The organism is Halobacterium noricense, from assembly GCF_021233435.1.
Taxonomy (GTDB): Archaea; Halobacteriota; Halobacteria; order Halobacteriales; family Halobacteriaceae; genus Halobacterium; species Halobacterium noricense.
On sequence record NZ_CP089468.1, the window covers coordinates 1,100,833 to 1,158,351 of the forward strand.

The window sequence follows — 57,519 nt, forward strand, 5'->3', positions numbered from 1 at the left end:
CTTCGGGTAGCGGTGGACCCCCGAAGCGGTCTCGCGGATGGCGGCTTCGGCCTTCGGACTCGGGCCGTGGGGGTTCTCGTTCGAGGAGAGCTTCACGAACTCCGCGGGGTCGCGCCCGAGTTCGCGCGCGACCTCCTCGATTCCCCGACCGGCCCGGTACTCCACGTGGTCGGAGAGGTCCCGTAGTTCCATGCCCGAGTCGAGTGGCGGGCGCGCCTTAAGACTGCCTTCACGGAGTTGTCCGCCGATACCCCGTCGTTTTACCGGTTTCTGGATGCGTGTATTTGAGAATCGCGTGGTCGCCCCGAGTTCGGTCGTGGCGGTAGCCGAACTGCTGCAGGACGGAGACGATTTCCCGTCCCGAGAAGTCGTGCGACCCCATTCAGGCGTCGAACCACGGCGCGTCAGGTTCGGGTGACGGCGATTCGTCCTCGCGGGCGTCCTCCGTGAGTGCGACGGCTTCGTCGAGATTCGCCAGCGCCTCCTCGCGGGTCGCACCCTGGCTCGCCACACCCGTGTCCTCGTCGATGGCGGACCACCAGCCGTCGTCCTCCTCGACGAGGCGAATCTCGCGTCCCGTGCTCATACCTGCTCGTACGTCGGTATCGCGTATAAACTTCCGGCCGGGTTCGGTTTCGGCCTGATTGAATTCCCGCTCGCCGCCGCGACCGTGAGAACTAACGGGGTCGCCGCCGCCTGTCAGGCTATGACGAGTCGCTATCGCGTGACGAGCGTCGCAGACGTTCACGAGGAGGGCGGCTGGGTGTTCACGGTGCGGGACGAGCACGGCGGCGACGAGGAAGTGCTGTTGGTGCCCTGCGGGGACGGCGTGGAGGCGTGGTGAACCGCTGCACGCACGAGGCCCAGTGGCTCTACCGCGAGGGCGTCGGCGCGGTCGTGCGGAACGGCGAGGTCGTCTGCCCGAAGCACGGGTCGATGTTCGACGCGTGCAGCGGCCACTGCGACAACGGCGAAGCCGCGGACACGACGCTCGTCGACGTGGACGTGACCGTCGAGGACGGCCAAGTGTACCTCACGGACGACGACGTGCGCTACCTCCACGACGGGCTGAAACAGGACGACAAAGACGACGGCGGCCCGAGTTCGACCTCGCACCTCCGGTTCTGAGGGCGGGACGCGCACCTTTTAGCCCGTCCGCAAGAACGGACTCGTACATGAGTGGGAAGGAGTGGCTGCAGCGCCGCCAGGTCGGCGTCTACGCGGTCGCCGTCGCGCTCGCCGTCAGTGTCGCCGCGAGCCGCCCAGCCGCCGCGCGGGCCGTCGAACACATTATCGACCCCGTGTTGGCCGTGCTGCTGTACGTGACGTTCCTCGAAATCCCGTTCGTGCGGCTCCGTCGCGCGTTCACGAACACGCGCTTCGTGGGCGCGGCGCTCGCGATGAACTTCCTCGTCGTCCCCGTCGTCGTTTGGGTACTCACGCGCGTGCTCCCGCAGGAACCGGTCGTGCTCGTCGGGGCGCTGATGGTGCTGTTGACGCCGTGCATCGACTACGTCGTCCCGTTCACGAAGCTCGCGGGCGGCGACGCGGAGCAGTTGACCGCGACGACGCCCGCGCTGATGCTCGTGCAACTCCTGTTGCTCCCGGTGTACCTCTGGCTGTTCGTGGGGCCGCGCGTCGCGGAGGTCGTCGAAGCAGGGCCGTTCGTCGAGGCGTTCCTGCTCCTCATCGCGTTGCCGTTGACGCTGGCGTGGCTCACCGAAGCGTGGGCGGAACGCTCCGCGGCTGGTTGCCAGTGGCAGGCAGCGATGGGGTGGCTGCCCGTGCCGATGATGGCCGCGACGCTGTTCGTCGTCGTTGCTTCGCAGTTCCCGCGCGTCCGCAGTTCCATCGACCAGGTCGCGGCCGTCGTCCCCGTCTACGTCGCGTTCCTCGTCGTCGTGCCGCTGCTCGCGCGTGTGGCCGTGGGCCTGCTCGAATTGGGCGTCGGTGAGGGGCGCGCGCTCGTGTTCACGTCGGTGACGCGAAACTCGCTGGTCGTGCTCCCGCTCGCACTCGCGCTCCCCGCCGGCTACGAACTAGCGCCCGCGGTCGTCGTGACGCAGACGCTCGTCGAACTCGCGGGGATGGTCACGCTCACGCGCGTCGTGCCAGCGTGGCTACTCCCGAAGAACGGGTAGTCGGTTCAGTCCTCGCGCCGGTACGCTTCCCGGAGGAAGACGAGCACGCCGCCGAGCATCGCGAGGTTCCCGAAGAACGCGAGGCGCTCGCCGCTGGCGTCCTCGGCGTCGGCGTTCCAGAAGTCGTGCATCGTCGCGGTGACGACGGTGAGGAACGTCGCGGCCGCGCCGGTGGCGAGCTTCGGGAGTCGCCAGAGCGCGATACCGAGACCGGCGGCGACCATCGTGCCCGACGCGAGCGGCGCGGCGAGGTCCGGCATCGGCACGCCCGCGGAGTCGGCGTACTCGACGGTGTCGTCCATGTCGCGGAAGTCCTCGCTGGCCTGCAGCGCGAGCCCGAGGCCGAGCGCGACGCGGCCGAGGCGGGACAGCGAGTGGGTCTCGTTCTCGGTGGCCTCGTCAGTCATGGGACACCTGTTCGACTGGCGGCCCCAAAAGTCTGACTCGGGCGCGGTCAGTCGTCGGCCGGCGAGGACTGCTCGTCGCCGTCGAACTCGCCTGCTGCGACGCTGCGAGCGCGCTTCGCGTGGGCGTGTGCCGCCGCGTCGTCGCCGACCTCGACGAGGAGCGCGACGAGTTCGTCCAGCGCTGCCGTCATCGCGTTCGTGTCACCGCACGCCGCGAGCGCCTCGACCGCGATTTCGAGTTCCTCGATAGCCGCGTCGTGGCGTCCCTCCCGCTGGTGGACGTCCGCGAGTACGGTCCGCGTCACTGCGACCGAGCGCGTGTTGCCGGCCTCGTCGAGGTGCGCCATCGAGTCCTCGAGGTACGCGGCCGCCTCCTCGAGGTCACCGGCTTCGAGCGCGCAGACCGCGAGGTTGTGCTCGCTCATCCCGAGCGCGTGCGGGTTCCCGATGTCCTCCCGAATCTCGTAGGCCTCCTCGTGGGCTTCGCGCGCGCCCTCGACGTCCCCCTGATTCTTCTTGACGATGCCGACGTTGTTGAGACAGATGGCACGCCGGTAGTCGTCGCCGATGCGGCGGTACAGCGACTCCGCACGCTCGGTGTACGTCAGCGCGGGCTCGTAGTTGCCGCGGAGGCGTTCGAGGTCGCCGAGGTTCGTCAGCGCGCCCGCGATGCCGGGGTCGCGGCCGAGTTCGGTGTCGATGTCGAGCGCGCGGCGGTACTGGGCTTCCGCCTCGTCGTCGTCGCCCGTTCGGGTCAGCGCGTTGCCGAGGTTCGAGCGGACTTTCGCCTCCCAGAGGCGCTCGTCGTGGCGCTGGTAGCTGTCGAGCGCGCGGCGCGCGTAGTCGGCGGCCGCGTCGAAGTCGCTGCGGCTGTGCGCCGCGTTGCCGAGGTTGTGCAGCGCCCTCGCTTCCGCGAACTCGTCGTCGAGACTCCGGGCGTAGTCGTGGGCGGCCTCGTACTGTTTCTCGGCCTCGTCGAACGCCCCGCGCTTCTCGGAGACCGAGCCCAACTGGAGCAAGCATTCGAAGACCAGCTCCCGTTCGTCGCCACGCACGGCGAGCGCGAGCGCCGCCGCCAGCCGCGCCGCCGCGTCGTCGTACCGGGACTGCTGTTTGGCGGCTCGCCCGAGGCCGCGCTCCGCCGCAGCCTCGTGTTCGACGCTCCCGCGCGCGGACGCTGCCTCGTGGAGGCGTTCGAAGACGTCGATTGCGCGCTCGGGGTTGCCCGCGTCGAGCGCGAGGTCGCCCGCCCACCGGTACCGTCGTAGCGGCTGAATCTGTTCGGGGACCTCCGCGAGCACGTCCTCACCGACGAGCGGGGCGAGTCGCGGCCGGTTGCCGAGCCCGTCGAAGATGTCCGCGACGAACTGCTCGCGCCAGCCGCGTCCGTCGTCGTCCAACCGGTCCAGCAGCGGGCGGTGGCCGTCGGCGCGAGTGCGGAGTGCGTCACGCAGTTCCGGGGACGCCGCGAGGTCGAGTGCGGCGCTCAGTCCTCGGCCGACGGCCTCCTGGGTCGCGTGCTCGCCGAGCTGGTCGACGACGTGGTCGAGGAACGCGAACGACCACGTCTCGTGGACGGTGTTCGGAACGGCGTCGAGGCCGTCCGCCGCGGCGGACCCGAACAGCGCGACGCCGTCGAGCACGCCGAGCGCGTCGTCGACGAACTCCTCGTCGCCGGCTGCGTACACCAGCGACGGCCACACGGGGACGACACAGACGTTCAGGAGGTTCACGAGCACGCCGACGTCGAGCGCGGTCTGTCCGCGCGACCGGAGCCGGTCGAAAGTCTCGCGAGCGGACGCCGACAGCGTCGTCGCGGGGCCGCTCCCGGAGACGCCGAGCGGGTCGGCCAGCCGAGCGACGTGGTGGATGGCGACGTAGAATGCGCCGCGTTCACTGCCGGCCGCGTCGTGGACCGCCTCGTACAGCTCCCCCGCGTCGAGCGCGAACTCGGTGCCGACGCGGTCGCTGGCGCGGTCGAGCAGGCGCTCGCACTCCGCGACGGTCAACTCGGGGACGGCGTACTCGTGGAGGCCGGTCGTCTCGCGCCACGATTCGCGGTCCGCGAACTGCGTCCACTCGCGCTCCCGGGCGTCGAAGAGGAACGTGACGTCGTCGGCACCCGCGAACTCGCGCGCGAGCCGGAGCGCCGCGTTCGCGTCTTCTCCCACGACATCCTCGACGACGACGAGCACGTGCCCGTCGCGCGCTTCGAGGTGGCGTTCGAGCGCGACGACGGCGTCGAACTCGTCGCCGCCGGCGGCCGCGCGGTAGAGCACCGGGTCGTGGTCGTGCCAGCGCGCGGCCACCTGCTTGCAGAGCGTGCTCTTCCCGGAGCCGGGTTCGCCGACGACCACCGTGTCCCGTCCGTCACGGAGGCGGTCGTGGAGTTCACTCGCCGCATCGACTGTGGTGCCGTCGTCTCGCGTCCGCCGGCGCGGAATGGCGTGGCCGGCGGTGACGCCGCCGAGGGAGATGCCGGTCCGCCACGAGACCAGCAGGGGCGCGTGCCCGCGGCGTTCGAGCAGGGCGTCGGTCACCTCGACGAACCCCGCGGATTCGACCTCGCGTGGGAGCCTGTCGTCGGGGTCGCTCCGTTCGGCGTTGGCGGCGTCGGTGGCCGCGTCCGGGAGTTGGGCGAAGTCCTCGGTGCAGTCGGTCGCGGCCGCGACGTGGTCGGCGACGCGCTCGGCCGCCCACTCGACGGCGTCGCTGGTCGTGTGCTCGAAGATAGCTGCGATGCCGCCCGAGTCCGCGTACGCGACGACGTAGACGGCGTCAACGTCGCCCTGTACGTGTACGACGCCGAGCGGCGGCAGGTCGCCGTTGTACACTCTCGTGCCGTCCGCGGTCGCGATGTCGTGGAGGTGTGCGGGGAACCGCTCCCGGAGCGTGGCCGCCAGCGGTGCCGAAAGGACGATACGCGAACTGGTGTCGGGCCGCCGCCCCTGCGAGCGGTACGCGTCCAGCATCCGGGAGTCAGCGAGGCGCGGGAGGACGGCGTCGACGGCGGTCGCCTCCCGGACCGCGTCCCCGACCAGCGAGAGCGGGCGCTGGCGGTCGTGGTCGGTGAGGTGGACGTCGGCGTTCGCGACGACGGACGCGTCGAGCGTAACTTCCTCGGGGAGTGCCCCGAGCACGTCGGCGTTCGCGGCGACGTCCCGGAGTTCCGTGCGGTAGGCGTCGTGGCGTTCGAGCGCGAATTCGCCCGCCCGCGTCGTCCGGTAGCGGCCGTCGGCGGTCTCCACGAGGTCGAAGTCGACGAGTTCGGCGACCGCGCGGTCGACTGTCGAGCGCGACGCGTCGAGTTCGTCGATGAGGTCGCGTTTGTACTGGGGTTGCTCGGCGAGCGCCGCGAGGAACGCCCGCCGCTTCGCGACGACTTCCCGGAGCATCTCGACGTCGAGATGGTCGTCGCGGTCGGTCATAACACCATCCTCGGTGGATGATTAGTTGAATATTTTTGTGATTAATCGAACACGACTGCGGGCGTATGCGCCCGGCGACGCCTCCCGGTTCGACGTTCGTCACGGCGTGACGAACTGCGTCGGTGCGTGAGCTAACGATGGCTGCGTCGCAACTGTCGGTCGCTTATGGGACTGTTCAGTAGTTCGCCGGACGACCGCGTCTGCGGCATCGCAGTCGACGACTACGGGCTCCGGATTTCGACGATGTCCTGCACGGACCGCTCGCTCAGCAGCCCGGCCGACGGCGAGTTCGTACCGCTCGTCGACACCGTCGGCAGCACGCAGCCGTCGGGGCTCGCGGAGACGATTACCGCGCTGGCCGGGCCCGCGGGGCCGATACTGCAAACCGAGGACAACGGCGAGTTCGGGCGGACGGTGACCGTCGGCGACGGCTTCGGGCAGCGGCTCACGCAACTCCACGACGCCATCGACGCGGACGGCTGGGACGGCGACACCGTCGTGTCGATTCCAGCCGACTACGCCGACAGCGCGGAACTGAGCATCCGCCAACACGTCGAGGACAGCGGGTTCGACGTCCGACAGGTCGTCTCACACGACGTCGCCACCAGCGTCATCGGTGCCGTGGACTACGAAGTCAACAACGAGGAGTACGGCAGCCACCCCATCGTGGTGGTCGACGTCGGGCTCTGGGAAGTCACCGTGACGCTGGCAGCGGTCAACCTCGACGAGGGCCGCGTCCGAGTGCGCGCCCGCGACAGCGTCGAAGCCGGCCTCGTGGACTTGCTCGAAACGGCGGCGCAGAACGCGCTCGTCGGCATGGGAATCCCCGAGGAGGAAGTCGACCTCTCGACGACGGCGGCGCTGCACCCGCTCGTCCGCGAGGCCTTCGACCCGGACACCGACTCGGCGTCCGGCACCGTCGAAATCGGCGGCGAACGCGTGCACGCCCGCGTCGGCACCGAACACTTCATCGACCTGCTCGCGGACATTTCGTCGGTCGCGGAGTCGTTTGCCACCGAGTTCGTCCTCGAAGCCGGCTACTCGACGAGCGAGGTCCACCGCGTGCTCGTCTCCGGGTTCGGCAGCGAGGGGCGTTCGGGTGCCGACCTGACCATGCAACTGGCGGCCACGTTCACGAGCGCGGATTCGATGGCCGCCGAACTAGGCGGCGGGTACGCGCCCGAACGCGTCTACTTCGGCAACGAAATGATGCCCGAGGTCGGTGCCGCGGACGTCGCGCGGGAGGCCCACGACCTCGAACGGGACATCGAGATACTGGAGACTCTCGACGTGGAGGCGTCGTGATGTCGTCGAACGCCAGCGACGCGCTCGGCGGGAGCACGGCGGGAGCGGCCGAGCAGGTCGGCCGTGATCTCCTCGAACAGTACACCGAGAGTTGGAGCGTCGCCGACGACCTCCCGGCAAAGGCGTCCATCCGGGACGTCCAGAAGTGGGACGCCATGAAGGAAATCGAGCGCACGCTCACGGTGACCGAGTCGCAGCGGCAAAGTTCGGTGCCGCCGTCGGAGGCACCGTCGCGGGGGGACGCGGTGCCGATAGACGAGCGCTACGACCACGCGCCGGACGGCTTCGAGGAGAAGACCGTCGCCTTCGCGGACTTCGAGGGGGCGTCGCTCGTCCGGTGTACCGGCTGTGGGGGTAGCGGGAAGGAGGGGTGTAGCACCTGCGACCAGCGCGCCGTCGTGCAATGCGACGACTGCGGGGGCGACGGGACGACCGACTGCGGGGAGTGTTCGGGCAACGGCACGCAGACGTGCCGGGACTGCAACGGCACGGGGGAGTCCGGCGACGCGACGTGTCGCCGGTGCAGCGGCGCGGGAGAGACGGTCTGTCAGGCGTGCAGCGGGGCGGGCAACCAGCGGTGTGCGCGCTGCAACGGCGCTGGTGAGGTCACGTGTCCGGACTGCGCGGGAACGGGGGAAGTTCCGTGTAGCCGGTGCAGCGGCGCGGGGGAACTCTACGAGACGACGCGGGGGACGCTCGAATTCGAGCCGTCGTCCTCGTTCTCGGTCGACGACTTGCGGGGGGCGGACAGCGAGTGGTTCGCGGAGGTCGACGGCGACCGCCTCGACAAGACGGTCCGCCAGACGCCGAGCCGAGCGGGCGACGACGGCTCCGCGACCGTCGAGCACGAGGTGGAGCAGCGCGCGGTACCGGTCACGAAAGTCACCTACGAGTACGGTGGCGACGACTACGCCCTCTACGAGGTCGGGCGCAACCTCCACAGCCACGGCTACCCGAAGTCGACGACGCGGCGTCTCATCCCGGTCGTCGTCTCGCTCCTCCTCGCCGCGGGCGCGGGCTACTACTACTTCGTCCTCTGAGCGCGCGTTCGACCCCGCCCGTTCGGGGTCGCCGCCGGTGTCGGAAGCGTAGACGGTATGACCCCCAGTCCCCTCTGTAGGGGTAAGATGAAACACGTCAGCGTCATCGGCTGCGGAAACATGGGCGGGGCGTTCGTACGAGGCCTCTCGAAGGCGGGCGGCTACGAAGTGACGGCAATCGACCTCGACCCCGACGCGCTCGAAGGCGTGGCGGACGCCGCGGACGAGACCACGACGGACAGCGCGGCGGCGCGGGACGCGGACATCGTCGTGCTCGCGGTGAAGCCCAGCGTCGCCGCGGCGGTCCTCGACGACCTCGACCTGCGCGCCGACCAGACCCTGATTACGCTCGCGGCGGGCGTCCCCCGGGACTTCGTCGCCGCGCAGACGGACGCCAACGTCGTGCGAACCATGCCGAACCTCGCTGCGGAGACGCGGGACATGGCCGCCGCGGCCACACGAGAAGGCATTACTGACGACGTGCGCGCGCTCCTCGACGACCTCGGGGAGTTCGTCGTCGTGGACGAGGAGCAGATGGACGTCGCGACCGCGGTCAACGGCAGCGGCCCGGCGTTCGCGTTCTACCTCATCGAGGCGATGAAGGAAGCCGGCGTGGACGCTGGGCTGGACGCCGAGCAGGCGGAGACGCTCGCCGCCCAGACGTTCAAGGGGGCTGCCGAGACGGTGCTCCAGGACGAGCGCAGCGTCGACGAACTCATCGACGCGGTCTGCTCGCCGAAGGGGACGACCATCGAGGGCATGGACGTGCTGTGGGACAGCGACGCCGACGAGGCCGTGCGAGCGGCCGTCGAGGCGGCAGAGCGACGCTCTCGGGAGCTCGCGGAGGAGTTCGAGGATGAGTGAGCAGGTGCAGACGAACGCGGCGGACACCGAAGCCGTCGAGCGCGCGCGCCAGCGTGCGACGGACGCCCAGCGCGTCGTCGTGAAGGCGGGGACGAACTCGCTGACCGACGACCAGTCGCGCCTCGACCGCGAGAAGTTGGACAAGCTCGTCGACGACATCATGGACCTCCGCGAGCGCGGGAAGGACGTCCTACTCGTTTCCTCGGGCGCGGTCGGGGCCGGGACGGGGCGCGTCGACCACGACGTCGAGACCGTCGAGGAGAGTCAGGCGCTGGCCACGGTCGGGCAGAGCCACCTGATGCGCCACTACACGGAGAGCTTCGACCGCTACGACCAGAAGATCGCCCAGCTGTTGTTGACCGAGCACGACCTCTCGAACCCCGAGCGGTTCACGAACACCCGCAACACCATCGAGACGCTGCTCGACTGGGGCATCGTCCCCATCATCAACGAGAACGACGCGGTCGCCACCGAGGAGATTCGCATCGGCGACAACGACATGCTGTCGTCGTCGGTCGCCATCGGCGTGGACGTCGACCTGCTGGTGACGCTGACCGACGTCGGGGGTGTCTACACCGCGAACCCGAAACACGACGAGACCGCCCAGCGCATCGAGTCCGTCGGCGATAACTACGGCGGGGTCCAGCAGCTGGTCAGCGAGAGCACGCCCGAGCAGTTCGGCGGCATCCAGACGAAAGTCGAGCGGGCGCGCGCGGCCGCCGAACACGACATCCCCGCCATCATCGCGCAGTCCACGGAGCCCGACGTACTCGAGAAAATCGCTACTACCAAGCCCGTCGGCACGCTATTCGTTCCCACGAATGGTGAGTACGATGAGTGAACGCGACACCGACGCCCAGGTGACCGAGGCACAGCGCGCGGCGCTCGACCTCGCGAACGTCGACGAGGCGGCGCGCAACGACGCGCTCCAGTCGATGGTGGACGCGATTCGCGCCCACGAGGACGAGATTCTCGCCGCCAACGAGAAGGACGTCGAGGCCGCCGAGGAAATGCTCGAACGCGGCGAGTACACGCAGGCGCTGGTCGACCGGCTGAAGCTCGACGACGCGAAACTGGAGAACATCGCGGAGATGGTCGAATCCGTCGCGGGGCAGGACGACCCGCTCGGCGAGACGTTGGAGGCCCGAAAACTGGACGACGACCTCGAACTGTACGAGGTCGCGGTGCCCATCGGCGTGGTCGCGACGGTCTTCGAGTCGCGGCCGGACGCGCTCGTCCAGATTGCGGCGCTCGCCCTGAAGTCCGGGAACGCGGTCATCCTGAAGGGCGGCAGCGAGGCCAGCGAGTCCAACCGCGTGCTCTACGACGTCATCCGCGACGCCACCGAGGACCTGCCGACCGGGTGGGCGCAACTCGTCGAGGCCCGTGAGGACGTCGACCGGCTGCTGGAGATGGACGACGAGGTCGACCTCGTGATGCCGCGGGGGTCCTCGGCGTTCGTCAGCTACATCCAGGACAACACCCAGATTCCCGTGCTCGGCCACACGGAAGGCGTCTGCCACGTCTACGTGGACGACGACGCCGACCTCGAGATGGCCGAGGACGTCGCCTTCGACGCGAAAGTCCAGTACCCCGCGGTGTGTAACGCCGTGGAGACGCTGCTCGTGAACGAGGCCGTCGCCGACGAGTTCCTCCCGGGGATGGTCGAGCGCTACGAGGACGCGGGCGTGGAACTGCGCGGTGACGAGGCCACCCGCGAAATCGTGGATATTGACCCCGCGACCGAGGACGACTGGGACACCGAGTACGGCGACCTCGAACTCGCCATCAAGGTGGTCGAGGACGTCTACGACGCCGTCGATCACGTCAACGCGCACGGCTCGAAGCACACGGAGTCCATTCTCACGGAGGACGAGGACGCCGCCGCGGTGTTCATGCGCGGTATCGACGCCGCGAGCGTCTTCCACAACGCGTCGACGCGGTTCGCGGACGGCTACCGCTACGGGCTCGGCGCGGAGGTCGGCATCTCGACGGGCAAAATTCACGCGCGCGGCCCGGTCGGTCTCGAAGGCCTGACGACGTACAAGTACTACTTGGAGGGCGACGGCCAGCTCGTGGCGACGTACAGCGGCGAGGACGCCGTGCCGTTCAGCCACGAGGACTTCGACGCGGAGTGGCAGCCGGGCCGCCTCCACGACGAGTAACTTTAGCCGGCGATCTCTTTATCGAGGATGGAATTGAAATTCGAAGAATTCGGTACGTAGGGGCACCTATTACCAGCTATCCCGGTATCACTTCGGCGAAGGTTGAGTCGTTCGACACGGGCAGGCGTACGTCTGCAACGACCGCTCGGTAGCCCTGCGAACGCATCGGTGGGTTCGGGACGTCGAACCCGGCGAAACGATTAACAGTATTACTAACGTATTACGCCCGTATGTCCGAAGCAGCCACGGGAAGGGACGAAGAGGACGAAATCGTCACCGTGAATTTCAAAGCCACGCAGTCGTTCCTCGACGAAATCGACGAGGCGTGGCAAGGCCGCGGGTTCAACAGTCGGAGCGAGTTCATTCGATACACGCTCCGCGACGCCGTCGAGAACCCGACGTTCGACCGCGACGAACTCATCGCACTGCTCGCTGCTGAGTCAGATAGTCGCGAGGGAACGACGATGGACGCCGAGCAAGCGCGCGAGACGTTCGGAACGAGCGATGAGTGACGAGGAGTGGACGTGGGAACTCTCCTCGACGGCGCAAAGCGACCTCGACTCGCTCTCACCGACTGAGCAAGACCGAATCCTCGACAAACTCGACGAGATAGTCAATTCCCCGTGGCGCGACCCGCCGGATTACGGCGAACCGCTGCAAAACAGCCCGCACAGGAAAATCCGGGTCGGGGGGTTCCGTCTCGCCGCGACGTTCCGCCAGGACGAACAGCGACTCGTTATTGCCCGAATCAAGCGGCGTGGCGGCGCATACACAGCTGACGACGACTGAGACGGGTCGTAGCGGTTCGTTCTCTACACTGAACGCCGGTTTCAGCCTTCACGCTGAACAAAGAAATCGCATCGCCGACTACTGATTGGGTTAGCCGGCGGTCTCTTCTGCGTAGAGCGCCAGCGGGTCCCAGCGAACGCCACGGTAGGCCGCGACGCCGCGCTGGATGCCGAGGACGACGACTGTGGTCGCGGCGACCGTGGCCGTGGTCCCGGGGGCGACTGCCACGGCGACCGTGGCGAGCGTGACGGCGACGACCAGTGCCGCGGCCGCGACAGTCGTTCGGAGGCTGTGCGCGTCGGCCGGGGCGTGTGCGGTTCCTGGTCTCATCACGGATAGACGATGGACCCCACACCCCATAAGGATAAGATGAACGATATTTCTGTAAGCGAATTTGCTGAAATTCGTTTCTGTACGAGCTACAGGCGCTCCGCGACGTGGTCGGCGGCCTTCAGCGCGAGCGCGGCGATGGTGAGCGTCGGATTCATCGCACCGCCCGTCGGGAAGACGCTGGACGACGGAATCGTGAGGTTCGCGAGGTCGTGCGTGCGTAGCTGGGCGTCGACGACGCTCGTCTCGGGGTTGTCGCCCATTCGCGTCGTCCCCATGTGGTGGTACGCCGGTCCCGTTGCGTCGGGGCCGACCGTCCACTGAACGTCCGCGCCGAGTTCGGCCAGAATCCCGCGCTGTATCTCGTTCGCGCGCTCGATGGTTCGGCGCGTCCGGTCGGAAAGCGACCACACCACGTCCGGCACGGGGTTGCCGTGGTCGTCGGTGCGCTCGGGATGGAGGCGAATCTGGTTCTCCTTCTTCGGGGGTTGCTCGACGAGCGCGCCCACTGCGACGTGCGTGCCGTAGCCGTCGCGGATGCGGTCGAGCATCGCGTCGCCCCAGTCGTCGCCCGACAGCGCCATCTCCACCGGCGAGGGACCCGCGTAGTTGAGGAATTCGAGCTTGATGGCTCCCCGCGAGTCGTCCACCCGGTCGTAGAACTGGTGGCTCTCCGTGGTGTTGAAGCCGACGTGGTTCTGCCGGGTGGGTTCGTCGAGCGTGCCGCCGACGCCCGCGAACAGGTGGTCCATGAAGTACCGGCCGACCAGCCCAGAGGAGTTCGCGAGCCCGTCCGGATACTGCTCCGATTCGGAGAGCAAGAGCAACCGTGGGTTCCCGACGCCGCCCGCGGCGAGCACGAACTCGCGGGCCTCTTGGCGGTGTTCGGTGCCGTCGGGCGTCGCGTAAACGGCTGCTGTCACGCGCTCGCCCGCGTCGCCGTGTTCGAGGCGCTGGACCGGCGCGCGGTCCACGACACGGGTACCCTGTTCCTCCGCTCGCGCCACGTGAATCGTCGCGTCGTACTTCGCGCCCGACGGACAGACCGGCTGGCAGGTGCCGTAGCCCACGCACGCGCTCCGGTCGTTCCGGGACTCCGAAAGCCGGGCGTTCGGCACCGAGTGTGTCGTCACACCGACTGCCTCGCAGGCCTCCGCGAACAGCGAGTCGGAGTAGCTCGGCGGGAACGCGGGCAGCGGGTGGGGCTGCTCGCGTGGCGGCGCGAATGGGTTGTCGCTCGCGCCCGCGACGCCCAGTTCTTCCTCGGCGCTGGCGTAGTACGGCCGCAGGTCCTCGTAGCGAATCGGCCAGTCCGTGCCGACGCCGGTCTCGCTTTCGAGCCTGAAGTCCTGCTCGTGCAGGCGCATCACCATCCCCTGCCAGTGCAGCGTCGACCCGCCGACGCCCTTCACGCGGGCCGCGTTCAGCGGATAGTGGCGATCGCCTGTCGACGCGTACGCGTCGCGTTCGCCGCCCATCTCCCAGACCGAGTCCGGGCCGTGCGCGGGCCGAATCGAGCACTCCATGCGCTGCTCGCGCTCGTCGTCGTCGAATCGCGGCCCGGCTTCGAGGACGACCACGTCGTAGCCCTCCGTAGTGAGTTTGTCCGCGACGATGCCGCCAGCGGGGCCAGCGCCGACGACGCAGACGTCCACGCGGTCGGAAGGCTCCCGGTTCGGCTGCATCACTGCGGCCCTCGCTGGTAGCTCGCCGTGCCGCCGGGGTGGCCCTGCGGGTTCTCGATGCCAGCGAGTTCGCCGCCGGTCGGCGTCGAGAACAGCGCGTACAGCAGTTCGTTCACGAGGTAGTAGCGGACGCGCTCGCGGTCGGCACCCTCGGGTACGGAGTCAGCGATGTCGACTTCCATCCCGGAGAGCCCCTCCTCGCGCGCGTCGGCGTCGAGGCCGACGAACGCCGTGTCGTGCCAGGTTCGCGTGTACTCGTCGAGCGCAGCGATGGCGTCCGCGACGCCCGCCGCGTACTCGGGCCGGTCGGCGAAGCGGGCGACGCTGTACTCCCGGACGAACGACTCGACTCCCTCGACTTCGCTGGGGTAGACGACGCCCGCGACCGCGACGAGCGTCGCTACCTCGTGGTCGCCGACAGGATTCTCGGCGTCGTCGCGCTGGGAGCGCGTGAGCGCGCCAGCGCCGACCGCACCTGCGGCACCCGCAGCGGCGAGCGCGGCGAGCACGTCGCGTCGCGTCAGCTCCATTCGGCCGAGTCTTAGGCCGGCCTAATCTTCAGCGTTGTCCTTCGTCCTCAGCGGCGTTCGACGTCGTGGGAGAGCGTGCCGACGCCCTCGACTTCGACCTCGACGCTGTCGCCGTCCTCCAGTTCGTTCACGCCCTCCGGCGTTCCCGTGATGATGACGTCGCCGGGTTCGAGGGTCATGTACTCCGTAATCTCGGCGACGAGCTCGGGGACGGTGAAGATGAAGTGCTCGATGGACGACGATTGGCGCGTCTCGCCGTTCACGCGCAGTTCGACGCTCGCGTCGTGGGGGACTTCGTCGGGCGTCGCGAGCACCGGACCGAGCGGGCACGCGCCGTCGAAGGCCTTCCCGCGCACCCAGTTCTTCTCCTGGGACTGGTCGGTGCGGTTCGAGACGTCGTCGGCGGCCGTGTAGCCCGCGACAACGTCGAGGGCGTCCTCGACGGCAACGTTCCGACACTGCTCGCCGATGACGACCGCGACCTCCGCCTCGTGCTCGATGTAGTTGTCGCCGGGCAGCGTGACGGTGTCGCCGTCGCTGGCCACGGCGTTCGGCGGCTTCAGGAAGAGCAGCGGGCGGTCGGGGACTTCCTCGCCGCGCTCCTCGGCGTGCGCGGCGTAGTTCCGGCCGACGCAGACGACTTTCGACGGCTCCGCCGGCGGCAACACTTCGACGTCGTCGACGTCGTACGTGCGCCCGCCGAAGGAAACGGTGCCGTCCTCGTACTCGCCGCGTCGGACTGCGCCTGCCGGGTCGCGGAAACGCATCCAGTGCATGCCCGCGGCTTTCCGGGGTGGCCGCGTAAGCGTTCCGGGTGCGGCAAACGAGCGCGGGCGCTCCGTTACCTAATTCGATGTGGAGGCCCCACCTTCAAGGAGCGCCGGGCTTCCGGCTCCGGCGGAAGCACGAGCGAGCAGGATGGGGAGGAAGTCGACACGGTCCTGACCAGCCACCAGACTGTTGCCTTCTATCCCCAACTATTAAGCAACCACGCGTGTATATGTGAAAACTATCGTGGAGTACCGTCGAACCGCCGTCATCAAGCTCGACACGCCCGAAGGCGCGGATATACACCTTCGAGAGACTGTCGAGCAATTCAAATACTGCGCTAACACCGCGAGCGAGTGGTGCTGGCACGGCGACGATGGCTACCACGTCACATCGAAAGCCAAGGCCGAAGGTGCACTGTACGACCAGCTACGCGAGGACACGGAGTTAACCGCGAATCTCGTCCAGAAGGGGATTCGCCAAGCTGTCGAATCAGTCAAGAGTGGCGTCGAACGGCTTAAGAATGACCAAGATACGTCTCGTCCGACCTTCACGGCTGATACCGCCGTCTACGACAAGCGAAGTGCCACCTTCCACCGCGACCACGTTTCACTGTCAACACCGGACGGACGAATCGAGTGCGACTACATTCTTCCCGACGACACCGAGACACCGCCAACAAAGTACGTCGCCAACGAGGACTACGAGTTTCGGCGGGCCACACTCCATCGACGCGACGGCGACTGGTATCTCCATGCGTCGATGCTCAAAGAGGACGACGACACCGACTCCACTACCGAGCACAGAACAGTCCTTGGTGTGGACCTCGGTGTGAATCAACTCGCGGTCGCTTCGACCGGACGGTTCTGGTCGGCAGACGAGTTTACCCACTGGAAACGAGAGTACGAGAAACGGCGTGGCGACCTCCAACAGTGTGGGACACGAGCCGCCCACGACGCGATAGCAGGCGTTGAGCGCAAAGAGGACGGACGCTTCGAGATATTCCTGCATCGTGTCGCCAACGAAATCGTCGCCGAAGCCCGCTCTCAGGACTGTTCGCACATCGTGTTCGAGGATTTGACCGACATTCGTGAGAGCGTCCCACAGGCGTCGTGGCACCATCTGTGGGCGTTCCGCCGTCTCTACGAGTGCGTCGCTTACAAAGCCAAAGAGCAGGGCGTCAAAGCCGTGCAAGTAGACCCACGGAACACCTCGAAGCGGTGTTCGACCTGTGGGTTTACCCACGACGACAACCGCGATGGCGAGGACTTCCAGTGTCAGAATTGCGGCTACCAGAACCACGCCGACTACAACGCCAGTAAGAATATCGGCTTGCAGTATCTCCGTCGTCGGCAAAACGCAGACGACGGAGGCTCACCCGTAGACGTGCGCTTGAATCGCGGGACGCTGAACGTGAGTGGAGAGTACAACCTTCCCGCCTCATCCGAGGCGTAGAACGGGAGTCCACGCGAAAGCCCTCCCCTCAACGAGCGAGCGGGGCTATTGCCCCCGAGCGAAGTAGGGGAGGGTAGTTTACCAGCGGTGGTGGACGTGTTCTTCGACGTACTTCTCGTAGACGTCGCGGGTCGCGCCGTGGGCCTGATGTTCGAGCGGGCGGGCGTTCGACGCGGCGACGTTGCTCCGGATGTGCTCGGGCGAGGTCGACCCCGGAATCACGGTGGAGACGGCGTCGAAGTCCAGGATCCAGCGGAGCGCGAACTGCGGCAGGGTGAGCATGTCGGGGACGTGCTCGCGGAGTTCGTCGACGCCCGCGACGCCCGCTTCGAGGGGGACGCCCGCGAACGTCTCGCCGACGTCGAAGGCGTCCCCCTCGCGGTTGAAGTTCCGGTGGTCGTTCTCCGGGAACGCCGTGTCCTCGTCGATGGCACCCGTGAGCAGCCCCGACGCGAGCGGCACGCGCACGATGACGCCGACGTCCTCGCTGGCGGCGGCTTCGAGGAAGCGCTCGGCGGGCCGCTGGCGGAACGGGTTGAAGATGATCTGGACGGTCTCGACGCCCGGATATTCGATGGCCTTCATGCCCTCCTCGACCTTCTCGACGCTGACGCCGTAGTGATCGAGTTTGCCCGCGCTCTTGAGGTCCGCGAGCGCATCGAACGTCTCCGGCTGGTAGTACGTCTTCGTCGGCGGACAGTGGAGTTGGACGAGGTCCAGGGAGTCGACGCCGAGGTTGTCGCGGGAGCGGTCGACGAACCGTTCGAGGTTCTCGTGCGTGTAGCGGTCGGCCTCGTGCGGGTCGAGGCGGCGGCCCGCCTTCGTCGCGACGATGGGGTCCTCGTCGCGGCTCGCGGCTCCACCGCTCGCTCTGTTCGAGGCCTCCCGTTCGTCGGCCTCGCGCTCATCGAGGACCTCGCTGATGAGGCGCTCGCTGCGCCCGTCGCCGTAGACGTCCGCGGTGTCGAGGAAATTCACGCCCGCGTCCAGCGCGGCGCGCACGGCGTCCTTGCCCTCCGCTTCGCCGACGTCGCCCCAGTCGGCGCCGATTTCCCACGTGCCGAGGCTGACTTCGCTGACGTCGAACCCGGTCGAACCGAGTCGTCGCTGCTTCATACTGGACGACGAACCCGAACCCACCTAACGGTGTGGGAAAGCCGTGAGGCTGGCCGGTTAGTCGAAGCTCGGAGCGAGCAGTGCGAGTCCGACGACGAACGCGGGGAGGCCGACCAGCAGCGCGGACGCGTACGCCAGCACGACGAAGCCGTCGGGCGCGCCGAAACTGGCGGCGACAACGGTCAGCAGCGTCGTCTGGGCGAGGAGGAGTGCGAGCAGGCCGTCGCGGTTGCTCGCGGCGGCGGTTCCACGCGTGGACTCGCGGGTGGCGTCCATATCGGCGTTCGTGTCACCCTCTCGGAAGTATCTACCGGGCAGTCAGCTTTTATGTGACGTTCGGGAGTAGTTGGGGACGCTATGGAACTGACCTGGTTCGGCCACTCCACGTGGCGTGTCGAAGTCGGCGAGACGACGCTGCTCATCGACCCGTTCTTCGACAACCCCAAGACCGACACCGACCCCGAGGAGGTGGACCCCGACCACGTGCTGCTCACGCACGGCCACGCCGACCACATCGCCGACGTGGACCGATTCCGGGGCGCGCACTTCGTCTCGACGCCCGAACTCGCGGGCTACCTCGGCGACCAGTACGACGTCGACGACGCCACCGGGATGAACCTCGGCGGCACCGTCGAACTCGGCGACGCCTACGTGACGATGGTGCGCGCGGACCACTCCAACGGCATCGACACCGGCTACGGCACGTCCGCCGGGATGCCCGCGGGCTACGTGATCTCGGACAAGATGCCCACGCAGGTCGCCGACGAGGACAGCGAGACGTTCTACCACGCCGGCGACACCAGCCTCCACACGGAGATGCGGGACGTCATCGCGCCGTTCCTCGAACCCGACGCCGTCGCCGTTCCTGTCGGCGACCACTTCACGATGGGGCCGTGGCAGGCCGCCGTCGCCGTCGACTGGCTCGACGCCGACGTCGCGTTCCCGATGCACTACGACACGTTCCCGCCGATCGAAATCGACACCGACGACTTCGTGCGCGAGGTCGAAGCTACGGGTAGCCCCGCCGACGTTGAAGTGCTCGACGGCGACGAGACGTTCGACCTCTCCGAACACTTCTACTGACGGCGCCGTCGCGCGGTCCAGCAGGACCGCGTCCGTGCCGGCTTCCGAAAGAACAACGCTTACGGCGCGGGCGTGAGTTGCCTCGCACGTAATGACAATCGAAGTCACCAGTACGTCCGAGGAAGGCTACGTCACGCGGTCGCGCGTCGGCGACTACGAACTGACTGTCGACGCCACCGAGGAAGAAGGCCCCGAACCGAACGGCGTTCTCCTCGCGGACTACGCGTCATGTTTCGTCCCAGCGTTCCGCGTCGGCGGCAACAAGGAAGGCTTCGACGACCTCGGCCGAATCGACGTCGATGTCGAAGGCGACCTCGATGACGATGACGACCTTGAGGCGATTCGATTCCACCTCCTCGTCGAGGAGGATCTCGACGATGACGACTTCGACGCCATCGTTGCCCGCGCCGAGGACATCTGCCACGTCCACAGCGCGCTCCGCGAGGGCCTCCACGCCGAAATCACCGGCGAGACCGGCGCGTTCTAAACGCGCTCCCGTCACGACTACCCGTTTTTCGTCGTAGCATACAAGCACGCCCACCGCGTAGCCGCGGCCATGACCGACGATTGGCAGGACATAGTGGTCGGCGCGCGCATGGCAGTCGACACCGAATTCACGGACCGAGTACGTGGGTCCTCGCTGTCGAACTCCCAGTGGGGACTCGTGATGACCGCCGTCGAGTTCGACATTGAGGACGCCGACGATCCCGAGAACGCACGGATCGTCGCCGACACGTCGAAGCTCGAACACGTCCTCCCGGAGATGCAGAACGTCGACAAGCAGATGGCGATGGGCGGCGGTGGCGGCCGCGAGCAGTCCAAGAGTAGTGGTGGTGTCGTCCGCGGTATCAAGGACGCGCTCGGCCTCGGCAGCGACGACAACGGCGACGAGGAACTCGAAGCGGAAGCGACGCAGCTCGCCGACGAATATGCGGATGCGCTCCAGTCCCACCTCGAAGACGAAGGCAAGTGGGAGGACGTGCGGCGCGCGGCGGCCGGCGACTAACCGTCCCCGGAGTGGAACAGCGTGAGCTCCTCGGCTTCATAGATGTTGAGGAGTTCCTCCACGAGTTCGTCGTAGGACTCGTCGCCCTCGCGGAGCGCGTCCAGTCGCTCGACAGTCTCCTCGCTGAGGTGGACGTCGGGCATACGCAGACCTAAGGCTACCGCCAGCATAAATCCACTGTCGGGAAGGTTTTTGCCCCGTCGCGCCCACGCTACGACCATGTCTGACGGCTTCAACCTCGACCTGCGGAACGCCGAGGAGGAAATCGACGTTCCCGAGTCCTTCGACGGGAGCGTCGTCCTCGGTGTTCTGGACGGGACGACACCGGACGGTGACTGGCTCGGCGAAGTCCAGGACGGCAACGTCCTCCTGCTCGCCGTCGACGGCGACCTCAACGACCTAGCCTCCGGGTTCGCCAGCGACGTCAAGGATGCTGGTGGGACACTCATGCACTTCCGGGAGTTCCTCGTCGTCACACCGCCTGGCGTCGGCGTGGATGCCGACCGGCTGTAACTAGACATACCTTGAGTGCTGCTTCTTCGACAGTTACGCCGCCCCTTCGAAAATCGCGTCCGCGGACGTTCGCTCACGGTTGAATGACGTTACTGTCGCTCGAATGACGTCGCCCTCCGAGAGTCGATCGGGGACGTCCTCGGTGAACAGCACGAACCCCTCGACTTTGCCGACGGCGACGCGCTCGCCGGAGTGGTGGTCCGTGAACTCCGTGATGCCGAACTCGTAGGTGTCACCGAGCTCGACGGGTGGTTCGCGTTCCTGCGCGGCCTCGTGGGCGCGCTGCGATTCGCCGCCCGACGTCAGTCGTCGCCAAATCCCCAGTACGCCGAGTACGACGACAACTGCGCCGACGCCGCCAGCGACCAGCACGTAGTCCATGCAGTACGCCTCTCGGTCGAGGGCCTACAATCCGTCGACTGCTGGGGAGGTGTGGTTCGGCACACGAGAACTGGCTTGCGGCGGGAATCGTGGGCGTGCCCTGTTTTTTGTGACTGGTCGTCGTACGGACGCACATGCCGATGAAAGCCACCGGGCGCGCGACCGACTTCGCGGAGATCGACCGCTTCGACGACGGCGTCGGGTGGATTGCACACCCCGAGGAAGAGATGCAGCGGGCGAGCCACGCGCTCGCCGTGGATGACGAGGTCTGGGTGGTCGACCCAGTAGACGCCGAGGGCATCGACGACCTGTTCGCGGAGTTCGGCGAAGTCCAGGGCGTCGTCGTGCTGATGGACCGCCACGGACGGGACGCCGCAGCAGTCGCGGAACGGCACGACGTGCCGATTTACGTGCCGTCGTTCGTCGACCCGGACATCAACGCGCGCACGCAGCCGGTGACGGGCGAACTGCCCGGGACCGACTTCGAGGTCGTGCGGACCGTCGACTGGCCGGGCTGGGACGAGGCCGCGCTCTACGACGGCGAGACGCTCGTCGTCGGCGACGCTGTCGGCACGGCTAAATACTTCACGACCGGCGACGAGCGTGTCGGCGTCCACCCCATGTTGCGCGTGAAGCCGCCGAAAGCGCTCGAACAATTTGAGCCGGAGCGCATCCTAGTCGGGCACGGTGAGAGCGTGATGACCGACGCCGCCAGCGCGCTGGAGTACGCTCTTGACGGAGCTCGACGACGTGCGCCGAAAGCGTGGCTGGACGCCGTGCGGTCGATGGTGTAAGGTCGGAGTACGATAGGAGAGACGCGTTCAATCTTCGAGCCGTTCCCGGAGCCGAGTCGCGTCCTCGAACATGTGGGTGTTGTTGAACATGACGTAGATATCGTCGGCGTCTAACTCCTGGAGTCGGTCGGCGAGGTCGTCGAGTTCGCCGTCCTCGTAGCGGTAGTCGTAGTCGTGGATGTCCCCGGTTTCGCCGTGCATCCGACAGTACGCGACGTCCGCGTCGTCGACGGGGTCACGGTGGAGCGGATTGACGACGTGTACGAGGTCGAGGTCCGTGCAGACGTCGGCGACGCGGTCCGGGTTGTCCTTCCACTCGCCGCGGGGCTCCCACGCAATCGTGTAGCCGCGGCGGTCCATGTTTGAGAAAACCCCCGAAGGTTCGACTCGTACTCCTCGGTCGGCCCGAAGCTCGGCGACGTCTGGAGGACAACGACGTCGGCGTTGGGCGCGTCCGCGCAGTTGAGCGTCGCATTCCACGCGTCGCTGACCGCTGGCGAGTCTTTGAAGTAGCCGACGTCGCCCTTGGGGAGCGCGTCGCGGTGATTGTTCCACGTTGGACTCGACGACGGATGTGTGACCGCCTGCCACGCCTTCAGCGCAAACGTGAACTCCTCGCCCGCTTCCTGACGCCACCGCTCGGCCGTCGACACCTGGGGGAGTTCGTAGAACGTCGACTGGAGTTCCACGCTCTCGAACTCGTCGGCGAACGCCGCGAGCTTACTCTCGTACTCTTCTTTCCAGCCCTCAGGCGCGTCATAGCGGCTGTACCCGCAGGTCCCCACCGTTACCATGTACCAAGTGATGGGTGGATTGCCGAAAAGGCTACTCGCCGGCTACTGTTCGTCGCGGAGCCGGTCGATGCGCTGGCGCTGTTCACGGTGCAGCGAGACGATGATGTCCGAAACCACGCCGAACATGACCAACTGGACGCCTAACAAGAGCAAAACGCCCGCGACCATCGTCAGCGCCTCATGGGAGATGCCCTTGAGGAACCAGTCGTAGCCGACGTACGCCGCGAGCGCGACGCCCGCGGTCCCAAAGACGATGCCGACGCTCCCAAAGTAGAAGAGTGGATTCGACGTCTTCGCGAGGCTGTACAGCGTGAAGATAATGCGTGCGCCATCGGAGATTGGGTTGAGGTTCGTCTCTGATCCCTTAGGGCGGGCACAATACGTCGTGGGGACGACTACGACAGGAATATTATGGCGCGCGCATTCGACGGCCATCTCCGTCTCGATGCCGAATCCCTCCGCGGAGAGAAACATCTGCTCGAACGATTTCCGGGTGAATGCCCGGTAGCCCGAGAGGATGTCGCCGTAGTCCTCGCCGTGGATGCGGTGGAACGCACGGTTGATGAGTCGGTTGCCGATTTGGTTGAGTTTCGTCATTGCCCCCGGCTGCATGTCCGCCGTGCGGTCACCGACAACGTGCTTGGCATCTCCAGAAACGAGCGGGTTGAGAAGACGTGGAGCCTGTTCGGGTGGGTTCGTGTCGTCGCCGTCAAGCAGCAGGACATAGGGTTCGTCGATGTGCTTGACGCCCTCGCGGACAGCCTGGCCCTTGCCGGAGCCCGACTGCTGGACGACCTCGGCGTCGTGCTCGCGCGCAGTTTCTTGGGTATTATCCTCGGAGTGGCCGTCGACAACGAGAACGTGGCCGATGCCGACATCGTAGAGGCCGTCCACGACGTCGCCGATGGTCTTCGCCTCGTTCCGCGTCGGAACGAGCGCACACACGTTCTCGTAGTCGGTCATTAGGTTTGCTTGGACGGGGCGGGCGCAAAAGTCGTTCGCTCTCAAGGGGGAGAGCCGACGGCACGACCTCGGGACGGAATTCTCGCACCCGCAGGGCCTAAAACAGTGCATCTGCAACGTTAGTGTATGAATTTCCTCTGGGCGGCCGTAACGCTCGCGGTGGTCACGGCAGCCCCGTATTTCGCGTATCTGGGGTTGTACGCCTGGATTCGTCCCAACGGCTCTCCAGCCCAGAAGTCAGAGTGGGAGCCCTCGGTTAGTATCGTCCTCCCAACGTATAACGAGGCAGGCATCGTCGAAACAAAGCTTGATGACGTTCTAGCGTTCGACTACCCGATGGAGAAGGTCGAAGTCGTGGTCGTCGACTCCTCGACAGACAAGACTCGAGAGATCATTCGCGAGTTTTTCGCGGATCTCGATGAGCCAGATTTGGTGTTGCTTGAGGAAGACGAGCGGCGCGGGCTGGCGCCCGCACTCAACGACGCCTACGAGGTCGCATCGAATGAGATGGTCGTGAAGACGGACTGCGACTCGAAGGTCGCTTCGGACGCGCTTCGAGAGGCAGCCGCGAATCTCGCTGACGACGAGATCGCAGCGGTGACGGGGAGTAATGTCGAAGTCCTTGGCGGCAGCGAAGTCGAGTCAGGCTACCGTGGCGTTCAGAGCCACATTCAACAACTCGAATCACATCTCGACTCGACGCTGATCTTCCACGGCCCATTTTCCGCGTTCGAGAACGACGCACTGTTGCCGATCGATCCGAACTCCCTCGCTGACGACACCGAGCTGGCGCTGAAGATTCGCCGTCAGGGCGGACGCGTGATTTTCGATCCCGCCGTTAAGTACATGGAGGCCTCTCACTCCCAGTTCGTCAAGCGACGCAAGCAGAAAGACCGGCGCGGGATGGGGCTGATTCGGTTGCTGGTACAGCACCGGGACGCACTCGGTGGCTACGCGAACTACGGAAAAGTGGTGCTGCCGTTCAACTGCTGGTTCATGATTATCTCGCCGTGGCTAATGACTGCTACTCTGGTGGTTGGTACGGGGGCCGCTGTTTCTATGTTCAGTATGGGCGGGGTTGCGTTCCCGCTTGCTGTTGGTGGGTTCGCATATCTCGGGCAGAAGGACTTGCTTGGACCGGTACAGGCTCTTTACTCGGTGTTCGATACTCAGGTGTCGCTGTTGCGGGCGAGCGTAGAATTACTTAAAGGGGAAGGTGACGGGATGTGGGACGTGGACAGCGAATTGCGGGAGGCATTCGAATAATATTTCCGGGTATGGACAGTTTATGTTTATACTATACCCCGGGAAAAGCACTAGGTTAGTTCATAACTAACTGCTCTCAGCATATTGGTGGTTCGAGTGTGGACTTACCTAGTTTATGCGACTAGTGCTGTCTGTGGGGAGTTCCCTGAAGGATACTAAGGTATTTCAAAAACCGGTACCTTCACTCCGGCATGAAACCTAACATTCTACTCGTCGTACTTGATACGGTTCGGGCGAAGAGCTGCTCACTCTACGGACGAGAGCGTCCAACGACACCCGCTCTTGAAGGATTAGCGAACGAGGGGGTGACATTCAATCACGCCATCGCACCCGCAACATGGACTCTCCCTAGCCATGCAGCGATGTTTACCGGGGAATATCCGACCGATATTGACGTCCATGCGAAAAACATGTTACTCTCAGACGATATAGAAACGGTGGCGGAAGCACTCCAAGCGCAGGGGTACGATACAGGTATCTTTTCGTCTAATCCTTTCCTTACCCAGGGTTCCGGACTTGATAGGGGATTCGCTCATTCTCATACTTCCAACCTCCGCGTACAGCTTTTCGACGACGGTTTCGATCCCACTCGTTACATTCGCTCTCGGGAGCATGAGGACGGCATCGCGAAGGTTCGGGAACTGTCCAAGGAGATATGGGGGACGCCCCAGAATCTATTCAAGAATATACTAAACGCCGCTTACTATAAGTACAGAACAATTACTTCCAATCCGAACCAATCGTTCGACCCATCAGAAGACGATGGGGCAACGGAGTCAATCCAGGCCTTCGAACGGTGGGTACAAACTGCAGAGGGGCCATTTTTCGGGTGTCTCAATTTCATGGAGGCTCACACGCCGTACCGTTACCGGGAGCGGTTCATCTCGTCAGATACGAGCCTTGAAGAAGTATCCGAGGTTGACCAAGACAGATGGAAGTACCTATCAGGTGAGATAGAGCTCACCGACAGTGTGAAGTCAATCCTTCTCGCACTATATGAGGCTGAGATCCACTATCTTGACGAACAACTGACGGAGTTATGGTCGTTTCTTCGGAGGACGGACCGATGGGAGAATACGCTTGTCGTTGTTACAAGTGACCACGGCGAACTTCTTGGGGAGCATAACTTACTCTACCACGACATTAACCGGTTGTACGAACCACTAGTTCACGTCCCTCTTCTGATTAAGTACCCGAACGAGCGACACGCCGGTGAGCGGGTCAAATCCACTGTAAGCCTGACACAGATCTCGGATACTATTCTAGCGGAGGCCCTAGAAGATGCGGACGTAAGCACCCCCTTAGGCCCAGGAGAACCAGTCCCTGACATCGTCAAAACAGACTTCGTGGGAATGAACCAAACACTTCCCGACGAACGATATGTGGACGTGTACGACGACTTCAACGCTCAATCACGTGCCGTGTACGAGGATGGGTCGAAGTACCTTGTGTACGAGAACCGGGCAGGGAGAGTCGGTAACCTTCCACTGTCGACATCAGACCCGACCGAAATAGTTGAACAGATTGACTTGAACGACGTTCCAGCTCACATACGAGCGTTCGCTGGGCTGGATGGGGAAATTAGCCAGCAAACAGAATTTGAAGCGAACGACGTCATCAAAGATCGTCTCAACGAACTTGGATACCGATAGACACCCGATTTGGCTGTGACTGACAGACCGTGACACGTGTAGGAGAGTACGACAGTGGAGCGACAGACTGACTCACTCTCGTTGTTCCAGATACCCGAGAGCCTCTAGTCGTTCCCTGTCAACGTCGCTTTCTGGCTCGCGTGGTGGCTTCACTTCACGTGTCTTTAGGGAGTGTGGGATTTCCTCGCGTAATTTCGACGCCATATCAGGGTCCGCTTCGATTAGATTATTTTGCTCCCTTGGATCCGATTCAAGATCATACAGCTGTTGTCTATCCTCCCCCCATATCAGCTTCCACTCTTCCGTTCGGTATGCGACAGCGGGTGCGGAGTCCCCCGGTTGACCCAGTGCGAAGACATGTCTGTCAGCGTCTTCGTCTAGTGGTGTCCCCATGAACTCATCCCGATCCTCATCAGGAAGATGTATTGAGTGAATGGTCGGCGCGATATCTAGCAATTCACGCATCTCCGTGACCCGGTCCGGGGCGTCCAGGACTGGCGACTTCGCGAGAAGGGGAACGTGCATGAGCTCGTCGTATGGATAATTTCTGTGGAATGATCCTCCGTGTTCGTAGAACTCCTCGCCGTGGTCGCTTGAAAAGAAGATGTTGAGGTCTTTCCAAATTCCCATGTCCTTTATTGAGTTAAACAGCCGCTCAATATGGCGTGAGCAATATCGGAGGTCAGAGTCGTAAAGATCGCGAAGCAGCCCCCATTCTTCTTCCGAGACCTTTCCTGGATTCACTCCCGCTCGCTTCATTAGCCGCTTAATCTCATCCTCGTCAACCGGCGAATCTAGATACTTCGGGTCGTCGTCGTGAACACCGTACGGACGGTGTGCCTCCATATAGTGGACCCAGAGGAAGAAGTCGTCTTCAGCATTCGATTCGATCCACGTCGTCGCCCGATCTGTGACCTTTTCTGCGCTGGTATATCCGAGATACTGGAATCCGCTCTCATCGAAGAACACGTTGTACGGCTTCTGTAGGAGATTGTATATTGGCTCGAGGCCTTGTTGCTGGAGGAATTGGCTGATGCGTGTTGCCGGGCGGTTAATCTGATATTTAAGTTCCTCTAGCGGTGGCCGATCATTATTCGCCTCGTCGTAGAATTTGTCTCGACCGAGGTCAATTGTTTCGTCGAATCTGTACCCTCCATTTATTAGGTCGATTCCGATTTGCGTGCCGACAACCGCAGTCAGTATATCTTCCGCAGAAAGTACAGACGCGATCGTCGGGAACTCATCAATCGCATCGTATGCGAGATGATTCGACGTCATAATAGCCGGAATCGAGATCCGTGTGTAGGAACCATTAGAGAAGGCATTCTCAAATACCGTCCCGGAGTCGGATAACGTGTTGAGGACAGGCATGGTGTCCCGTTCGTAGCCATAATGTGCGAGATGGTCTGCTCGCAGAGAATCGACAGTGACGAGAACGGTCTGCATACCGTGCGGTGGATTCGAGGTATTGTTAAAATTACTGGTCTACTCTACCAAGTTTGTTGCTGATAAACCAGATCTTAGCGGAAACTGGGTTCTGACATAAAAGTCTCAACAAATAATGGGTCTCCCTTCCAGGAATCGAAATAACACTCATATTCTGGCGATATCGCCGTAAATCGACCATAGCGTGTTCCGCGCGTGCCGGCTTACCCCCAGAAGGACACCGCCATAGAGGAGGACGCCAAAGCCGACAAGCACGACGAGCTCGAACCAAGATCTGACAGTGACGAACAGATTGAGTGCCTCAACCCCCAGGAGCATGACACCACCGGCAATAACCTGATCAAGCAGCGGACGTGGGAGCGGTTCGATATCCGGAACAAGCTCTCGTACTGCCCGCATCGAGAACACGAGTCGGAGGAACTCCGTTAGTACGGTCGCTATGACAACCCCGATGGCTCCGACGACGAACAACAGGGAAATTCCGACAACAAGATTGAACAGGAGCGTGGAACCGTCGATACGCAACTCCCAGTCCGGCCTGTCAATACCGGAGAGCGTCCGCTGATAGACATCAGTCTGGGTCGTCAACACCTGATACAGGGCGAGACCAACGAGAAACTCCGCAGCCGCCGCGTAACTGCTGCCGTACACGGTGACGACGATGTCTTGGGCAAGTGCAACTGCGCCGAAGAACAGGGGAATAGCGAGGATACTGTTGTATGAGATCGCGTTCGTGATGTCGCCAGATATCGCCTCTCCTCGGGAGTGGAAGTTCGACACTTTCGGCATTAGCGCGCCGCCCACCGCGGCCATCATGAACGTTGCTGGGACGGTTAGCCGATACGCAACCTGGTAATATCCAACGGTAGCAGTCGTAAGAAAAGCGCCAAGTACTATGGTATCAAAGTTTCCCGAGGCAGCCCCCAGTAGTCGGGTGAAGATACTGTACCGTGCAAACTGCCACACGGATTTAATCGTTCCACGGGAGGGAAGGGTCGGGCGAACCCGAATGAAGAACAGTCCAACGGGTATCACCAGTAACGTCGCACTTGCCAGTCCGTACCCCATACCGGCGGCTCCGAACCCTGCGAGAATGAATCCGATCTGGAGAGGGAGTGTCAGCATAGAACGAAGAGTATCGTTCCAGATCTGAAATCCGGGATGACCAGCCGCACCGATGAGTTTTTGAACCAGCAGGAAGGTCCCCAGCGTAACGAACAGTAGAAAGAAAACCAAGGCGGCGTTGTCTACGTTCGTCTCGGCTGTGATAACCCCTCGAAAGAGCCACACGCCGAAGCCTGCGACGAGGAACATCGCGACATCAAACAGGACGACCGTGCCGAGAAGCTCTTCATGTGGCGCGTTGTGCTCCGAAAACCGTTTCTGGATGGCACCACCCAAACCGTCGAGCGGACGAGTCGATATCGTGACGAAGGAAAGCAAGAAGTAGAAACCGCCGAACGCCTCGGGGCCGAGAATCCGTGCAAAGAGAATCGTTCCGACGAATCCGAGAACGGCCTGTACGAACTTGGCGATCAGGCCCTTCAAAGATTCGAGACCCAGATTGATGTTGCCGGCGTTACTTCCACCCTCGTCGTTAATCATCGGTAACCAAGCCGTTCAAGTCGTTTCTTGGTGCCTTCGTCGACAGATCTGGCCGAATCGGTCGACCTCACCGGCTGTTGGGTGAACGACTCGAACGTCCCTGCAACGACGCCCGTGTCGGGAGACGGTACTGTCACAACCGTATTTGCGTCGAACACCCACTCAGTTGCGTGTTCGTCTTTCCACTGGAAATGTTTTCGAACGTAGTTATCCTCCGTCGGTTCGTACACCGCCCTGACAACCTCCTCGAACGGGACTGTGTCCTCCCCAGCGTTCCTGATGCGGTCGAGAAACCCGGTATCCGGGGCGCTACCGACGGAAACGACTGGGGCATCTGAGACAAACGGATCTGACGACCCATCCACTTCCCTGTCGCGTACTGCCCGAACTACGTCGGGGAACTGCGTTAAGGAAACGGGTTCGGTGACCTGTGCCGCACGTTCCTGATTGGGATACTTCACGACTAACGGAACATGAAAGTTCACCTCATGCCCACCGATAGCGTGCCCCGCAATACGAAGCGGGCGTAGACGGCTCGGCTCGCCGAACCCATCACCGTGGTCGGCAGTGACGACGAGTAGGGTTTCTTCGAGGACGTCACGTTGTTCGAGGGTCTCGACGAGGCGGCCTATTTCGTAGTCAACCTGCCGGATAGCACCATCGTAGAGGTGTTCCGCCACTTCACAGCGCCACATCGATCCGGGCTTGGTGTAGAAACCAGCTGGGTATGGATTGACGTCCGATAGGACCTCCGCTATCGAGTCATCTGCCCAGCGATTGTGTTCTGCGCGTGGACTGTATGGATGATGGGCGTCCATATAGTTGATGCAAGCAGCCCATGGCTCGTCCTTCGTGGCCTCCCAGTTGAGAAAATGATCAGTGTAGCGGCTCCCTCGACTGACGCCCCCCGAGAAGCGCTGTGAGATATTATCGGGGAGGAGAGCCGGGTAATCCCAAGCCAATTTTGTCGTTAAGCCGTTAACAAGTGACCGAACTGGTTGACCACTTCCAATCGCCGCTCTGAGGAATCCGGATAGGTCACCGCTGTACTCGTGGGGATCGGCTGCTGATGGGTAAAGCGGCTCTGTCGACTCCCCCTCCACGGTCTTGAACCCGTCTTGAAGCCCTGTATCGAGTTCGGTCAGGAATGGATTTTCCGAGAAAATACCGGTTGCATAGCCGTCCGTTTCGAGGGATGAGAACACGGAATGACCTGGTAGAAGCCGGTCCCCTTTCTGCGTTATCCCATGTTCAGGCACTGAAAGTCCAGTGAAGAGGCTAGCATGGCTCGGGAGGCTCCATCGGCTCGGGGATCGGGCCTGCAGATACGTCGTTGCACGCTCTGCGAGTGAGTCTAGTGCCGGGGTCGTATCATGATGGTGTCCGTGCAGACTGGTGTTTCGGGCTCGTACCGAGTCAAGGACAATGAGCAAGATATTCGGCTCCCTACTCATAGCGACGTGTCCGTGTACGAGTACGCTTTATCCGGAACGTCGGCGTCGAAACAGTTTTCCTCCACATCTGGGGGTGCGTCAAGTCTAATGTCGTCGTACGCCCCCGATTCACAGCCCTCGTACAGTCGGTCATCGATTTCGTACGCGAGCGGGTCGTTTCGATTGAATGTTTCAACCCGGTCTTTCGAGCGAGCCCAGAGATATGTCGTCGCTATGGTTCCGGTGTCAAGTACCTTCCGCCAAATGGGGAGGTTCGATTCATAGAGGTGGCTCAGAGCGTATCGTGGCGACAAGCCGCTTCGGAACTTCTCGCGATAGTTATAAACGTACCAACGTATGGCGGTTTCTAGGTCATGCTCCACATCGATGTGCTGGGCCGTCTTCACGTCAAGCAGTCGTAGATACCCGTGCCGGAAAAATCGACGAGTCAGTTCGTTCTCCTGAAACCCGTGTGGATAAGGTCGCCAACCACCGAGTTCCTCGTGTAGTTGCTTAGGAGTTATGCGCATTCCGCGCGTGAGTAACTGAACTGGTCCCTCTGTATTGACGTAGTCAAGATAGAACGACAACAGGGAGTCAAAACAGTCCGCATAACGCATGTCGGCATCGACCTGCTCCAGAAGATACGTTCCATTCGCGGCCTCGACGCACTGTTGTCGGGCTCTCCCAAGCCCTGTTTTCCGCTGGTCAAGCACCTGCATCGGTACAGAAAGGGCCTCCCGTTGTGATTCGAGAAACTCGCGTGTCCCGTCATTAGAGCCGCCGTCGACGACGACGATTTCGTACTTCTCATCCAACTGCTGGGATACCGACTCGAAGAACTCCGCAATCGTGCCACTGTCATTATATGTACAAATACAGACAGTAAACAGCGGGCCCTGATTCATCCGTTATACGTAGTAGAGTTCAGCATAAAAAGACCACCGTTTCCTGTAGTCTAACGCTTATACAATAGTGTCTACAGCGGTCTGGACTAGTTCCCTCGCACGCTTCTGAAAGGCCTCTCGGCCCCACGGTTGGGCTGCCTCACGGATACGATCCGGATTCCAGTCTCCGTTCAGGACACGGTTAATTCCGGATCTGATCCCGTCCTCTGAGACGGCGGTGACAACGCCGGTTTCCCCGTCAACAACGTGGTTACGCAGATTTGGCTCGTCGGGAACGATAACCGGTTTGCCTGCAGCTTGAAACTCCTTCGGCGTGATACCGCAATGTTCGAGTTTGGCGAAAGCAACACCACCGATACTCCTGGCCACGACTTCCTCTAGTTCACTATCAGTTAGCCCGGGCCGAACTTCGACATTTTGGAACTCCGAAAGTTTGGACTGGAGGGGGCCAGACCCGATCACGACGAGTCGTACATCAGCGTTTGAATTCGCGAATGCCCGAGCAACCAGTTCGGGGCGTTTCATTGGGACGAGACGGCAAACCATCACGAAGTAGGGGGGTGAATCGGGTTTATCGGCATAGAAATTGTTAACACGAACCGGTGGATGGAGTACTTCTGAATTGGTCCGATAGTGGCGCTGAATACGCTGACGCGTGAACTCGCTGTTCGCGATAATTTCGTCCACGAATGTTGTGAAGTGCTGGTCTATGACACCGAGTCCTAGACTCTTCGCCCACTCAAACGGACCAGGTTTTGGGATGCCGTAGAAATGAGGCGGAGGAACGTGACAGTAATTGATGTGTGATTGGTGGTACTTCGGTACAATCCATTTCGACATAGTTGATGTTGACAGAAGAACGTCTTCATCGAACTCAAGTCCCCCAAAGCGCTGCCCAACTCGGAACTCTGCATAGTGTTTGGGGATTTGCCTGTAGAACCAGCCTGACATGCCGTTATGAAACTCCGACTGGAACGGGAACTCGGCGTCCACATCGGACCAAAATTCTTGATCGACAGTGTGACCGACAGTTACCGGCGCGTTGAACGTCCGTGCTAGTTCCCGAGCTACTCGAGCACTACCTCCAGGCCGGATGAAACTTCCGTCATGGAGAATTCGGACATTCATTACGACACCGCCGTGAGGACATGAACGTCCTCATCCTCTATCTCGATACGGTCGTTCTCGATAGTCATCCCCCTTGATCGTAGAATTGCACGAGTCTCATCAGTAGGCGCGTCGAAGATACCATGCGTTTCGACGATGACAATTTCCGGGAGAGTTGCGTCTTCTAGGATACTCACTTCGGAACCTTCACAGTCAAGTACCAGTATATCGCAGTCTGGAAGCGACTCTGGAGGGACCCTTTCTGCGTCCTCCGAGTCGTTCCAAAGTTCCGTTGGGTCTCCAACGATAGCGTGATTGACAGTAGTGCCCGCTGCTGCTTGGTTAAGTTCGAGTGTCTCCTTGATTTGGGTGACCTGTACTGCCGCTCCTTCAAAGACGGTCACACTACCACTTAGGCCTGCACACCGTTGGGCGATGACCGTCGACACACCACGACCGCCTCCAACAATGACAACCTCATCGCCTGGGTCGATACGGTCCCGCATCGCCGCAATCAGAGACTCCTCGTAGTGTGGTTTGACATCAGTTGCGTCTAAGAGTTTCCCTGAGCGGACGGCGACGCCGTTATGAACAACAATCTTTCCAGGGAGATATGGACGGATAGCGAAGTCATACAACGTCTGAAAAAGAGTCTTTATCATAAGTATCCTAGGTCCTTAAGTCGGCTTTCAGCCATATTGTCTTCTATTTCTGTTGGCGGTTCCAACGTCGGTTCGTACTCGCTGTAATCTTCTGCTGTCGTCTCGCACCAGGGGACCATGCGAAGTTCTGGTACTGCTATTTTTGCTGGATGTTCGTACATTCTGTATTCACCGAGTAAATTTCCATGATCAGAGGTTATGATGACATTCTGTGCATCCATGTTCCGCATGAGGACCGAGAGAGATTCAAGCACGTATCTGAGATTCTGGCGATATCTTCGCCAGACGGTGTTACGCTCAATCTTCCCTTCTCTTAGCAAGCCCCATGGACTCGTTGCCCCGAATCCTTCTCCGAGTGGATTTTCTACAAACGGATGATGGGGTTGCATATAATGGAGGAGCATTCTGTTAGGGTTGTGCGCCCGGTGTAGTGAGATGGCTCGGTCAGTGATTGCGTCTGGTCGTATTGTCCCCAGCGATTCATCCCACTCGTACTCCCACACTTCATCAAAGACATCAAAGTTTCGAACAGGGATACTCTCAGCGGAGTTCGGATTCCCGGTCACGTGGACAGTTCTCTCAATTTCTTCACGGTATTCCTCCGTGAAATTTCTCCGCATCCATTCCGAAGACGAGCTTCCGACCGAGTGAAACGACTCTAATGTCTCAAGGAAGCCGTACTCGTGATATACTTCCTCCATGAGGTCGTACCGGCACGCGTCGAGAACGATCAGAACGTCCCAGTCCCGCTCGTAAATCGGTGTGCCGTTGTCGAACCAGTCGAGACGTCTGAAGGCCCCCTTCCAAAGTTGGCGTCCAGCTCGTCTCGCACCATCAATTCCATCTGAACGCAGGTCCCCGACGGTCTGCTTAGCCCATTCCGTTGCTGTCATGTGTATCCGAGATCGCGCAGATGGTCACGTACGCCCTCTTCTTCACTATCCGTCATAGAGGTCACGCCTTCGTCGGTTATTCGCGGTCGCTGATTACTGCTCAGTACGGCCCAGGGTACCTCAACTAACCCAGGGTGACGGACGCCCTCCGGATGACCGTACAGTTTGACAGGGAAAGGCCACACACGCTCACCTAACAAATTCCCATGATCCGACGTCATCACCGCGCGTCCAGGTAACTCCTGTCCCAGCTCATACGCTTCGTCGAACACAGCGTCCAGATTGGCCCGGTATAATTGCCACACGGTTTCGCGGTCAATCTCACCGTTACCCAGTGCCTCCCACGGATTGTCGGCAAATCGTTCGTTGAACCCGATATCGGATGTTATGAACGGCCGGTGTGGCTGCAAATAGTGAATGACGAGCCGCTTGTCTGGGTGGTCAGCATGCGCGGCCCGAGCCGCCTCGGTAATGTCCTTAGGCATACACGGCCCATCTGTCTCACGCCACACTTCCACAAGCTCGTGGAACGTCTCACTGGCAACATCAGACACCCAACCGTTCGAAGAGACGTAAACAGTGTCGCCGAGTTGCTCACCTTCGAAATTCTCCCGCGTCCACTCAGGCGTACGACTGCCGGGACTCTTAACACTACGATAGCTATCGAAACGAGACGTGTCCACTACTTCCTCGAATAGGTCGGAGCGACAAGCGTCCAGTACGATAAGCACGTCCCAATCCTCTTCGAGGACGTAAGTGCTATCGGAGCGCGTCGGCCATATGTTTGTATGGAACGGGCCTACAATCCGTGCGCCAATCCGGTGGCGCCACCACATTGAGTTATTCCAGTTCTCTCGTAGCTCGCTCACAGCATAATCGATTTTCGCTCTAAGTCCAGTCCTCTCAGTCATTCTATGTATCCCAGTTCTCGCAGTCGATCCTCTGTTTCCTCGTCAAGGTTCTCGTTGCTCCCAGCTCCCACGTCTGAAACGTCGGATTTTAGTTGCTCCTTCAGTGCCTCCTCAAGTTCGACCGGGTGGTCTCCCCAACAGTCGTTCCGTTCCATCGGATCGGTGGACCGGTCGTAGGCTTCCCAACTTCAGTACCTCACAAAGCATCGCCAGTTAGCCTGACCTGAGCCATCTGTTCTGTTGTGATGAGTCGTCAGTAACGGTCGAGCAACGCTGATCGAAGAGGGAGCTGTCGCTGTCGGCGGCAGTCAGCCGCCGACGCGACAGCGTTGCCACTCCTGAAGGGAGCTTGCTCGGTCGGTGACTACCGGTGGAACCGGTCGTCAGGTGGCCGATTCGCGGGGACGGCCCGACGCACCGCGAGGGCCGTCCACGCAGCCCGCCGAACCATATTCACGAACTCCTTGTACGGCCACCACCAGAGGCGACGCCCGCCTCGGCGCGGCGTCGCCACGTATTCGTAGTGCAGATACCGCCACGCATTCTGCAAGAGCAGACTCACCACAACGTACAGAAGTCTCACCGTCGCGTTTCGCGTCGTTGTCGTCGCTATCGCTTGCTCGGACAAGCGATAGCTTGACTCGATACCGAAGCGTTTCGAGTAATGGTATCGAGCCTGGCGTGGTGTCTCGATAAACGGCGCGTCAGCGGCGTAGCCGTGACGCGCCACACCGTGGTCGTCGTACCGTCCGTTCAGGTACGTACAGTCGATGTAGACGGGAAACTCGACGGTCCAGCTGTGACCGTCGAGTTTCCCCGTCAGATCGTGTTGAATGACGCGACTCCACCCTTCCGCAAGTTCCTGCTGAATCGTCTTCCCCCACTGAATGATCGGGACCACGTAGGCGTAGTTGTGCGCCTGCAACAGCGTGAGACACTTGCTGTCGTAGAATCCGCGATCAAGGTAGACGGCCTTGACATCGGCGTCAAGGCCGTCGAGTACACCAAGAAACTCAGCGAGGACACTGCTGGCGGTGTCGCCGTCTTCGAGACGGCGCACCGCCAGCGTATATCGTTTGTTCTTCACACGCGCGTAGAGTGTGGCGTAGGCGTGGAATGCGGTGGTTCCACGCTTGGCTTCCGAGTGATAGAGGTTCTCCGTGTCGTCTTCATCACCGTAGTAGGGCCGCAGGTGGAGGTCTGCGCAGACCTCCACCTGCTCAGGAAGCAGTTCGACGATATCTCGTCGAAGAAGCGTGTTAGCGACTCGTTCGAGCCGTTTGGGCTCGAACTTCGTCCGGAGATGGTAGAGGATCGTGTTGGCAGCGGGGCCGTTCTGACTCGACGCACAGAGCGTAGAGACAGAGGTCCCGTCGGCGCAAGCGCCGACGAGGACCTCATAGATGCCCTCAGTAGTGATTTCAGCGTTATTGGCTAAGGAAAGCGGAACTTCCTCCTCAAGGGTGTTGACGAGAAAGTTAAGAAGCTGGTCCTCGTGAATCTCACTGTCTGCTTGCTGGGTCGTAGACACACCTTCAGCAAGCAGACGTTCTAACTAAGCGGCTTTGTGATGTACTGAACTTTCCTCTGGGAATTCCTTCGCACCCCAGTCGCCCTCAGGGTGATATATCACCTTCCAATCCTCGCCTACAGCGGCAGCCATCCGTTCGCCATCTTCCATCACATTCTGAATGGTTACGACATCACGATCAACGCGTTCGTCGCTCAGTAATGAAGGGCGGGCACCTGGTCGCTCATCTGAACCAGCAATATCCAGAATAGTACTTCCGAGATCAAGTAGCGACGTAGGACCGCTTATCCGTCCGGTCTCTTCAACGTTCTCCATGACGAGTGGCACGCGCGTAACTGTATCATACATAAGTGGTCGATGTCCGTAGTTCGCATGCTCGCCAAACTCGTCGCCGTGGTCGCTATGGACAATCAGCGGTTCTTCACCGTAGCCTTCATCGGCAAGTTTCTCACGGAGTTCCTCTACAAACGCGTCCGCGTACCTGATCGTGTTATCGTACGCGTTGATTATATTCTGACGGCGTTCACCAACCAAGGTTCGGTAGCGACGCATAGCGTAATTCCATGCATACGTCGAACGGACGCCAGGTTGCTCCCATTCGTGATATTCTGTGGGTGGATAGTACGGGTGATGAGTGTCGATTAGCAACACCCACAGGAAGAATGGCTCTGGTGCTTCTTCTACAAATTCTGCAATATCATCCCACATCTGCTCCCAATGTGGTGGCTCCTTCCCGCCAGCCATTCGTTTGAAATCGACGGCGAAGTTCGCTAGGTCTACTTTTTGAAGGGCTTCGTAGACGTTTTTCTTCCATCCGGAGTCTGTGCTATCATCCTCATCCCACATATGGTCCTCGTAAATATCCCATCCACGATTCCAGCCAAAGGAGGAACTTACTAAGGCGTTGTAGTGGAACCCTCCAGTATAATACCCCTCTTCCTGTAGGTATTCTTGGATGAATTTCCGGTTTGCGTTTGCTTCTCGCCAATGTTTGGGGTTCGGGTACTCCATGCTCCCGCTCGCATGTTCCCCGGAGAACATCCCCGTGAAACTTGCAGGCGTCCCGACAGCTGGGACCTGAGGGTCATCGAACACCAATCCATTTTCAGCTATCTGACTTAGGGTAGGAGTCGTCTCTCGGTCGTATCCGTACAGTGGTAAGTGGTCTGCACGGACGCTATCCCACGATACCAAAATGATGTTCTGGTTTTCAGGCATTATTTGTTGCGTCGTATCCTAAGTCATTAAGCAGATTGGCGAACTCAAACGCGAAGGCGTCTAGCCCTGTTTTTTCGTCGAAGCCGGACCCATAATTGGAAGCACGGTGGCTGAGTTCAACTCGTTGTTCATGTGGAAGCGCAAAATACCAGTTGATCGCACGCTCCATGTCTGACGGTGTTGGGTCGGCGATGAGACGCGGGTTTACACCACGAACCAGAGCGGCTGTCCCGACGCCAGGGGTTGTGACAACCGGTAGCCCCGAGCAGAGCCCTTCTAGTGTCGCGACTGGGAATGCCCCAACCGGTGCCGGGAACACCATTAGGGATGCTGACTCGAACAACTCGATCAGTCGCTGCTCACTTACGAAGCCGTGAGTCACTATTTGCTCTGACTCTACGATGTCGGTCGTGTCTGGCCCGACGAAGTCGACTGTCACCCCAACGCTAGTTTCTGCGACAGCATCAACCAGTATATCCTGTCCGTTTTTCTCTCGATATTTCCCGACACATATAATTCGCGGGTCCTCAAGTGACGGATTCACCTCTCGTAGTTTCGAATATCGTTCGTCCTCCACGAATGGATGTGTGACTCGGACCGGACCGTTGGTAAAACGGTCCGCAATCGTTGCAATCCGCTCACTCACTGCGAGCGTTCCATCAATAAACCGCTGTGCAAAACGGTGGGTGAGTCGACTCAACCGACTGCGACTCGGCATCGGGTCGACTAGATCGTGGTATGTTGAGTCTGCACCAAGAGCGATAACTGGCCCAGACGTTCCAAACGCCTTCAAGACTGCTCCTTCGGCAAGTGGGACACCGCCTTCGAGAAGAACGGGACGGTTTCCGAAGTTGTGCGTTCGACCTGCGTGAACCCGGTTTGTTGGGCGACCAGTCTCACACTGCACCATCTCGGCACCTATGTAGGATGCCATCTTTTCATGAACCGGATGTGGGTCGTAGTAAAGAAAAACTGGCTGCGGCTGTATCTCATGACCCGGACAAACCATTTCGACAGTCGTACCCTGGCAAGGAGCCATTAAAAACACACTGTTTCGATGAAACTCCGGATATCGGTGCGAAACCGCCCTGCACTATACTTTTCTGCCTTAGTTCGAATTTCTCGATGGTTCCAATCTTTCTGGACAACAGATCGAATCCCCTCCGCGACATCCTCAGGTATTGGCTTGACAAGGACCCCAGTTTCTTCATCGACCTGATTATTCGTATTTGGCTCGTCGACTCCCACAACTGGTGTCCCCGCTGCCATGTACTCGATTGGTGTGATTCCGAAATCTTCTCGTTCAGCCAGAAATACACCGGCGACACTCTCTTCGATCGTCCGTCTAAGCGTTGCGTCGTCGACGTATCCGAGAATCTCAACGTTCGATGGAGCATCACGTTCAACTTCTCCACGAAGCGGCCCATCTCCAATCAATTTGAGCGTATATTCTGGGAGCCTCCGCATCGCATCTACAGCAACCCTCGGCCGCTTTCGCTCTTCAAGTCGACCCACCATCACCAATTGGTTCTCCGTACGGTTAGCATCTGGTGAAAAGGCTGTAACGTCGACTGGTGGCGGAATTATCCGGTCTACTTCGCGGTTGTAATGCCGAAAAACCCGGGTGGCAGTCAGTTCACTATTCGCAAGTAGGTGAGGAATAGCAGAGGTTTCAACCCGATCAATCGTCTTAACGAGGTAGGAAAACAAGCCGCCGGTGAACCATAAGGATGCGAGGGGTGGGTGATGAGTGTAATGGACATGGACCTGGTCGTCGTAAGGCTGGAAGAATTTTGTTGCCGGACCACTTGTGACGACGACATCGTATTCACGCAAATCTAGGTTGAGCATCGATCGAACAGTTCGGATGTCGTTTAATGTTCCACTTCGTGATGTAGTTCGTATAATCGAAACCTCGTTCGGGATTTTATCGGTCCACCAATCTCTATCCTTTCCGGAAAACCCCACGTAAAGATCGGCATCAAGGGCCTCGGTGGCTTCAGTTACGACTTTAACCGCCCCCCCTGGATGGATGGTTCCATCGTGAACTACTACCGCCTTCATTATTTAGATATCCGGTTCCAGTGGTGCTAAAGCCATCGGTGCCAAGAGGGAATTCGGATAAGACGGAACTGCTTACTGAAAATCACGAACGAACGCCTACAACCCTCAGCAAGACTATGGTTATTTCGGGGCATTTGAGAAGCAGCGAATATCTTTGCTCGGGAATGCGGATTTACAGTAACGAGATTTTGAGTTGCTTAGTTCTTGGATGAGAAATCCACACGTTGGGGCTTCTGTGTTGGACCGTCCTAATCTACGGTTCTCGACGCTGTGAGCTTAGTAGATTCGCTTAGGGTCATCAATATCTACGGTGAAGTTGTCCTTTCCAGAGGTTCGGGCGTTGCGCGTGGTATGACATGGCGTTTGTGCCTGCGATGACCACGTTCATTTGTTCGTACTGTCCTGCGGGACAGTTCTATGTGGATATTGCAGGCAATGCAAGACCTCTTGGTGACGCCCCTTTTGGAGCATTACCTAGGATCCGTGACGTACTTCTCGGGAGGTCAGATACTACGGGGGATGCCAGATGCAGTGTCGGCAAGTGATTGAACTGTATATTGAGGCAATCGAGTCATATGCCGAGCGTTAAGATTTACTCCAACCTGGTGAATCGGATAACTACTTTGAGGCTCTGTCGGTTCCGACTGTCCACTCAAAATTACTGGTGGCTCTAGGAAGCCGTTGTACTTCCGGTAGTTAGCCCGCGCAGATACTGTCCCGGTTCTGTTTGTACCCTCTGTGACAGGCTAAATCAGCCGCTGAGTAATGCTAGCGCTGCTGCTGTCAAGCTTTGGTACGCGAAAGAAAATACGGGTGAGTTAAGTGACCGCCTTACGGGCGGTCAGGTCGTATTGCGTTAGTTCTGGCGGAGTGCCAGCAGGGCAGCACCGAGGACGGCGATGAGCGCGATGCCCATGCCGAAGCCGGGGATGCCGCCGCCGGACTCGCCGGAGGGTTCCGTCGTCTCAGCTGCGGTGGTCGACGGAGCTTCCGTGGTCGACGGAGCTTCCGTGGTCGACGGAGCTTCCGTGGTCGACGGAGCTTCCGTGGTCGACGGAGCCGTCGTCGTCTCTTCGACTTCCTCGACGATCTCGATGTCCTGACGGTCGGTGTTGTCACCGTCGGAGGCTTCGAGCGTGTACTCGCCAGGTTCGACGTTCGCAAGATCCATCTCAACGGACCACTGACCGTCAGTGCCCCATTCCTCCGTGCTTGCGAGCGTCATCGAGTCACCATCCTGGTCGAGGAGCTCGACCGTGATGGTGTTGTCGTCGGGATTGCGGTTCGTCTGCCCCTCAACTGTGAGGGTCCCGCCAGCCTCGACACCATCAACCGATTCGATGGTGGTGAGACCAGACGTAAGACGGATGTTCTGGGTGACGATCAGGTCGTCGCTGGCCGTGTCGTCAACCGTATTCGCGAGGATGCGGTCACGGACCTGATTGCCCGTGCTGGAACCGCTTCCGTAACTCTCGATCTGATCCGCGAAGTCACTCACGGTATTCTCTTCGAGACTGTAGTCTTCACCGAAGGTGTCGTCGCGACCAGGCGAGATGAGGTGCGCGGAAACCGTCCCTTCACTCAGGGGGTTCCCGTTCCTGTCAACCAGCTGGATGTCTTCCTTGTCGAAGGTTCCGTCGTTATCGACGGAGACCGTCTCTGCGCCCACGTTCCCGCGGGAGTCGACAAATGCGGCGACGAGAGTGTCCTGACCGGGTGCGGTCCCTTCGACGTCAATCTGGCCGTCCTCCGTCGCGATCTGGCCGTTGTACGTCGTGAACGAACCGTTCAGCTCCGTGTCAGTCACCGTCAGCGAGGACGTGCTGCTGATACCACTGTTGAAGTCGGATGTCGACAGGGTATTGTCGACCTCGCCGTCACTATCATCGTCAGTGTCGGCGTCGGTCGCGTCAATCACGCCCAGACGGTAGGTGCCCGGGAGCGAAAGCAGGTTGTTGCCGTAGTCGCCCTCGGAGATTGTGACGTCCTCCTCTTCGAAGGTGTTGTCGCTGTCGACTTCGATCGTCCGATCACCGTCGATGCGGACGAGCTGGAAGTCGTTGTTGTCGCGAGCGTAGATTGCGACTTCGTTGGTACCTTCGTTCGCGGTACCGTTGACGTCAACTTCAGAGCCAACGACGTACGCACCGGAGGGACTGTCAAGCGAAACGTCGCCCTCGGTCACGTCGAACGACGTATCGTCGTCGGTTTCAGCGTCAGCGAGCGGGTTGGTGCCGGAGTCGGAGAGGGTGCCGTCATCTGCGTAGCCACCGGAGGCTTCGTAGAGGTCGATGTCGACGGACGAGTCATCGAGGTACTGCGTCTCGATGGACCCGACACCGTTGCCGCCGTCAATTTCGACGATTCCGTACGTGTAGTCGATGTCGTCGATGCTATTGACACTGGAGAGGTCATCACCAGCGGCGTAAACGTTCCCGTCAGTGTCGACGATACCGGTTTCGCTGGTGTCACCGACGTTCCGCATGATGTTCGTGATGTTACTCACGGAGACATCACGGAAGTCGCCGGAGTCGATCGTGACTGCGTGGAAGTTGCCTTCCGGGCTGTTTTCGATGGTGTACTGGAGGTTCTCACCCTGCACGACCTCCTCAGACGCCAGGCTCAGCGTCGATGTCTGCGAGGACGAAATCGTCACGGAAACCGTCTCCGTGGCGTCCCCGAAGTCGAGGTCGTCAGCGCCCTCGACGGTGAACGTGTACTCACCGGCGTCAACAGCATTCGGGTTGATGTCGATGCGACCGTCGCCGTTCATCGTGTCGGTGTTATCGACGATTTCGTCGGTGACATCAAGGCCGTCTTCGTCTTCGACGGTCAGCTCGATGTCTTCAGCGTTGTCGTAGTTGTACTCGACGTAAACCGAGGCGTCCTGCTGTTGCGTGTTCAGAATCCCGCCGCTGACGTCAGACTCGGCGTTGTTCTGGACTTCGAGCGTCGTCACACGCGGCGTCGAGACGGTCAGGCCGCCGTCACCGAAGGGAGACGGACCGTCGTAGGTGCCCGTCGTCTGGTCTTCGGGGATCGGCATCGCGAGCGGGACGCCCTGGTCGGCGCCGCTTGCACGCTCGAAGCTACTTGCGCTCACGTCGTTCACGAACTCAAGGTCACCTTCACCCTGGTAGACGGTCGAGTTCGGACCGACGGTCTCGTACTTGCCGTCGCCGACGTCAACGTCGTCGGAGCGACCGTCTGCCGGGCCAGTCGACTCAATAACCGTCACCGCGCTGGAGCGGGTGGCAGAGGACGTACTGTCATCGTTTGCGCCAGAGTCTTCAACGGAAACCGTCAGGTCAGAAGAAGCACCAGCGCTAGCAGCGGACGCGTCGATGACGGCACCATCAACGGTGATCGTGCCGGCGTCGACACCACTGCTGTCGGGCTGCAGGTTGAACGTGATTTCGCCGTCAGTGTTCACCTGCTCATTCTGGCTAATCGAGACATCGTTACTAACCTGAACCTGGTTAGCGTCACTGAATTCGAAGTTAGCGGCGTCAAGGGACACCGTGAATTCGACGGTTTGACCGGAGTTGTCCGGGTTCAGGTTGCTGATGTCGAATGTGACATCCTCTGTTTGCTTGGTTGTACTCAGATCAATGTTGTTCTGCCCACCAACCTGGATGTTCTCCGGACTGGAGGCATTTGCCGCGGCGGCAGTTCCTGTGAACGCGATGCCGGCTGCGAATACGGAGCCGATCATCAGCGCAGTCAGGAAGACCGCGCGGAGCTTATTTGTTGTATCAGTCATGTGTTGTCTTCGTGACTGGATCGGTTCCAGTCGGACCAGACGACAGCTTCCACCTGATTCCGCCGAAACGGTGAATCGGGGGTTTTCACAGCCGCCGTTCGGGTAGGGGTACCCGAATCTAAGTGCATCCGTTGGTAAATGCTTTCTGTATTCTGCAGTCGCCGTAGCTACGACATGAAGAGGATCCGAGGCAGTATCGGCGAACACTCGACGCCATCGAATGCGGTGTAGTGACCTCATGTGCGCCAATATCCACATAGTGGCACTGCTTCCTTGCTACTCCTCTTGTCAGTTAGTATGTTTTCCCGTTCGCGTGCGAAGCATCCCATACTCATGACCGCGACCTAATACATAGTTTCAATGTGGATGCGAGTCAACCCAGCCTATAATGGGACGCATGAACGCGGGACTTCTGCGTATCTTCCCGGTTATTGCCTGCTTGTTCGTGGTTGCGGCGGGGATTCCAGCAGTTGGGGCGGCACCCCCAGCCCAGGCAATCGAACACTCAGAGCAGGCAACCGAGCACGAAGTTGATGCGGGCGCGCACGTGAACAACCAGCAGTCGACCTCCCCAAATATCTCTGTGACGGTGGCTGGGACGCAGCTCCCCGCTGGGGGTGAGCGCACAACGACGAATAACCCGCAGTTACACTTGGATGTCACGGGTGATGCACCGATTGAAATTATTTCCGTTCGTATCGATGACGAGACCCGCCGGTCGTACGTGCCGAATGCTAGTTCATTTACTGAGCAAACGACACTCAACTTGGATTCCGGGACGCACGACCTCTCCATCGTCATGCGAACGACGACCGGGACGACGACGTATTCCGCGACCGTTACAGAAGATTCGGCAGCGCCACTCTTGACGTTCGAATCACCGATCTCTGCAGGATTCGTCGGTGAAAACGGAAGCTATGAGCAGTTAAACAACTCATACACGCTAAATCAATCTAGCGTTGAGCTGAACGCGAAGATACACGACCAGTCAGACGTCTCTCGTGTTATAATTGAGCAGCGGTACAGCTATCAGTATGGTGGCAGCCCAGAAGATTCGACGACTCGCATCGAGATCACAGAGCCTAACGAAACTCTCTCGCAACATCTCCGTCTCGGCCCGGTCCAGCCGGATGTGGGTAGTGGTGTGAATACGCTGCGAATCGAACTTCGTGACGAATATGGCCACATTCGTGAGTACGAAACGCAGATCCGTGTAGAGGATGATGCACCACCAAATATTTCGGTGCTTGAGCACCACCCGGTTGCAACGCGTTCCGCCGTTCGAATCAACGCCACAGCCCAAGACCGAGTCGGCTTAGCGTCAGTCGGGTACCGCGCTGGTCCGAAGAATGGCTCCGGGCAACAGTATTTATACACAGAACGACAGCCGACTAAACAAGCCGTCAATCGGATCGTTACTCCGACAGTAGAGGTCCGTGATGGGACGAAGAATATCACGCTTATCGCTACCGACCACGCTGGCAACACAGCGATGCAAGAAACATCAGTTAACTATACAGAGCTTGTCACACCTGAAATCCGGTTTAACCGGTCGCAGTCCGGATCAGTTGGTCCCCGGACGATTCAAGCTGCAGGCGAGGTCTATGATGGACAAATCTCCCGCGTGCGCGTAGAAACGTTAACACCAGATGGCGACACGATCGATATCAACTCCGTCTACAGCGGCGGCGTGACCGAGGCTGTCTCCTTCGAGGAACACCTTGATGCTGAATCCTACCCCGCAGCGGTTCGCGTTCGCGTTCTCGATACAACAGGCACTGAGCATACGAAGACCATCGAATTATCACAATCCGAGCCGATTGACGACCCCGCCCAACAAGAGGAAACAGAGACGGCGACAGTCGGTTCAGTTTCGTCTCCCGACCCAATTGCCCCCGTTCCATCACAATCCGGCTCACTCCCGCAGCGCGTTCTCTCATTCATCAGCCAGCACGCTCTCGCACTCGCCCTGCTAATCTCGCTGTTGGCCGCTGTTTTCGCCTTCCAGCAACGACGAAACTAGTCTCGTCGTCAAGAAACGTGCAGGATGCGGCGGGTCAGCCCCGAAGCGCCTCAACAGGCGAATCATTCGCTGCTTTCCACGCGGGGTAGAGGCCACTGATCACACTCGCACCAACCGCGAACGCGAATCCGTACAGGAGATACCGAGAACTCTCCCACGCCAACACGGCCATCGCGTCGCCAGTGAGCACACGAAACAGGAGGAAACCAACGCCTAGCGAGCCGAGTGCGCCGACCAGTCCACCGAGTACACCGAGGAATGCGGCCTCAGTCAGAATCATGCGGAGGACCTCGCCACGACGAATGCCGACCGCCCGAAGTACACCGATCTCACCGCGTCGTTCGATCGTACTCATTAACATCACGTTCAAGATCGCGACGCTCGCGACGAACAACGAGATTGACCCGATTCCGAGGAGTGCCAACTCAAGCGTATTCATGAACGTGGTGATGCCACCCTGGATATCAGCGCTTGTCTGGATGCTCAGCAGTTCTTCTTCATTCCGCCCGTCCGTGTTGAAATGGGCGTCAAGCCGATCACCGATCGACGTGACTGCGTCGCCGCCTGCCGCGACAACCGTCACCGAATCATACTGGTCTTGATCAGACAGTGCTGACAGCGGCAACACGAGCTGCCCACCACCGAATCCAAAGCCACCGTCAGACTCAATCAATCCCCGAATCCGATAGAGCTGGCCATCGTACTCGACTGGGTCGCCAAGTTCAAGCCCCAGTTCTTGGGCCGTACTATTCGAGAGTAAGGCTCCGGTCTGCAATCGGTCTGGGACCTCACCCGAGGAGACGTCATAGAGTTCGCTCGCCTCCGTCACTCCTGTGACGCTCACCCGGACGTCCTCCCCTCTCGAAGAGACGTCGGTGTCGTTTGTTTTCTGCTCGACGACCGCGGCATCGGTGACAAGACTCTCTATTTCGTCGAGCTGTGCCTGCGTGACGCCGTCCTCGGGACTGTCATCGCCGGCCGTGATCGTTACCTCGTTGGCGATGTCCCCCAACTGGGAGGTTGCCTGTTGGTTGATCGCGACACCAGCCATGCCCAGCGACGCGATCGAAATCACACCGATGACGATGCCGAGTGCCGCGAGGGCGGTTCGAACGCGATTTCGGCCGAGGTTGCGCCACGCCATCAACACGCTCGGAAATCGCGACAGCAGACTCATGACTGAATCACGCCATCCACGATGCGAACGACTCGGTCTGAATACTGCTCTAGCTGCTTGTCGTGGGTGATTGCAACGATCGCGATGTTTTCCTCGTCTTTGAGCCGCGTCATCTCCTCAAGAATTGTCCGCCCCGTATCTTGGTCGAGGTTGCCGGTTGGCTCGTCAGCGAGCAGAATATCGGGCTGGTTGATGAGCGAGCGGGCGATTGCCACGCGTTGTTTCTGGCCACCAGAGAGCTGTTTTGGCGTATGATCGAGCCGATCACCAAGACCAACCCGCTTCAACAACTCGATTGCGCGATCATGGCGGTCAACGGACGTATCCCACATCGAGGGGAGCTCGACGTTCTCGACGGCCGTCAGCATCGGGAGTAAGTGGAACGACTGGAAGATGAAGCCCAGTTCCGCTCGTCGTTCCTCCGTGCGTTCGTCCTCACTGAAGTCAGTAACATCCCGCCCATCAAGGAATACAGATCCGGCGGTTGGTGAATCCAGTAACCCGATCATGTTGAGCATCGTGCTCTTTCCGGAGCCGGATGGACCGACAACAGTAACCATCTCCCCCCGATCGGCGTGGAAGTCGATGCCCTTCAGGGCGTCGACGGTTTCAGCGCCACTCTGATAGCGCTTGACGACATCCTCCAGCTGAATCACACTCATTGGACACGCCAACGGTAGATAACTGCCGCCAGCCCAACGAGGAGGAGTGCCCCGACCGCAAGAACCGTCACCGGGAGGCCACCTGACGTATCGTTTTGCGGCGGCTGCTGGCGGGCCGCATTTCTATCGCTGCTCACGCGTTCGGACACATCAACGGGAACCACCTCCGAGAATTGCTCCCCATCGACGGAATAGTTGACTTGCACCGGGAGTTCGTCAACAGTTGATTCGGCAGTAACCGTTACTTCGAACGTCGCGAACTCGCTGGTTTCGATGGAGCCGACGAAGTAACCCCCGTTTGAGGACAACCCCTCAGTAGGCGCAACATTGATGAGTACGGAGTTTGCATCACCACTCCCTAGATTTGATGCATCACCACTAATCGTGTATGCCGTTCCCTGAGCAGTGGTCTCAATCCCGGTTAACGCCATCTCCGCGGCTCGCTGTGGATTATACCGCAGAGTTGTATCCGTCGTTCGGGGCTGCTGTTCGTCGGTAAGCCGATACTGTGCACGAACCGTGACCGCTCCCGCGGGGATATCACCGCCTTCGAAGGAGACTGTCTGTGACTGGCTCCCGGAGATGTTTGACACCGGTGCGCGATCGACAATTTCGCCATCGGCACGCACCTGTACCTCACCGGATTCAATCGCCACAGTCCCATACTGCGTAACCGTTGCTGCAATTCCCGTTGAACCGTTCACCGATTGCGCTTTGGCCGTGACCCCGACGTCGGTTGCACGTTCTTCGACCGTAATGTAGACCGATTTCTGAACGACGAACACGCTACTGTCCGGATTAGTGCCACGGGCCGTGACCACAACTCGGTGTGTCCCAGGATCTTCGAAGGTGTGTGAAAGCGGCACTTCAATCGAGTCGCCACCGCCGAGCCGGCCGAGATTATCTGCAGAATTGAGCTTGGACTGGCCACGAACACTCACTTCAGTTAATCTCGCATTCCCACCGGCCGACTCAGAGTTCGTAACGGTCGGCGTGATAATAACTTCTGCATCAGTGGTCGGTTCATTCGGGGCAACTGTAATCTCACCAATCGTGACTGATGCATCGGAATTGGGTGTCGATTGAGCCGCTGTTATCGGAGCAAACGCTGCTGTCGAGAGTAGCACAACTATCGCGACGAGAACTCCCATCCGGTGGGCCTTGTCAATCATGCATGCACCTCACGGGGGTATCCTCGTTTCGGGAGGTGGGCGGGACCAACATACGCTGTTTACGTAGTTCCCACTGAAATGTATTGTTCAACCTCACCCAAGCATTAGCGTGCCGTACGATTGGGGCATTAACGCACCAAATGAAGATAATCCTATAATTCAGTCTAGTGTTGCCCAGTTCCTCCTTCAAGAAGAGTTTCACGGAGATATGCGTGAGTCGCTTTGCGAACCGGCTCTAAATCGATTGTTGTCGTGACTCGACGGAGCAGCACTCCCGTAGCAAGCGTCGTGAGCACCGCTGCAACATGGTCTGCATTCACGTCACGAAACGCGCCCTCGTCAATCCCACGCTGGATGATATCCGCAATATGGTTCTGGTGGAGCTGGTCGATCTTCGTGACCTTCGCTTGGTATGCTTGGGTGTGGGCAGCCTGTGCTCGGATTTGAATGAAGACTTGAATCGTCGCTTCGGACGGTGGCGATAACGTTGGCGACTCCGTCGACGTCTCCTGTCCGAAGACGACTTGGTCGATAAATCGCTGCAGTTGCTGCAGTGGCTCCGTGCCATCTGGCTGAACCGTTCGATATTTGATTTCCTCGATAACGTAATCGACGAGCGCCAGGAGGAGACTGTCTTTGTCCGAGTAGTGGTGGTATACAGATGCCTTTTGGAGGCCGACTTCGTCCGCAATTCGGTTCATGGACAGGCCACTATAGCCGTGTTGCTGGAGAACAAGAAAGGCCGCTCGGAGAATTTCCTCTCGGGTGTCTTCGGGAGGTCCCTCGAATGGACTCTCGATATCCATAGCTGGATTTTGCGTAGCGTAGTCTTTGGGCTTGTGGGTTGGAAGAGATGAGAAGATTGATTGTCTCCCGACCGTTCGGTAGGCATGGGTTTGATGAGAACTGTACTGTAACTCAGTAAGTACGATCCGTCGATTGTAGCGTCATGCGAGTGTATTTCAGGTAGCCTGCATTGTAATGAAGGGCCGCACGAACTACAGAGGGATCCTCACAGGGTGGGAGGTAGCAACATATCTGTTGGATCGTCGAGCCGAGCATACGTATGGAAGCATTAGTGACGATGAGTATAACCGAACACCGCAGACCAGTAGGTTGATAATCGCCCACTGGGGACTGATTAAATGATTAGTCAACAGCAGTCGTGTTTGACCAACACATTCGCCCACGAATTACTACCAATGAAATCCATTCAAACCACCAGAGTTAGCCCATGAGTACGAATCGATTCACAACTGTCATCGTCGTCGCACTCACGATTAGCTCCGTCCTGATTGCGGGGGTTCCTGGCGCGGTAAGCGCCCAAGAATCCGGCCAAGTAATCGGCCAGCCAGACATCTCCTTCGCAACGGCAACTGGCGAAGTCACAGCTGGCACAACTGACCAGCTCAGTGTTTCGGTGACAAACCGTGGTTCCATCGATAAAGGCGGCCCATCCCAATACGAAAACCGCGTAACAACTGCCCGTGGGATGACGATGAGCTTTGACGACAGCAACGCACCGATCGATGTCCAAGCCGGTGAACTCTCAATCGGCAACGTCCCAACTGGATCCAGCCAAGTAGATGTCCCTATCACGATCGCCGAGGATGCTGACCCTGGCACATACACGATCCCGGTAGAATACGAATACCAGTTCTCTCGGTCCGTGGACTATGACGCATCCGGCGCGGATTACAGTGACTTCACGCGAACGCGTACCGGGTCAATTACGGTCGCGGTAACTGACGACGCCCGCTTCGAAGTGGTCGACATCAGCGGCACGGCCCAAATCGGCGATGACAGTGACGTCTCAATGACGCTACGAAACACGGGCGCAGAAATTGCTCGCGGAGCAACGGTCGGGGCAACCTCTCGTAGCAACGCATTAACCTTCGATTCCGGGGGTCCAAGCGCAACGTCCTATGTCGGTGACTGGGAAGCCGGCGAGACACGGAACGTGACCTACGGGATCTCCCTCGCGCCTGATGCGGCGCAACGTGGGTACACGCTCGACCTCACGGTCGAATACGAGGACACGAACGGAATCAGCCAGTCATCAGAACCGATGACAGCCGGCGTTGACGCTATCGACGAACAAGCATTCGCGTTCAGTGAGGTGGAAACCTCACTTCGTGTCGGTGAGGACGGCGAAATCACTGGAACCGTCACGAACCAGGGCCCACAGCCAGCAAATAGTATCGTCGTCCGCTACGCCGACGAGTCCACGACGATGGTTCCGATCGAAGAGTCTGTTGCAGTTGGGTCGCTTGACGCGGGCGAGTCCGCATCGTTCCGACTGCCGATCGAAGTCACGAGTAGCGCTGAAGCAAGCCCGAACTTGGTTGACTTCGCCGTTGACTACCGGAACGCCGATGGTGACCGGCGAACGTACGATAAGCTCAACGTCCGTGCTGATGTCGCGCCCGAACGCGACCAGTTCACCGTTGAGCTCGCCGAACAGACGATCGAGGCGGGTGGCTCACGGACGATCTCCGTCGACGTGACGAACAACCTGAACGAGACCGCGACCGACGTTGAGGCGCGGCTGTTCGCCGACGACCCACTCGATACCGGTACTGCAGACACCGGCTACATCCAGTCTATGGAGCCGGGCGAAACCGTCACGGTGTCCTTCGAGCTGACGGCGGCGTCCTCGGCGACACCGGATAAGACCTACCCGATCTCCTTCGACTTCCGGTACGACGACCAGCGCGGGAACAGCCAGTTGACGGACACCATGCGCGTCCCGATCGACGTCGTGGAGAGTAGTGGTGGCGGTCTTCCGATACCGCTAATCGTCGGTGCAGTCGTCCTTGTCGGGGGGGCTGCAGCAGTGCTGTGGTACCGGAGGCAGTAACTGATGGGAACCGGAGACCGGATTGAGGCGGCGACGAGACGCCTCAACGACACGATTGTCTCCCGCCCGCGGGCAGTCGTGTTAGCGTTTCTCGTCGTCACAGCCATGTTTGTCGGTGGCTTCGGGCTGATCTCGACTGAAACCGATTCGACCGAATCGTTCACTGACGGTCTTGAAGCACAACAGGCGCTCGATGCGGTCAACGCGGAGTTCGAGGACCCATTCCAGCCGGAAATGGAGTCCACGCAGCTCATCCACACCGGGGATAATGTCCTCACAAAGGAGGCGCTCGTTCGAAACATTCGCCTCCTCGAAGAGATCGAAACCCGCGAAGACCTCCGAATGGCGTCGGCTACCGGCCCCGCAACGGTTGTCGCTCAAACGATCGACCCCTCAGCGACCACCGTCGCTGACCAGCGCCGCGTCCTCGAAACAGCATCGGCAACCAAAATCCGGCAAACGATCCGCAGCCTTTCAGGCAATTCCCGGTTCACGGGCGTGATCTCGGAGGACTTCAATCCGACATCCGTGTCCGCGACAGCGTCAATCACATCCGTCTCCCACGACGTCCCCCCGGGGTACACGGATGATGATCTGACTGCGACCCAGATGTCCATCCAGTCGCTTGCAAGTAGTGAACCCGGGGATATTCGCGCGTTCGGGACCGGAATCACGAACGCGGAGATGAGCAACGTCATCGGCGACTCGCTAATTATCGTGATGCCGGTCGTCGTCATTCTCCTGTTGGTCTTCCTGATCGTCGCCTATCGCGACCCGATTGACCTGCTGTTGGGGTTGTTTGCCCTGTTGATGACTATCATCTGGACGTTTGGGTTCCTCGGCTACTCCGGAATTCCATTCAATCAACAGATGATCTCCGTCCCCGTGTTACTGCTTGCAGTCGGGGTCGACTTCGGGATTCACATCATCAACCGCTACCGTGAGGAAACCGTCCAGGGCTTCGAACCGGTTGAGGCGATGCGGACAGCGAACAACCAGTTGATGATCGCGTTCGTGATCGTCACTGTGACGACCGTGTTCGGGTTCGGCGCGAACGTGATCTCGGATCTCGGCCCGATTCGGAACATGGGCATCGCGTCAAGTGCAGGGATCATTTTCACGTTCCTCATTTTCGGCCTGTTCCTTCCTGCGGCAAAGCTTGAAGTGGACAAACTCCGGGATCGGTGGGGCGTTCCCGAGTTCAATTCGAACCCGATTGCGTCGGAAGGCTCTGCGCTCGGCCGTGCACTGTCGCTGCCGGCTGTTGTAAGCCGGTACGCGCCAACAGCATTCGTCCTCGTCTTACTCTTAACGGGCGGTGTTGCCGCGACGTACGGTGCCGGCGTCGACACGTCCTTCGAGACGGAGGACTTCCTTCCACCCGAGGAACAACCAGGGTATGTGACAGTGTTACCGGAGCCGTTCGCGCCCAGTGATTACACTGTCGCGGAAACAACGAACTTACTCGAAGAGAAATTCGCAACGAACCAAGACCAATCGGTGACAATATACTTCGAGGGGTCATTTGAGGAAGATCACGCGCTCGAAGCGCTTGCCAGCCCGAATGATGAGCCACCCGAAGAGCTCGCCGTCGGCCCTGGTGGCGGGGCACAAGCACAAAGCATTCTCACCGTTATTCGATCCCACGCCCAGCAGAACCCCGAATTTGCCAAACTCATCGCACGAAACGACCAGAATGATAACGGCATTCCGGATCAGAACCTCGAGCGGATCTATGATGTGCTGTTTGCGTCCAGCGCCAGCGAACAAGCATCACGGTATCTGACTGAAGACCGACAAGCAGCCCAAGTCGTCTATTCGATCGACTCCGACGCCTCACAGTCAGCAGCTGCCGATGCAACCCGGCAGTTTGCCGAGGACTTCCGGTATCCCGCAACGGCGACCGGACAAGTTGTCGTGTTCGATGCCGTGACGGGGATCATCTTCGCATCCGCGATCGAGGGATTGGTGCTTGCTATCGGCTTAACAGCGATCTTCCTCGTGATTGCCTACGGGGTGTTAGAGCGGAAGCCGATGCTTGGCGTTGTGAACGTGTTCCCCATCCTCATCTCGATTGCGTACCTAATTGGGACCATGCGATATCTCGGCATGGCGCTGAACGCGTTAACAGCGACCATCCTCTCGATCTCAATCGGGCTCGGAATTGCGTATTCCGTCCACACGACGCATCGGTTTATCGACGAATTCAACGAAAGTGCCGACGCACACATGGCGATGGTGCGCACGCTTTCGGGGACTGGTGGTGCGCTGTTAGGCAGCATGCTAACCACCTCTCTCGGTACGGGTGCGCTTGCACTCGCCATCACACCCGTTCTCGGTGACTTCGGGCTTCTGATGGCGATCAGTGTCGCGTACTCGTTCATCTTCTCCATCGTCGCACTCCCGCCCGCAGTGCTGCTATGGTCGCGGTACCGCAACAGCGAGCCACTGGCAATACTGCGATCCCAGTAACCCCCGTCTGGGATTCACCGCACGCGAAGAGCTCACGAACATCTGAACGCGATTCAACGCAGTCGCGACGCGCCCTTACGCCGTAGAGTGAGATTGCGAATATGTTGAGCACAAGCGTGAGTGCGAAAGCTCTCACTTTATGGCGGTCCAATAGGGCCACGACGAAAGCTGCCAGTGTAGCGTCGAAACCGAGAAGCTACGCCGAGTGCGTGAACGTCCCCGTCTCGGCTATGGGTTCGAGGCTGACAGAGACGCAACCGCGACATGGAACATGCTTGTTCGTGAACTCATCGATATCGGTGGAATACTCCGAAAACCTGCGGTTGTCTCTATAAAACACGTCCACCAAGAAGCTCTGCTTCGCAGAGCCGCCAAAGTCGTGAGCGTGCGGGAACCGTTCGCAGTTCAAACGGGGTGGGATTTTGAACGCAGGCGGAAGCGTGAGTCCCTACGAACGCCTTACTGCTAGAGATTAGTAGTTGATGTAGACGCGGATCCAGGTGGCCGCACTGTTCCAGGGATCGGCCGCGCGGTGACGTTGACTTCAAGCGTCGTGCCGTCGTGCATCGTTGTGACACTGTACTCGCCGGCTGGACTCAACAGCCAGAGCCGGCCGTCATTGCCAGTGTTGCCGAGGGCTGTCCCGTTTAGCAATACGGTCGTATCCAACGGGTCGCCGCGCTCATTCTCAACCTGCACGAGTAGCGGGCCGCCGGCGTAGGTTCGGGACGTAGACAGCATCGCGCTGGTTGTGGCATGTTGGCCTTCGATCTCGATGGGAAGTTGGGCGAGCGTCTGCCGGTGGTTCTCCGCGTAGACGCGCTCGGTCGTCGTGTCAATATACGATGAAATCTGGCCGTGGCCGTAGTTCGCCGTGTAGTAGAAGGCGTACCCGCTGCCGCGGGTCTCGATGCTTGTCGATGTCGAGTGATTCGACACCCATGGGTACTGTCGCTGGATGACCGACGGCGCGTCGGAGATGTCGCCGCCGAGGGTCTCCTCAACGTTGTCAGGGCGGACGGTCTCGCGGATGTAACTGCCATCGTCGATTGTCGAGAGCATGACGCCGTCGCCTGCAGTCACGTGGACGCGAATCCGATCCCGGTTGCCTTGTAGGACGTCCGCGACGCGCTCGCGAACCGGTCCCTCGACGGTCGCCAACTGCGCTCGGAGGCGGTACACTTGGATGCCAAGTTCGGAGAACCCGTCGTCGTAGGCGTACGTGTACAACGATTGTAGCGTGGATGACCCACCGAGTGATGCAGAGAGGCTACCGGCTTCTGCGTGAATCACGCCTAATCTGCGGACGTATTCGTCGGCCGTGATGTCACCGTTGATGTACGCCCGTTGGGCGGTCGTCGCACGAGCACGGAGCGCGTCGACGTGGTTGGCGGCCTCACTGATGGCATTCTTGAGGATGGTGCGGCGAGCGGACCGGTTGTCGGTTGAGTCGAGTCGCTGCGCAACTGTCCTGCGTTGAAGGTCGAGGGAAAGTGCTGTGTGGCCCGTCTGGAGCGTGCTCATCACGGACGTGTTCGGTTCACTGTATTCCGCTGCGTCCGCCTCGGCCAACAGGAGGACGCGGGCGGAATTAGGAGACGTGCCGACGACCGGGTCATCACCAGGTTCAACGGGTGCGGCAACGCCACCACCGACGGCGAGCGACGCCGTCGCGGCGGTAACCACGAGGAGGACGGCGGCGAGGGCGGGGCGGACGCGGGACATAGGAACGCGTTCGCCCCCGGTCGATAAAAACGATGCGGAGCGACTATTCTCGCCCTTTGGCAGGATGGTTTTGGTTGGGCATTTGTCTCCCTGTTCACGGAGCCATAATTCAGGCGCGAGAGTTTGGGCGCCAGCAGTGCCGGGAGTGATGTCCGGGCGTGAGATTGTGCCTTGTCCGCCCGTAAGAATATCAGCCCCAGCGCTCCACCACCCAGATATGCACGTCCAAAGGCGTCAAGCTGCCCTCGTCAGTCTCGTGGTGATCGGAACGGCGATAGCTGGGGCAGGTCTGCTGGCAGTGCAAGCGACGGCAAGCCAGCCAACGCCGCAGGTGGTGGACGTCGCTGCACAGTCGACGAATATTTCCGATAAAGCGCCGCGTGGACGGTGGAATCCGGCAACAGGCTCAGGGGAACTGATTCTGGACAATCGGAGCTATTACACCGTGTTTCAGGGTGAAGATGATATCGAGGTCTGGCGGAACACGGAAGGCGAAGTAGTCTCGGGCACGCTGCTTGAGGGGGAGTCGGGAGCGAGTGAAGGTGAACTGCTTAATCTCGCCAGTTCTATTCCAACTGACCAGACCGTCGGGCGGTACTCGTCGTCGGACCTTACAGTTCGTGTTCAAGAGCCTCGCATTTCGGAGGTGACGCTACGGAACCAGAATGGGGTTGAGATGGGTGCGGATGCCGCGATTCCAACCAATAACCCCGTGCTGGTGACTGCGGATTGGAATTATGCGCAAGCTGAGGATATTCAGATCGACGTGGTCAACCAGCGCGAAGGCATCACGATTGAGCACGAAGTGCTGTCCTCTTCGCCGTCGGACGCCCAAGCGGCTGAAATCCCTGAAGGCGTTCCAGAAACGACCCTCAGCAGAGAGACCCAAGGTCTTGGCACGACAGGCAACGACACTGCCTACTGGCTCTTGGACTTCGAGAATGTGGATGATGGAATTTACACGGTCCGCATTAGCGGTGTGGACAGCTTGACCGCCGACGATGCCAGCTGGACGACTGGACTGCATGTCAGTGGAACTACATCCTCCACGACGACGGTTGCTCGGACATCAACGACACAACAGCCGGAACCGACACCGGCAGAAACAACGCTTACAAGCACCTCTGCACCCGAGCCAACCCCCGAAACGTCCACGGAAACAATCTCCACACCAATCAGCGAGACACCGACAGCAGCGACCTCGCAGACCACGACGGACGTAGATGGACCCGGGTTTGGTCTGACTGTCGGCCTCATAGCCGTTCTTGTCGCCGTGACCGCCACAATCTTCAGTCGACAGTGACTTCTCCACGACTCCAGTCGTGGGCGTTCTCCGTACCGGGTTCGTAAGCTTCCCCCGCTCTATGGGCAGGTTTTTGGGGATTGTCCGTTTCAGTTGATGGGCGTTCCAC

Annotated in this window: 53 protein-coding genes and 2 pseudogenes (1 of these 55 only partly in view); 21 read left to right on the forward strand and 34 right to left on the reverse strand. The window is 60.4% G+C overall.

Going from position 1 to position 57,519, the window contains the following annotated elements:
• The 3 genes in view from hisC to LT974_RS06065 are tightly spaced (at most 37 nt apart) and all read right to left on the reverse strand, a layout consistent with a single transcriptional unit that may run on beyond the window.
• Positions 1-192: the start of a histidinol-phosphate transaminase gene (hisC, locus tag LT974_RS06055; protein WP_232589807.1), read on the reverse strand. Its footprint begins 882 nt before the window's first position; the window shows 192 of its 1,074 coding nt (coding positions 1-192); its start codon is at positions 190-192; its stop codon lies off the left edge, out of view.
• Between the two features lie 37 nt (positions 193-229).
• Positions 230-382 carry a type II toxin-antitoxin system HicA family toxin gene (locus LT974_RS06060; RefSeq protein WP_232589808.1) on the reverse strand — a complete coding sequence of 51 codons (153 nt, stop codon included), beginning with the start codon at positions 380-382 and terminating at the stop codon, positions 230-232.
• Complete coding sequence (locus LT974_RS06065) at positions 383-586, reverse strand: type II toxin-antitoxin system HicB family antitoxin (protein WP_232589809.1); 204 nt, start codon at positions 584-586, stop codon at positions 383-385.
• Between the two features lie 120 nt (positions 587-706).
• Here LT974_RS06065 and LT974_RS06070 point away from each other — a divergent pair.
• Positions 707-1,128, forward strand: a pseudogene (locus tag LT974_RS06070) (Rieske (2Fe-2S) protein).
• A gap of 47 nt (positions 1,129-1,175) precedes the next feature.
• The gene (locus LT974_RS06075) at positions 1,176-2,141 is read left to right on the forward strand and encodes an arsenic resistance protein (protein ID WP_232589810.1); all 966 of its coding nucleotides are present in this window, start codon (positions 1,176-1,178) and stop codon (positions 2,139-2,141) included.
• A gap of 5 nt (positions 2,142-2,146) precedes the next feature.
• On the opposite strand, the gene LT974_RS06080 is transcribed toward LT974_RS06075, so the two are convergent.
• Positions 2,147-2,548 carry a DoxX family protein gene (locus LT974_RS06080; RefSeq protein ID WP_232589812.1) on the reverse strand — a complete coding sequence of 134 codons (402 nt, stop codon included), beginning with the start codon at positions 2,546-2,548 and terminating at the stop codon, positions 2,147-2,149.
• 47 nt (positions 2,549-2,595) lie between these two features.
• A complete protein-coding gene (locus LT974_RS06085) occupies positions 2,596-5,976 on the reverse strand; it encodes a tetratricopeptide repeat protein (RefSeq protein WP_232589813.1) in 3,381 nt (1,126 codons plus the stop codon).
• Positions 5,977-6,141: 165 nt separating this feature from the next.
• Here LT974_RS06085 and LT974_RS06090 point away from each other — a divergent pair, with 165 nt between their 5' ends.
• The 7 genes from LT974_RS06090 (at position 6,142) to LT974_RS06120 (ending at position 12,139) form a co-directional block, all read left to right on the forward strand.
• A complete protein-coding gene (locus LT974_RS06090) occupies positions 6,142-7,281 on the forward strand; it encodes a hypothetical protein (RefSeq protein ID WP_232589814.1) in 1,140 nt (379 codons plus the stop codon).
• The gene (locus LT974_RS06095) at positions 7,281-8,321 is read left to right on the forward strand and encodes a hypothetical protein (RefSeq protein WP_232589815.1); all 1,041 of its coding nucleotides are present in this window, start codon (positions 7,281-7,283) and stop codon (positions 8,319-8,321) included. Before LT974_RS06090 ends, LT974_RS06095 begins: the two co-directional genes overlap by 1 nt.
• Before the next feature lie 87 nt (positions 8,322-8,408).
• Positions 8,409-9,185, forward strand: coding sequence for a pyrroline-5-carboxylate reductase (proC, locus tag LT974_RS06100; RefSeq protein ID WP_232589816.1), 777 nt, complete (start codon positions 8,409-8,411; stop codon positions 9,183-9,185).
• Positions 9,178-10,026 carry a glutamate 5-kinase gene (gene proB / locus LT974_RS06105; protein WP_232589817.1) on the forward strand — a complete coding sequence of 283 codons (849 nt, stop codon included), beginning with the start codon at positions 9,178-9,180 and terminating at the stop codon, positions 10,024-10,026. The genes proC and proB overlap by 8 nt, the downstream gene beginning before the upstream one ends.
• A complete protein-coding gene (locus LT974_RS06110) occupies positions 10,019-11,350 on the forward strand; it encodes a glutamate-5-semialdehyde dehydrogenase (protein ID WP_232589818.1) in 1,332 nt (443 codons plus the stop codon). Before proB ends, LT974_RS06110 begins: the two co-directional genes overlap by 8 nt.
• 230 nt (positions 11,351-11,580) lie before the next feature.
• Complete coding sequence (locus LT974_RS06115) at positions 11,581-11,862, forward strand: ribbon-helix-helix domain-containing protein (protein ID WP_232589819.1); 282 nt, start codon at positions 11,581-11,583, stop codon at positions 11,860-11,862.
• Positions 11,855-12,139, forward strand: a complete 285-nt coding sequence (locus tag LT974_RS06120) for a type II toxin-antitoxin system RelE family toxin (protein WP_232589822.1) — start codon at positions 11,855-11,857, stop codon at positions 12,137-12,139. Before LT974_RS06115 ends, LT974_RS06120 begins: the two co-directional genes overlap by 8 nt.
• A gap of 90 nt (positions 12,140-12,229) precedes the next feature.
• On the opposite strand, the gene LT974_RS06125 is transcribed toward LT974_RS06120, so the two are convergent.
• The 4 genes from LT974_RS06125 to LT974_RS06140 all read right to left on the reverse strand — a co-directional run bounded on the left by LT974_RS06125 (position 12,230) and on the right by LT974_RS06140 (position 15,460).
• Complete coding sequence (locus LT974_RS06125; protein ID WP_232589823.1) at positions 12,230-12,469, reverse strand: hypothetical protein; 240 nt, start codon at positions 12,467-12,469, stop codon at positions 12,230-12,232.
• Between the two features lie 89 nt (positions 12,470-12,558).
• Positions 12,559-14,154, reverse strand: coding sequence for a GMC family oxidoreductase (locus LT974_RS06130; protein ID WP_232589824.1), 1,596 nt, complete (start codon positions 14,152-14,154; stop codon positions 12,559-12,561).
• On the reverse strand, positions 14,154-14,684 hold the full coding sequence (locus tag LT974_RS06135; RefSeq protein ID WP_232589825.1) for a gluconate 2-dehydrogenase subunit 3 family protein: 531 nt from the start codon (positions 14,682-14,684) through the stop codon (positions 14,154-14,156). The genes LT974_RS06130 and LT974_RS06135 overlap by 1 nt, the downstream gene beginning before the upstream one ends.
• Before the next feature lie 47 nt (positions 14,685-14,731).
• The gene (locus tag LT974_RS06140) at positions 14,732-15,460 is read right to left on the reverse strand and encodes a fumarylacetoacetate hydrolase family protein (protein WP_232589826.1); all 729 of its coding nucleotides are present in this window, start codon (positions 15,458-15,460) and stop codon (positions 14,732-14,734) included.
• A 238-nt stretch (positions 15,461-15,698) separates the two neighbouring features.
• On the opposite strand from LT974_RS06140, the gene LT974_RS06145 reads away from it, so the two are divergent.
• Positions 15,699-16,907: an RNA-guided endonuclease InsQ/TnpB family protein gene (locus LT974_RS06145; RefSeq protein WP_232589827.1), complete on the forward strand. Its 1,209-nt coding sequence runs from the start codon at positions 15,699-15,701 to the stop codon at positions 16,905-16,907.
• 78 nt (positions 16,908-16,985) lie between these two features.
• Here the strand turns inward: LT974_RS06145 and LT974_RS06150 are convergent, their stop codons facing one another.
• Together LT974_RS06150 and LT974_RS06155 are read right to left on the reverse strand one after the other, a co-directional pair.
• A complete protein-coding gene (locus LT974_RS06150; protein WP_232589829.1) occupies positions 16,986-18,023 on the reverse strand; it encodes an aldo/keto reductase in 1,038 nt (345 codons plus the stop codon).
• 57 nt (positions 18,024-18,080) lie between these two features.
• A complete protein-coding gene (locus LT974_RS06155) occupies positions 18,081-18,299 on the reverse strand; it encodes a hypothetical protein (protein WP_232589831.1) in 219 nt (72 codons plus the stop codon).
• An 81-nt stretch (positions 18,300-18,380) separates the two neighbouring features.
• Between LT974_RS06155 and LT974_RS06160 the strand changes: the two genes are divergently transcribed.
• From LT974_RS06160 to LT974_RS06170, 3 genes are all read left to right on the forward strand, one after another.
• Positions 18,381-19,106, forward strand: coding sequence for a metal-dependent hydrolase (locus LT974_RS06160; RefSeq protein ID WP_232589833.1), 726 nt, complete (start codon positions 18,381-18,383; stop codon positions 19,104-19,106).
• 91 nt (positions 19,107-19,197) lie between these two features.
• Entirely contained in the window at positions 19,198-19,593 is a 396-nt protein-coding gene (locus LT974_RS06165; protein ID WP_232589835.1) for an OsmC family protein, read from the forward strand.
• Between the two features lie 69 nt (positions 19,594-19,662).
• Complete coding sequence (locus LT974_RS06170; RefSeq protein ID WP_232589836.1) at positions 19,663-20,112, forward strand: DUF5799 family protein; 450 nt, start codon at positions 19,663-19,665, stop codon at positions 20,110-20,112.
• Here the strand turns inward: LT974_RS06170 and LT974_RS06175 are convergent.
• The gene (locus tag LT974_RS06175) at positions 20,109-20,255 is read right to left on the reverse strand and encodes a DUF7557 family protein (protein WP_232589837.1); all 147 of its coding nucleotides are present in this window, start codon (positions 20,253-20,255) and stop codon (positions 20,109-20,111) included. The two genes, LT974_RS06170 and LT974_RS06175, sit on opposite strands and share 4 nt — an antisense overlap.
• A gap of 76 nt (positions 20,256-20,331) precedes the next feature.
• Between LT974_RS06175 and LT974_RS06180 the strand changes: the two genes are divergently transcribed.
• Positions 20,332-20,625, forward strand: coding sequence for a DUF5779 family protein (locus LT974_RS06180; RefSeq protein ID WP_232589838.1), 294 nt, complete (start codon positions 20,332-20,334; stop codon positions 20,623-20,625).
• Positions 20,626-20,658: 33 nt separating this feature from the next.
• Here the strand turns inward: LT974_RS06180 and LT974_RS06185 are convergent, their stop codons facing one another.
• On the reverse strand, positions 20,659-21,006 hold the full coding sequence (locus LT974_RS06185) for a TRAM domain-containing protein (protein ID WP_232589839.1): 348 nt from the start codon (positions 21,004-21,006) through the stop codon (positions 20,659-20,661).
• A gap of 134 nt (positions 21,007-21,140) precedes the next feature.
• Here LT974_RS06185 and LT974_RS06190 point away from each other — a divergent pair, with 134 nt between their 5' ends.
• Positions 21,141-21,800 carry a hypothetical protein gene (locus LT974_RS06190; protein ID WP_232589840.1) on the forward strand — a complete coding sequence of 220 codons (660 nt, stop codon included), beginning with the start codon at positions 21,141-21,143 and terminating at the stop codon, positions 21,798-21,800.
• A gap of 27 nt (positions 21,801-21,827) precedes the next feature.
• Here LT974_RS06190 and LT974_RS17870 read toward each other — a convergent pair.
• Together LT974_RS17870 and aglJ are read right to left on the reverse strand one after the other, a co-directional pair.
• A pseudogene (locus LT974_RS17870) lies at positions 21,828-22,594 on the reverse strand (DUF72 domain-containing protein).
• Positions 22,595-22,636: 42 nt separating this feature from the next.
• Positions 22,637-23,557: an S-layer glycoprotein N-glycosyltransferase AglJ gene (gene aglJ / locus LT974_RS06200; protein ID WP_232589842.1), complete on the reverse strand. Its 921-nt coding sequence runs from the start codon at positions 23,555-23,557 to the stop codon at positions 22,637-22,639.
• 126 nt (positions 23,558-23,683) lie between these two features.
• Between aglJ and LT974_RS06205 the strand changes: the two genes are divergently transcribed.
• Positions 23,684-24,823, forward strand: coding sequence for a glycosyltransferase (locus tag LT974_RS06205; protein ID WP_232589843.1), 1,140 nt, complete (start codon positions 23,684-23,686; stop codon positions 24,821-24,823).
• A gap of 191 nt (positions 24,824-25,014) precedes the next feature.
• Positions 25,015-26,475 (forward strand): sulfatase, encoded by a 1,461-nt coding sequence (locus LT974_RS06210; RefSeq protein ID WP_232589845.1) that lies wholly within the window; start codon positions 25,015-25,017, stop codon positions 26,473-26,475.
• A gap of 72 nt (positions 26,476-26,547) precedes the next feature.
• On the opposite strand, the gene LT974_RS06215 is transcribed toward LT974_RS06210, so the two are convergent.
• The 14 genes from LT974_RS06215 to csg form a co-directional block, all read right to left on the reverse strand.
• Complete coding sequence (locus LT974_RS06215; RefSeq protein WP_232589847.1) at positions 26,548-27,921, reverse strand: sulfatase-like hydrolase/transferase; 1,374 nt, start codon at positions 27,919-27,921, stop codon at positions 26,548-26,550.
• A gap of 147 nt (positions 27,922-28,068) precedes the next feature.
• Positions 28,069-29,526: an oligosaccharide flippase family protein gene (locus LT974_RS06220; RefSeq protein ID WP_232589848.1), complete on the reverse strand. Its 1,458-nt coding sequence runs from the start codon at positions 29,524-29,526 to the stop codon at positions 28,069-28,071.
• Entirely contained in the window at positions 29,523-30,980 is a 1,458-nt protein-coding gene (locus LT974_RS06225; protein ID WP_232589849.1) for a sulfatase, read from the reverse strand. Before LT974_RS06225 ends, LT974_RS06220 begins: the two co-directional genes overlap by 4 nt.
• The gene (locus tag LT974_RS06230; RefSeq protein ID WP_232589850.1) at positions 30,977-31,867 is read right to left on the reverse strand and encodes a glycosyltransferase family 2 protein; all 891 of its coding nucleotides are present in this window, start codon (positions 31,865-31,867) and stop codon (positions 30,977-30,979) included. The genes LT974_RS06225 and LT974_RS06230 overlap by 4 nt, the downstream gene beginning before the upstream one ends.
• A 57-nt stretch (positions 31,868-31,924) precedes the next feature.
• Entirely contained in the window at positions 31,925-32,860 is a 936-nt protein-coding gene (locus LT974_RS06235) for a glycosyltransferase (RefSeq protein ID WP_232589851.1), read from the reverse strand.
• A 134-nt stretch (positions 32,861-32,994) separates the two neighbouring features.
• Complete coding sequence (locus LT974_RS06240) at positions 32,995-33,636, reverse strand: FkbM family methyltransferase (protein ID WP_232589852.1); 642 nt, start codon at positions 33,634-33,636, stop codon at positions 32,995-32,997.
• Positions 33,633-34,529 (reverse strand): alkaline phosphatase family protein, encoded by an 897-nt coding sequence (locus tag LT974_RS06245; RefSeq protein ID WP_232589853.1) that lies wholly within the window; start codon positions 34,527-34,529, stop codon positions 33,633-33,635. The genes LT974_RS06240 and LT974_RS06245 overlap by 4 nt, the downstream gene beginning before the upstream one ends.
• Complete coding sequence (locus LT974_RS06250; RefSeq protein ID WP_232589854.1) at positions 34,526-35,014, reverse strand: LTA synthase family protein; 489 nt, start codon at positions 35,012-35,014, stop codon at positions 34,526-34,528. The genes LT974_RS06245 and LT974_RS06250 overlap by 4 nt, the downstream gene beginning before the upstream one ends.
• 422 nt (positions 35,015-35,436) lie before the next feature.
• A complete protein-coding gene (locus LT974_RS06255; RefSeq protein WP_232589855.1) occupies positions 35,437-35,595 on the reverse strand; it encodes a hypothetical protein in 159 nt (52 codons plus the stop codon).
• Positions 35,596-35,804: 209 nt separating this feature from the next.
• Entirely contained in the window at positions 35,805-36,971 is a 1,167-nt protein-coding gene (locus tag LT974_RS06260; protein ID WP_136361172.1) for an ISH3 family transposase, read from the reverse strand.
• A gap of 24 nt (positions 36,972-36,995) precedes the next feature.
• Positions 36,996-38,189: a sulfatase gene (locus LT974_RS06265; protein WP_232589856.1), complete on the reverse strand. Its 1,194-nt coding sequence runs from the start codon at positions 38,187-38,189 to the stop codon at positions 36,996-36,998.
• Entirely contained in the window at positions 38,182-38,766 is a 585-nt protein-coding gene (locus LT974_RS06270) for a glycosyltransferase family 4 protein (RefSeq protein WP_232589858.1), read from the reverse strand. The genes LT974_RS06265 and LT974_RS06270 overlap by 8 nt, the downstream gene beginning before the upstream one ends.
• A gap of 461 nt (positions 38,767-39,227) precedes the next feature.
• Entirely contained in the window at positions 39,228-40,253 is a 1,026-nt protein-coding gene (locus LT974_RS06275; protein WP_232589859.1) for a glycosyltransferase, read from the reverse strand.
• A gap of 856 nt (positions 40,254-41,109) precedes the next feature.
• Positions 41,110-44,016: an HVO_2072 family ArtA-dependent S-layer glycoprotein gene (csg, locus tag LT974_RS06280; protein WP_232589860.1), complete on the reverse strand. Its 2,907-nt coding sequence runs from the start codon at positions 44,014-44,016 to the stop codon at positions 41,110-41,112.
• 388 nt (positions 44,017-44,404) lie between these two features.
• Here csg and LT974_RS06285 point away from each other — a divergent pair, with 388 nt between their 5' ends.
• Positions 44,405-46,039, forward strand: coding sequence for a hypothetical protein (locus LT974_RS06285; protein WP_232589861.1), 1,635 nt, complete (start codon positions 44,405-44,407; stop codon positions 46,037-46,039).
• A 34-nt stretch (positions 46,040-46,073) separates the two neighbouring features.
• Here LT974_RS06285 and LT974_RS06290 read toward each other — a convergent pair whose 3' ends face one another.
• The 4 genes from LT974_RS06290 to LT974_RS06305 all read right to left on the reverse strand — a co-directional run bounded on the left by LT974_RS06290 (position 46,074) and on the right by LT974_RS06305 (position 49,856).
• Positions 46,074-47,216 carry an ABC transporter permease gene (locus LT974_RS06290; protein ID WP_232589862.1) on the reverse strand — a complete coding sequence of 381 codons (1,143 nt, stop codon included), beginning with the start codon at positions 47,214-47,216 and terminating at the stop codon, positions 46,074-46,076.
• Complete coding sequence (locus LT974_RS06295; RefSeq protein ID WP_232589863.1) at positions 47,213-47,878, reverse strand: ABC transporter ATP-binding protein; 666 nt, start codon at positions 47,876-47,878, stop codon at positions 47,213-47,215. Before LT974_RS06295 ends, LT974_RS06290 begins: the two co-directional genes overlap by 4 nt.
• A complete protein-coding gene (locus tag LT974_RS06300) occupies positions 47,875-49,050 on the reverse strand; it encodes a COG1361 family protein (RefSeq protein ID WP_232589864.1) in 1,176 nt (391 codons plus the stop codon). The genes LT974_RS06295 and LT974_RS06300 overlap by 4 nt, the downstream gene beginning before the upstream one ends.
• 164 nt (positions 49,051-49,214) lie before the next feature.
• Complete coding sequence (locus tag LT974_RS06305; protein ID WP_232589865.1) at positions 49,215-49,856, reverse strand: TetR/AcrR family transcriptional regulator; 642 nt, start codon at positions 49,854-49,856, stop codon at positions 49,215-49,217.
• 428 nt (positions 49,857-50,284) lie between these two features.
• Here LT974_RS06305 and LT974_RS06310 point away from each other — a divergent pair, with 428 nt between their 5' ends.
• Together LT974_RS06310 and LT974_RS06315 are read left to right on the forward strand one after the other, a co-directional pair.
• Positions 50,285-51,910, forward strand: a complete 1,626-nt coding sequence (locus tag LT974_RS06310; RefSeq protein ID WP_408611698.1) for a COG1361 S-layer family protein — start codon at positions 50,285-50,287, stop codon at positions 51,908-51,910.
• 3 nt (positions 51,911-51,913) lie between these two features.
• Positions 51,914-54,382 (forward strand): efflux RND transporter permease subunit, encoded by a 2,469-nt coding sequence (locus LT974_RS06315; RefSeq protein WP_232589868.1) that lies wholly within the window; start codon positions 51,914-51,916, stop codon positions 54,380-54,382.
• 465 nt (positions 54,383-54,847) lie between these two features.
• On the opposite strand, the gene LT974_RS06320 is transcribed toward LT974_RS06315, so the two are convergent.
• Positions 54,848-56,107, reverse strand: a complete 1,260-nt coding sequence (locus tag LT974_RS06320; protein WP_232589869.1) for a DUF7094 domain-containing protein — start codon at positions 56,105-56,107, stop codon at positions 54,848-54,850.
• A gap of 217 nt (positions 56,108-56,324) precedes the next feature.
• Here LT974_RS06320 and LT974_RS06325 point away from each other — a divergent pair, with 217 nt between their 5' ends.
• Entirely contained in the window at positions 56,325-57,410 is a 1,086-nt protein-coding gene (locus LT974_RS06325; protein WP_232589870.1) for a hypothetical protein, read from the forward strand.
• The last annotated feature ends 109 nt before the right edge of the window (positions 57,411-57,519 follow it).

Coding starts and splice junctions, on each gene's coding strand:
- LT974_RS06300 (WP_232589864.1), bottom strand. CDS start 49,050: ATGATTGACAAGGCCCACCGGATGGGAGTTCTCGTCGCGATAGTTGTG.
- LT974_RS06295 (WP_232589863.1), bottom strand. CDS start 47,878: ATGAGTGTGATTCAGCTGGAGGATGTCGTCAAGCGCTATCAGAGTGGC.
- LT974_RS06285 (WP_232589861.1), top strand. CDS start 44,405: ATGGGACGCATGAACGCGGGACTTCTGCGTATCTTCCCGGTTATTGCC.
- LT974_RS06205 (WP_232589843.1), top strand. CDS start 23,684: ATGAATTTCCTCTGGGCGGCCGTAACGCTCGCGGTGGTCACGGCAGCC.
- LT974_RS06170 (WP_232589836.1), top strand. CDS start 19,663: ATGACCGACGATTGGCAGGACATAGTGGTCGGCGCGCGCATGGCAGTC.
- proC (WP_232589816.1), top strand. CDS start 8,409: ATGAAACACGTCAGCGTCATCGGCTGCGGAAACATGGGCGGGGCGTTC.
- LT974_RS06245 (WP_232589853.1), bottom strand. CDS start 34,529: ATGACAGCAACGGAATGGGCTAAGCAGACCGTCGGGGACCTGCGTTCA.
- LT974_RS06315 (WP_232589868.1), top strand. CDS start 51,914: ATGGGAACCGGAGACCGGATTGAGGCGGCGACGAGACGCCTCAACGAC.
- LT974_RS06175 (WP_232589837.1), bottom strand. CDS start 20,255: ATGCCCGACGTCCACCTCAGCGAGGAGACTGTCGAGCGACTGGACGCG.
- LT974_RS06140 (WP_232589826.1), bottom strand. CDS start 15,460: ATGCACTGGATGCGTTTCCGCGACCCGGCAGGCGCAGTCCGACGCGGC.
- csg (WP_232589860.1), bottom strand. CDS start 44,016: ATGACTGATACAACAAATAAGCTCCGCGCGGTCTTCCTGACTGCGCTG.
- LT974_RS06085 (WP_232589813.1), bottom strand. CDS start 5,976: ATGACCGACCGCGACGACCATCTCGACGTCGAGATGCTCCGGGAAGTC.
- LT974_RS06075 (WP_232589810.1), top strand. CDS start 1,176: ATGAGTGGGAAGGAGTGGCTGCAGCGCCGCCAGGTCGGCGTCTACGCG.
- LT974_RS06320 (WP_232589869.1), bottom strand. CDS start 56,107: ATGTCCCGCGTCCGCCCCGCCCTCGCCGCCGTCCTCCTCGTGGTTACC.
- LT974_RS06065 (WP_232589809.1), bottom strand. CDS start 586: ATGAGCACGGGACGCGAGATTCGCCTCGTCGAGGAGGACGACGGCTGG.
- LT974_RS06135 (WP_232589825.1), bottom strand. CDS start 14,684: ATGGAGCTGACGCGACGCGACGTGCTCGCCGCGCTCGCCGCTGCGGGT.
- LT974_RS06110 (WP_232589818.1), top strand. CDS start 10,019: ATGAGTGAACGCGACACCGACGCCCAGGTGACCGAGGCACAGCGCGCG.
- LT974_RS06190 (WP_232589840.1), top strand. CDS start 21,141: ATGCCGATGAAAGCCACCGGGCGCGCGACCGACTTCGCGGAGATCGAC.
- LT974_RS06160 (WP_232589833.1), top strand. CDS start 18,381: ATGGAACTGACCTGGTTCGGCCACTCCACGTGGCGTGTCGAAGTCGGC.
- LT974_RS06215 (WP_232589847.1), bottom strand. CDS start 27,921: ATGCAGACCGTTCTCGTCACTGTCGATTCTCTGCGAGCAGACCATCTC.
- LT974_RS06115 (WP_232589819.1), top strand. CDS start 11,581: ATGTCCGAAGCAGCCACGGGAAGGGACGAAGAGGACGAAATCGTCACC.
- LT974_RS06080 (WP_232589812.1), bottom strand. CDS start 2,548: ATGACTGACGAGGCCACCGAGAACGAGACCCACTCGCTGTCCCGCCTC.
- LT974_RS06185 (WP_232589839.1), bottom strand. CDS start 21,006: ATGGACTACGTGCTGGTCGCTGGCGGCGTCGGCGCAGTTGTCGTCGTA.
- LT974_RS06275 (WP_232589859.1), bottom strand. CDS start 40,253: ATGAAGGCGGTAGTAGTTCACGATGGAACCATCCATCCAGGGGGGGCG.
- LT974_RS06325 (WP_232589870.1), top strand. CDS start 56,325: ATGCACGTCCAAAGGCGTCAAGCTGCCCTCGTCAGTCTCGTGGTGATC.
- LT974_RS06060 (WP_232589808.1), bottom strand. CDS start 382: ATGGGGTCGCACGACTTCTCGGGACGGGAAATCGTCTCCGTCCTGCAG.
- aglJ (WP_232589842.1), bottom strand. CDS start 23,557: ATGACCGACTACGAGAACGTGTGTGCGCTCGTTCCGACGCGGAACGAG.
- LT974_RS06125 (WP_232589823.1), bottom strand. CDS start 12,469: ATGAGACCAGGAACCGCACACGCCCCGGCCGACGCGCACAGCCTCCGA.
- LT974_RS06155 (WP_232589831.1), bottom strand. CDS start 18,299: ATGGACGCCACCCGCGAGTCCACGCGTGGAACCGCCGCCGCGAGCAAC.
- LT974_RS06265 (WP_232589856.1), bottom strand. CDS start 38,189: ATGCCTGAAAACCAGAACATCATTTTGGTATCGTGGGATAGCGTCCGT.
- LT974_RS06250 (WP_232589854.1), bottom strand. CDS start 35,014: ATGCCTAAGGACATTACCGAGGCGGCTCGGGCCGCGCATGCTGACCAC.
- LT974_RS06120 (WP_232589822.1), top strand. CDS start 11,855: ATGAGTGACGAGGAGTGGACGTGGGAACTCTCCTCGACGGCGCAAAGC.
- LT974_RS06165 (WP_232589835.1), top strand. CDS start 19,198: ATGACAATCGAAGTCACCAGTACGTCCGAGGAAGGCTACGTCACGCGG.
- LT974_RS06210 (WP_232589845.1), top strand. CDS start 25,015: ATGAAACCTAACATTCTACTCGTCGTACTTGATACGGTTCGGGCGAAG.
- LT974_RS06255 (WP_232589855.1), bottom strand. CDS start 35,595: ATGGAACGGAACGACTGTTGGGGAGACCACCCGGTCGAACTTGAGGAG.
- proB (WP_232589817.1), top strand. CDS start 9,178: ATGAGTGAGCAGGTGCAGACGAACGCGGCGGACACCGAAGCCGTCGAG.
- LT974_RS06220 (WP_232589848.1), bottom strand. CDS start 29,526: ATGATTAACGACGAGGGTGGAAGTAACGCCGGCAACATCAATCTGGGT.
- LT974_RS06290 (WP_232589862.1), bottom strand. CDS start 47,216: ATGAGTCTGCTGTCGCGATTTCCGAGCGTGTTGATGGCGTGGCGCAAC.
- LT974_RS06090 (WP_232589814.1), top strand. CDS start 6,142: ATGGGACTGTTCAGTAGTTCGCCGGACGACCGCGTCTGCGGCATCGCA.
- LT974_RS06150 (WP_232589829.1), bottom strand. CDS start 18,023: ATGAAGCAGCGACGACTCGGTTCGACCGGGTTCGACGTCAGCGAAGTC.
- LT974_RS06130 (WP_232589824.1), bottom strand. CDS start 14,154: ATGCAGCCGAACCGGGAGCCTTCCGACCGCGTGGACGTCTGCGTCGTC.
- LT974_RS06310 (WP_408611698.1), top strand. CDS start 50,285: ATGAGTACGAATCGATTCACAACTGTCATCGTCGTCGCACTCACGATT.
- LT974_RS06240 (WP_232589852.1), bottom strand. CDS start 33,636: ATGATAAAGACTCTTTTTCAGACGTTGTATGACTTCGCTATCCGTCCA.
- LT974_RS06225 (WP_232589849.1), bottom strand. CDS start 30,980: ATGAGTAGGGAGCCGAATATCTTGCTCATTGTCCTTGACTCGGTACGA.
- LT974_RS06180 (WP_232589838.1), top strand. CDS start 20,332: ATGTCTGACGGCTTCAACCTCGACCTGCGGAACGCCGAGGAGGAAATC.
- LT974_RS06095 (WP_232589815.1), top strand. CDS start 7,281: ATGTCGTCGAACGCCAGCGACGCGCTCGGCGGGAGCACGGCGGGAGCG.
- LT974_RS06230 (WP_232589850.1), bottom strand. CDS start 31,867: ATGAATCAGGGCCCGCTGTTTACTGTCTGTATTTGTACATATAATGAC.
- LT974_RS06305 (WP_232589865.1), bottom strand. CDS start 49,856: ATGGATATCGAGAGTCCATTCGAGGGACCTCCCGAAGACACCCGAGAG.